Origin of the sequence: Flavobacterium chungangense LMG 26729 (genome assembly GCF_000735715.2) — a bacterium.
Lineage (GTDB): Bacteria > Bacteroidota > Bacteroidia > Flavobacteriales > Flavobacteriaceae > Flavobacterium > Flavobacterium chungangense.
In genome coordinates this window covers 692057-749727 of record NZ_JASY01000002.1, presented here as the reverse complement: position 1 = coordinate 749727, position 57671 = coordinate 692057, and the positions used below count along the sequence as shown (strand labels likewise).

Here is a 57671-nt window from a genome sequence, read left to right as displayed (position 1 = left end):
TGTAACAGGAAAAGTTGTTGGAAAAGTAGTTCCGTCAACCGGCTTAATGTAATTGATAGGTGAAGGATCTGTGTAAAGAATATTGAATCTAAAATCATCCTGTTTTATCTGATAAGCACCCGGTATTTGATAGATATTTTTCATCATCAAATTCCATACTGGATTATTAACATTTGTCAAACTACTTTTCAGCATTTTCAAAATCAAACTTTGAGTAATAACAGCCTGATTATTATTCTGAGCACTTCCTGTTACAACTGTACCATCAACCCCGTCACTCCCAAACTCTCCTACCTGATATATCTCCCCACCGACAGTATATTCATAAGCAACTGCTAAAATTTCATCATTAGCCAAGCGCTGCTGTAAGGAAATATAACCTAACTGAGGATTAAATGTATATTCTGTAGACGTTAGCTTTCTTGCGTTTTCTAATACCGAATAATCTCTACCTTCAGTAATATTAGGGTCGTCCGGGTTATTAAAACCATTTTTTGCTGTTACAATTTCTCTAATATTCTGATTCAAATATCCTCCGTTACCAATAGCTGCCGGATCATATTTGTTATTACCATTATCGGTTGGTGAATCTATAGGCTTGACAAAAAGATTTGCGGATGTTGTCACTACAATTTCATTGTCAGGAATTCCTGTGATTTGAGCTTCTCCTAAATCCTGAAGTGCAATAACATTTCGCAAGTTATTGCTTGTTGTACTCACACGATTTTGCTTGTTTGTTACCCAAATCTCCAACCTTGTAATCTGAACCTTGCTATCAATAAAAGGATAATTTCTTAATGAAGCATCATATTTATTTCTAAAATATTGTGATAAAAAGAAGTGCCTGTCGTTATCATAATCCAGTGCATACAAATCAAAATTCTGAATTGTTCCACCTCCTTCAGCTACTATACTTTTTGTTTGTGACTTTTGCTCAGAAAAAACTCCTGTAAAGGTTGTTTTTCCAAATTGCAATTGTGCTTTAACACCAAACAAACTCTGCGCTCCACGAATCAAAGTGCTATTTAATGGCATGCTAACATTACCAACTTCTACTTTTTGCACAATATCGTCTTCTGTGGGCGTATAGGCAAGTTTGAATAAGTTTTGGAAGGCAAATGTAGATTGAGTGTCATAGTTGGCATTTACCTCTAATCTGGTCCCTACTTTCCCCATCAGACTCATGCTAATTCTTTGATCAAAATCAAAAGTGAGGCTTGATCTGTTTCTTGGAGAAAATGACGGATTGTCTTGCTTACTATATCGCAATCCCAAATCCATTTCAACTGAACCAGTAGGCTTTACATCAATTGTATTACTCCCAAAAATAGATTCAAAAAAGCTCGAGTTAACATAATATCTTGGCAATAAATCTTTTTTAGCTTCTTCGCTCCCGGCTTTTTTACCATCAACAGCAATCATTTTTTTTCTAAAATAATCTCTTCTTGATTCTTTTAGAAGTAAATCTTCGTATTCTTTTGGAGTTAAAACAAGAGGATAATTAATCGAAAAACCATCTACTGTACTCGAATAAATATACCGATCTGTGATAGGGTCATATCTGTATGCAGTAAGTATACTTGGAGGATTCTCAAGCTCTAATTTACCTACAGAAAATCCTGTTTTTGTAGTATCCTGAATTGTTGGATTTACCTGAGCATGCAAAGCATTGCCACAAAATAAAACCAGTAAAAAAAGTAAAATTTTACGCATACAATTCAAGTCTTAATAGTAATTTATAACGTTTTTAAAGCCTTTTTGATAATAGTTTCTACAGAAGCTTCCGGATCTTCTTTTATAATCTTCTCGACAACTTTTTCCGATGTTTTTCTAACAAAACCTAAAACTTCTAAAGCAGATAACGCTTCATCTCGATTTGTATTGTTTTGAACTACAGAAACTTCATCCAGATCATATAACTTTAAGACTTTTTCTTTCAAATCCAATATTACTCTTTGGGCTGTTTTATTACCAATTCCTTTAATAGACTGAATTACGCCAACATCTCCTGAAGCAATAGCATTTATAATTTGTCTTGGTTCTATCGAAGACAACATGGTTCTGGCAATATTAGCCCCGATACCCGAAACTGATATTAACATTCTAAATATTTCTCTTTCGGATTTTTCGACAAAACCGTATAATGTATGCGCATCTTCCTTGATTAAAAGATGCGTATACAATTTTACAAAATCAGTATTTGGAATTAGAGAAAAAGTATGCAAAGAGATATTTACCTGATATCCAACCCCTGCACAATCAATCACAACCTCTGTTGGATTTTTCTCCACTAATTTTCCTTGCAAATGTGCTATCATAGTATTTTTTGTGATGCCAAATATAATAAAATTAAGACAATATTAACAACGGCTTACGCCTTCAGCTATTTAGTTAGTTTGTTTTTTCTTTAATTCTTTTTCCTGAGCATCAATAACTGCAATAGCCGCCATATTAACCATCTCTTCAACACTTGCTCCCAACTGGAAAATATGAACAGGCTTGCCCATACCCATCATAATTGGACCAATAGAATTTACTTCATACAATTCTTTTAACAGTTTATATGTAATATTTGCTGATTCTAGATTAGGAAAAATCAGGGTATTTACTTTTTTTCCAGCTAATTTGGAGAAAGGGAACTTTTCCTGAAGCATTTCCGGATTTAAGGCAAAATCAGCCTGAATTTCTCCATCCACAACCATATCAGGATAATTTTTATGTAGATAAGCAACGGCATCTCTAACTTTTGATGCATTCTGATGAGTTGAAGATCCAAAATTTGAATAAGAAACCATTGCAATAACAGGCTCTATACCAAACATTTTTGCTGTTTTGGCAGTCATAATTGCAATATTTATTAAATCTTCTGAAGTTGGATTAATATTAATAGCTGTATCTGATAAAAACATTGGCCCACGTGATGTAAGCATCATATTGGCGGTTGCAACAAGTGAAGCACCCTGTGCTTTGTCAATTAATTGCAACATCGGTTTTAACACACTCGGATAACTTCTTGAATAACCGGTTACTAAAGCATCGGCCTCTCCTTCATTTACCATCATTGCTGCAAAGTAATTTCTTTCACGCATAAATCTCTGAGCATCCAGCGAAGAAACACCTCTCCTTTCTCTTGTTTCCCAATATGAGTTTGCAAATCTGTTACGTCTTGCCTCTTCTTCATTTGTTTTAGGGTCAATAATTTCAACATCAGCGTCAAAACCTAACTCTTTCTTAAGTTCTAAAATGATTTCTTTATTCCCTAATAGAATAGGAAAACCAACACCCTCTTCATATACAATCTGCGCTGCTTTTAAAACATTTAAATGTTCTGCTTCGGCAAAAACAACTCGTTTTGGATCCATTTTGGCGCGATTAGTAATTAAACGAACCATTTTATTATCATTCCCTAAACGTTCTAAAAGTTTTTCTTCATAAGCAGACCAGTCTGTGATCGGGTTTTTAGCAACGCCTGATTCTATCGCTGCTTTTGCTACAGCGGGTGCCACAATTGCAATCAATCTTGGATCAAATGGTTTTGGAATAATATATTCACGGCCGAAACCTAACTTTGTTGCACCGTAAGCTACGTTAACCTGTTCCGGTACAGATTGTTTTGCTAATGAAGCCAGCGCTTTTACAGCTGCCATTTTCATTGCTTCATTGATTTTTGTAGCTCTGACATCCAAGGCTCCTCTAAAAATGTAAGGAAAACCTAAAACATTATTTACCTGATTCGGAAAATCTGAACGCCCTGTAGCCATAATAACATCCTTACGGGTTTCTACTGCTAAATTATAATCTATTTCAGGATTTGGATTTGCCATTGCAAACACAATTGGGCTTTCGGCCATTGACAATAACATCTCAGCCGATAAAATATTTCCTGAAGATAATCCTATGAAAACGTCTGCATCTTTTACAGCTTCTGCCAAATCAATTTTAGCGCCATCCACAGCATATTTCAATTGCAATTCTGAAAGCGAAGGATTATCTTTTGTTAAAAGCCCTTTACTGTTGAACATTAAAACATTCTCCACTTTAACGCCCAGCAAAACATATAAATCTGTACAAGCTATCGCAGCTGATCCAGCACCGGAAACTACAACTTTTACATCTTCGGCTTTTTTGCCTGCTAATTCTAATGCATTAATTAAAGCTGCCGAAGAAATAATAGCTGTTCCATGCTGATCATCATGCATTACCGGAATATCTAACTCTTCTATCAGTCGTCTTTCTATTTCAAAAGATTCCGGAGCTTTAATATCTTCCAGATTAATTCCTCCAAAAGTGGGAGCAATATTTTTTACGGTCTGAATAAATTCTTCAACATCTTTTGTTCCAATTTCAATATCAAAAACATCAATATCAGAGAAAATTTTAAACAGCAGACCTTTTCCTTCCATTACTGGTTTTCCTGCTTCAGGACCTATATCTCCAAGACCTAAAACAGCTGTACCATTTGAAATTACGGCTACTAAATTTCCTTTTGCTGTATATTTATAAACGTCATCAATGTTTGCTGCGATTTCCAGACATGGCTCTGCTACCCCTGGAGAATAAGCAAGAGATAAGTCTCTTTGGGTTGCATATTTTTTAGTTGGAACTACTTGAATTTTTCCTGGAGTCGGCTCTGCATGATACAATAACGCTTCTCTTCTTTTAGTCTCTTTATTCATTCGTCTTCGCTTTTTATTTTGCCTTACAAAGATATAAGACTTGGTTTAAATCAATCTGTTTTTGAACATTCTTTTCCCTAAAAAATATTGGATTACTACAAAAAAAATAGCCCAATGTAATTTGGACTATTTATAAGTTTATTTTATAAATCGTTATTGCGAAATATAAGAATTTAAGTGATTAATCGTATCCTTTTGTAATTCAATAATGGCCTTTACGACATCACTGATCGAAATAATACCTACAACAATTTCGTCTTCTAAAACCGGCAGGTGTCTTATTCTTTTTGTACTCATGAGTTCCATACAGTCTTCTAAATTATCTGAAAGTTTTACTGTAAAAACAGTACTTTCCATAATCTCATCAACTAAAGTTTCTTTTGAAGATTTATCTTTTAAAACAATTTTTCGTGCATAATCCCGCTCAGACAATATCCCTTTTAGTTCAAAGTCATCGATAATCAGAATAGCGCCTATATTTTTTTCGCCCATCACTTTCAATGCTTCATAAACAGTTGTAGTCGAACCTACAGAATAAACATTTTTCCCTTTTGCGTTTAATATTTGATTTACAGTCATATCTGAAATATTTTAGGACTATAAAGTTAAAAAAAATAGAATACAAAAAACACCTTCTTCTGTTTTTTAACACATAATCAATTCATATATAATGAAATACAAAACATTTAACCTTCAAAAATATTCTCATAAAGAAAAATAATGATTCATGGCTTTTATTATAAAAGCACAACCTTACTTCTGACAAAACAATTAAATAAAATATTATTCTAAAAACTTTATATTCCTCTTTAAACCATCAAACTTGGTTCTTTTTATAGGAGAATTTTTAAAAACAACACGAAAAGTTTCTTCTGTAATTTCTATCCAATCTTTTTTGGAAAACGAAAGCAGCTCACGATTGGGATTAAACAATGGCTCTGAATGTGATTTTGAAAACCGGTTCCAGGGACAAACATCCTGACAGGTATCACAACCAAACATCCATTCGTCAAATTTACCCTTCATTTCATAAGGTATATTTTCTTTAAGTTCAATAGTGTAATAAGATATACATTTACTACCGTCAATTACATGGGGTTCTACTATGGCTTGTGTAGGACAAGCATCGATGCAAGCAGTGCAAGAGCCACAATGATCTGTCGTTGCATAATCATATTCCAAATCCAAATCAAGTATAAGTTCAGCAATAAAATAAAAAGAGCCTACTTTTTGAGTAATCAAATTACCACTTTTACCAATCCAGCCCAAACCACTTTTGGCTGCCCAAGCCCTATCCAGCACAGGTGCAGAATCGACAAAAGCACGACCCGAAACATCGCCAATTTTTTCTTGAATAGAAAACAGAAATTCTTTCAATTTTTCTTTAATTACAAAATGATAATCCTGGCCGTAGGCATACTTTGAAATTTTAAAGCTATCCTGACTTTGAGTTTCCGCTGGGTAGTAATTTAATAAAAGTGAAACAACACTTTTTGCGTCATCAACTAGTAAAGTTGGGTCTAACCGTTTATCAAAATGGTTTTCCATATAAGCCATTTGACCGTGATGGTTTTTGTTTAACCATTTTTCAAGTCGGGGTGCTTCTTCTTCTAGAAAACCAGCTTTAGAAATCCCACAAGAAAGAAAACCTAATCTTTTAGCTTCTGATTTTATAAATTTCGAATATGTCTCTTTAGCATTAATACTCATCTTTTCAAGAATAAAACTTCAACCCCAACAGGCTTTAATGTTATCAAAGGGTTAAACTTAACTTCGTCAGTATTCGATACGATTCTATTTTTTTTCACTATATGAGCAATGGTCAGACACATTTCATATATAGCAAAACCGGCTCCAATACACATTCTTGGTCCTGCGCCAAAAGGATAAAAATATTGCATTGAAATTTTCTTTTGTTCACCCAAAAAACGCTCGGGATCAAAGCTATCCGGATTATCCCAGTACTTGGGATTTCGATGTAACGCATAAAATGAAACACCAATTAAGGTCTCCTTTTTAATATTATAGCCAGCCAATGTATCGTCTTTTACATTTTGCCTATCAGTAATCCATGCTGGAGGATATAAACGCATTGCTTCATTTAGGACAGCATTAGTATATGTCATTTTCTGAAGCTGTTCAACAACATTATTCGTCTGGGATTCAATTTCTAAAATTTCATCTAGTATTTTTTGTTGAACTTTTGAATGTCGTCCTAAAAGGTATAAGGCAAATGTTAAAGCATTGGCAGTAGTTTCGTGTCCGGCAATAAATAAGATTTTAATTTCATCTATGAGTTGGGTAATTGACATTGGCTCTCCGGTATCTTCATATCTGGTTTCCATTAACATGTTGAGCAAATCATTATATTCTTCATTTGAAGAATTTCTTATACCAATAATTTCTTTGATGATATTATTGTTCTCTAAAGCAAGCTGTTCGTGCTTTTTCACCTGCCCACTTAATGAAAACCACCAAGCTTTATGAGGCAGTCTTATTTCCTTAACCAAAAAGTTCTGAACTTCTTCAATAATAAATTTTATTCGATCTAATTTTTCTTCAGAAATGGAGAATTGAAACAGCGATTTAGCGACAACATTAAATGCCAACTTACTCATTACAGGAAAAAGATCAATTGGCTTTCCTTCTTCCAAACTATTCAGTTCCAAAACAATTGTTTGATTCATATTCTCAACCAATTGATTCATTTTTTGTTTATGAAAAGCAGGCTGAATAAGTCTTCTTTGTTTTAACCAAAAATCTCCATCAACTGTCAATAATCCTTTTCCTAAATATTTAGAAAGATAAACGGACTGAAATTTAGATTTATGGTAATTTTTTTGATTTTTCTGTAATATATATTGTGCAACTTCATTATCCCTTGACAATATGATATGCTTTGACAATCCTATCTTAATTGAAAAAGAATCACCAAATTTTTCGAAATATTTTTTATGATAAGGTATCGGATTTCTTCTAACGCCTTCAGCATCCAATAGAAATCTTCCTAATGAAATTTTATGAGGATAATTATATTTTTTACTCTCAGACATTGATATAGCTATTAAAACAATCCGCCTTGAATATTCGTATTGATCTTACCTAAATGTTTATAAGCTTTATCAGTAACCTCACGTCCTCGTGGCGTACGCATAATAAAACCTTCCTGAATTAAAAAGGGTTCATATACTTCTTCGATTGTTTCGCTGCTTTCAGAAACAGCTGTTGCCAAAGTCGAAAGACCAACAGGCCCCCCCTTAAATTTATTAATAATTGTTAACAGTATCTTGTTGTCCATTTCGTCAAGACCATGTGCATCAACATTAAGCGCTTTTAGAGCATAACGAGCAATTTCAAGATCAATAGTCCCATTGCCTTTTATCTGAGCAAAATCGCGTACTCTTCGCAATAATGCATTAGCAATACGAGGTGTACCACGACTGCGACCAGCTATTTCAATAGCAGCATCTAAAAAAATTGGCATTTTAAGTATAGAGGAACTCCTTTCAACAATAGTCGTCAAAAGTTCGGTTGTATAATATTGTAAACGTGACGAAATTCCAAAACGCGCACGCATTGGAGCCGTTAATAATCCGGAACGTGTAGTAGCTCCAATTAAGGTAAAAGGATTTAAATTGATTTGAACCGTTCTGGCATTTGGTCCTGATTCTATCATAATATCAATTTTGAAATCCTCCATTGCTGAATATAGATATTCTTCAACAATTGGACTTAAGCGGTGAATTTCATCAATAAATAAAACATCTCTTTCGTCAAGATTCGTTAGTAACCCTGCTAAGTCACCCGGTTTATCTAGAACCGGCCCCGAAGTAATTTTAATTCCAACTTCAAGTTCATTTGCTAAAATATTGGCTAACGTAGTTTTACCTAATCCCGGAGGACCATGAAAGAGAGTATGATCGAGTGCTTCACCACGCTGATTAGCTGCAGCAACAAAAATCTTTAAGTTTTCTAAAACTTGGTCTTGTCCGGCAAAATCATCAAATGATAGCGGACGCAATCTTTTTTCAAGATCTAACTCTTCTGGGTTATATCCTTTTGTGGTAGGATCAAGGTTTTCATTCATCTTACAAAGATATAGAAACTAATGAGTTTCTAAAACAAGATTTTTTAATGAATCGTAAACAAAAAAAGACTGCCATTTCGGACAGTCTTTTTTTGAATTATTTTTTAGTGATGTAAAACTTCTTCACCTTCTTTCATTGGTACATTTTGCGGTACAAAATCTACATCATGATTTGGATTACTATAGTCATATGGCCAACGGTATACATGTGGAATTTCGCCTGGCCAGTTACCATGGATATGCTCAACTGGTGTAGTCCACTCAAGAGTTGTAGATTTCCATGGATTCTGAACAGCTTTCTTACCGTAGAAAATACTACTGAAGAAATTGTATAAGAATACTAATTGGAATGCACCACCAATCAAAGCAAACATTGTAATTAAAACATTCACATTTTGCAAATCATCAAATAATGGAAAGTTTGTATTTGTATAATAACGTCTTGGTAACCCGGCTAATCCTATAAAGTGCATTGGAAAGAAAACTCCATAAGCACAAACAGCTGTTACCCAAAAGTGAATATAACCTAAGTTTTTGTTTAACATTCTTCCGTACATTTTAGGGAACCAGTGGTAAATACCAGCAAACATTCCATAAAGAGCAGAAATACCCATTACTAAGTGAAAGTGAGCAATTACGAAGTAAGTATCGTGAACGTTAATATCTAAAGTACTATCTCCTAAAATGATTCCTGTTAACCCACCAGTGATGAATGTAGAAACCATTCCAATAGAAAATAACATAGCAGGATTAAACTGTAAGTTACCTTTCCATAAAGTTGTAATCCAGTTGAAAGCTTTTACGGCAGATGGAATTGCAATCAATAAAGTTGTAAAAGTAAACACAGATCCTAAGAAAGGATTCATTCCTGAAAGGAACATATGGTGACCCCAAACAATTGTAGATAAAAACGCAATTGCAAGAACTGACATAATCATCGCTCTGTATCCGAAAATAGGTTTACGAGAATTCGTGGCCATAATTTCAGAAACAAGACCCATTGCTGGCAAGATTACAATGTAAACCTCAGGGTGTCCTAAGAACCAGAATAGGTGTTCAAACAATACAGGTGAACCACCTTGATAATGTAAAACCTCTCCTGCAATATAAATATCAGAAAGGAAAAATGAAGTACCAAAACTTCTATCGAAAATCAATAATAAAGCAGCTGATAATAATACCGGAAATGAAATAACACCAATAATAGCTGTTACGAAAAATGTCCAGATAGTAAGAGGAAGTCTGGTCATAGACATTCCTTTAGTTCTTAAATTGATTACAGTTACTATGTAATTCAAAGATCCCATTAATGAAGATGCAATGAATATAGCCATTGAAACTAACCATAAAGTCATACCTGCTCCTGATCCTGGAATCGCTTGTGGCAAAGCACTTAATGGCGGATAAATTGTCCAACCTGCAGAAGCCGGTCCAGCTTCGACAAATAATGATGACAACATAATTACAGCCGAAAGAAAAAACAACCAATATGAAATCATATTCATAAATCCAGAAGCCATATCTCTTGCACCAATTTGAAGCGGAATAAGTAAGTTACTAAAAGTACCACTTAATCCGGCCGTCAGTACAAAGAATACCATAATAGTACCATGAATAGTAACTAAAGCTAAATAAATATCATTTGCCATTACACCATCAGGTGCAAACTTATCACCTAATAAAACATTAAATATTTTAAAAGATTCTTCTGGCCAAGCCAATTGCATTCTAAAAAGCAAGGACATTCCAATACCAATTACTCCCATAATAATACCTGTAATCAGGTATTGCTTAGCAATCATTTTGTGATCAATACTAAAAATGTATTTAGTAATGAAAGTGTCTTTATGATGATGTTCGTGCTCGTGATGATCGTGTCCGTGATCGTGATCGTGCGCTTCTGCTGACATATATGTATACTTTAAATTTTCTTAATAAATATTATTATTTCATAGCAACTTTAGCTACAACAGCTTTAACAGTATCAATTACCGCTTTAACAGTATCTTTAGCAGTGCTATCTGTAGTTGCTTCAACTCCACCTTCTGCAGGTTTCTCAGCTGCAGCTGCAGCTTTAATATCCTCAGTCAAAGTAGTTTTTTCGCTTAACCATTTTTTATAATCTTCAGGAGAATCTACAACTACCTTCATTTGCATATTGTAATGAGAAGCTCCACAAATTTTATTACATAATAATAAATAGTCAAATGTATAAGGATCTAATGCTGTACCTCCCTTAGCAATAAGTTCAGCACTCTTCTGTGCTCTAAGCTTATTGATATTTGCAACTTTTTCAACCATAAAAGGAAGCTCTCTATATTCAGAAGTTGTATAAGTTGGAATAAAAGCAAACTCAGTAACCATACCTGGCACACAGTTCATTTGAGCTCTAAAATGAGGAAAATAAGCTGAGTGTAGTACATCTTGAGAACGCATTTTGAAATGTACCTTTTTTCCTTTTGGAATATGCAATTCGCTAACTACAATATCATCCTGAGCATTAGGATCTGACATATCAACTCCTAAAGTATTAACTCCTTCAATTAAACGAACGTTTGCTTTACCTAAAACATTATCCTGTCCAGCGTAACGTGCTGTCCATTTAAATTGTTGAGCATATAATTCAATTTCTATTACATCTTCATCTTTATCAACAAACATAATATTGTTCCAAGCGTACAATCCATAAAGAATTAAAACCGCTAAAACAACAGATGGAATAATACTCCAAATTGCTTCTAATTTATTACTATCAGCAAAGAATAATGCTTTTTTATCCTTATTCCCTTTATATTTAAAAGAAAACCAGTATAATAATCCTTGTGTAATAACTTGTACAGTAAAAATCAATACCCAAGTAATATTCATTAAACTATCTACTAAAATACCATGCTCTGAAGCTGGCGTATGAAGTGCTAAATTACCCCATTTTAGTAAACCATAAATCGTAAAGATATAAATGAAAGCCAGGAAGCCAAACATAATATATCCCTGAATATTATTATCATTATCTGATGCAACTTGCGAATCGTCCGAAGAAGATCCTACTTGAGTAAGATCAAATATCTTGGTCAATTGCCATAATGCAACTGCTAATAAAACTAAAACTACAATTACCAACAAACTTGTCATCTGTTTATTTCTTTAAATATTAATAATGAAAATGTTTACTTTCTTCGATGAAAGGATTTCTTTTTGCCAATAAAGGAGATTTGCTTAATGCAGTAAACACTACAAAAATAAATAGACCTAAGAAGAAAAGAATAGATGCAATTTCAGAAACTCCAATAAACCATCTGTCACCAACTGTACCAGGCATAATCATATTAAAAAAGTCAACATAGTGTCCCAATAAAATAACAATACCAGCCATTACAATAACCCAGTTTAGACGTTTAAAATCAGTATTAACTAAAATTAATACAGGGAAAACAAAATTCATAACTACAGCACCAAAGAAAGGAAGGTTGTATAATTGAATTCTTGTTATAAAATATGTAACCTCTTCAGGAATATTTGCGTACCAGATCAACATAAATTGAGAGAACCATAAATAAGTCCAAAATATACTAATTCCGAACATAAATTTAGCTAAATCATGAATATGACTTGTATTTACAAATTCTAAATACCCTTTAGATTTCAAGTAAATAGTTACCAAAGCGATTGTCGTAATACCGCTTACAAAGAAAGAAGCAAATACATACCACCCAAATAAAGTACTGAACCAGTGTGGATCAAAAGACATAATCCAATCCCAAGACATAATAGACTCAGAAACTATAAAGAATACTAAAAATCCAGCTGTTTGTTTGAAATTCTTTTTATAGTTCAAATCATCATTCGCTTCATCCTGAGCTAAACAATTTTTTCTAGTAATATAGCGGTACAAATTCCATCCTCCTAAAAACACAGCAGCTCTAGCTATCCAGAAAGGAAAATTTAAATAACCTGACTTTCCTGCAATAATTGCATCATAATGCTCACTTTTTGGATCTGTAACTCCTTCTCCTAACCATACAAAAATATGATTAAAATGAAGTCCACACAAAATTAGTATAACAAAGAAAATCAAAGAACCAACAGGCAAATAAGCTGTTATTCCCTGCATAACTCTAAACAATACAGGAGACCAGCCAGCTTGAGCAACATGTTGGATAGCATAAAATGCCAAAACGCCCATAGAAAGCAACAAAAAGAAAATACATGCAACATACAAAGCAGACCATGGCTTGTTTTGTAATTGGTGCAAAACGTGTTCTGCGTGTGCTTTAGGATCATGTTCATGAGAAACTTCCTCATGTTTTTGATCTTTTATTTCATGTTTAGCAACATTAGCTTCTGCAACTGTACTCTCGTGTGCTTCTTCAGTTTTTACTTCATTAGCGACTTCTTCTTTTGCAACAACTGAATCTTTATGTGCAATAACTGAGTCTGCATTTACAGCTACTTCAACATGTGCATCTTTAGCCTCTTCATGATGAACAACTTCCGGTTTTTCCTCATGGTGAGTTGCTTCAGCGGATTCTTCATGATTTGCTGCAGCAGCTTCACCATGTCCTCCACCGTGCTCAGATGCTTCTTTTTTAAGAAGAGTTTCTACGTCTTCAATATTTTTAGGAGCGTTTAAAAAACCATATCCAATCCCTAATATACCAACGGCCATTAAGATGAAAGAAAACGTTTTTAATTTACTTGAAAATGTGTACATATCTTTTACGATCAGTTTGTTCAACAATTATAATTGGCTTTTTAGTTTTAGAACATAGTCAGCAACTAACCAACGTTCATGGGCACTTAATTGATTTGCATGAGAACCCATCGCGTTTAAACCATAAGTTTCAACATGAAAGATACTTCCTTCAGTGATAACCCTGTCTTTATAACTAGGTACTCCAAGAAATTTCTCTCTTTCAACTAATTTACCTTTACCGTTTCCAGAAGCACCATGGCAACTTATACAGTAAATTTCAAAAAGCTCTTTTCCTTTTTCAGAACTTCTCTCTTCCTGAGTCAACGGTGATTTTAAATTAGTTTTAGCCAATTCATAACCAGCGGTTGAATTTTCATACTCATAAGGTTCAAAACCTCTATTGATAGTTCCTTCTACAGGAAGCTGCCCTTCTTTTCCACCTTTAAATACAGAAGCCTCAGAATAAGTTTCGTATCCTACAGATTCATACATATTAGGGAAATACTGATAGTTTGGCGCCGAATTATTGTGGCAAGATGAAACTAAAATAGTTATACCAACTAAAAGTGTTATTTTATATATCCTTTTCATAGCTACAATTAATTCTTTTCAATTACTTTAACTTCAACTGCTCCTGTACTTTCGAAAAAAGAAACTAGTTCTGCTTCGTTATCATTTACAGCAACTTCCATTAAAAAATGGTCATCTGTTGTTCTTACATCCGGGTTTTCAGCTTCTTTGAATGGCCATAATCTACTTCTCATATAAAAAGTAATAACCATTAAGTGGGCAGCAAAAAATACAGTCATCTCAAACATAATAGGCACAAAAGATGGCATATTTTGAATAAAACTAAAACTTGGTTTTCCACCAATATCCTGTGGCCAGTCATGAATCATAATATAACTCATCATAAATGTTGCAACAGAAATACCAACACATCCATAAAGAAAAGCACAAATTGCTAATCTTGTTGGTGGTAAACCCATCGCTTTATCCAATCCGTGAACTGGGAATGGAGTAAAAACCTCTTCAATATGATGGTGTGCAGCTTTGGTTTTCTTTACTGCATCCATCAAAATATCATCGTCATTATAAATGGCGTATATTACTTTATTACTCATGGTGTGAATCTTTATTTTCTGCTCTTTCTCTAATGTAATTATCTCCAGTTCCTTTCAAAATTGTTTTAACCTCTGCCTGAGCAATTACAGGGAATGTCCTAGAGTATAATAAAAACAATACGAAGAAGAAACCAATTGTTCCAATGAAAATTCCAATATCAACAAATGTTGGTGAAAACATTGTCCAAGAAGATGGAAGGTAATCTCTATGTAAAGAAGTAACGATAATTACGAACCTTTCAAACCACATTCCGATGTTTACTACAATCGAAATAATAAATGAAAACATAATACTCGTTCTTAGTTTTTTGAACCACATAAATTGTGGAGAAAAAACGTTACAAGTCATCATTGCCCAATATGCCCACCAATAAGGTCCAGTTGCTCTGTTTAAGAACGCATATTGCTCATATTCAACACCAGAATACCAGGCTACGAATAATTCAGTGATATAGGCAACACCAACAATAGAACCGGTAATCATAATAATGATATTCATCAATTCAATATGCTGAAGTGTAATATATGCTTCAAGGTTAGAAACTTTTCTCATAACGATCAACAAGGTATTTACCATTGCAAATCCTGAGAATACCGCTCCTGCAACGAAGTACGGAGGAAAAATTGTTGTATGCCATCCTGGAATTACAGAAGTAGCAAAGTCCATCGATACAATCGTGTGTACAGAAAGTACAAGTGGAGTAGCCAAACCTGCAAGAACTAAAGATACTTCCTCAAAACGTTGCCAGTCTTTTGCTCTACCGCTCCATCCAAAACTCAGGATAGAATAAATTCTTTTTGTAAAAGGCGTTACCGCTCTATCACGCAGCATTGCAAAATCAGGTAACAAACCAGTCCACCAGAAAACTAATGATACTGAAAGATACGTTGAAATCGCGAATACGTCCCAAAGTAATGGCGAGTTAAAGTTTACCCAAAGAGATCCAAATTGATTTGGAATAGGTAAAACCCAGTACGCTAACCATGGACGCCCCATGTGAATAATTGGAAATAAACCTGCCTGAACTACTGAGAAAATAGTCATTGCTTCTGCAGAACGGTTAATTGCCATTCTCCAACGCTGACGGAAGAGTAATAATACTGCAGAAATCAAAGTTCCTGCGTGACCAATACCAACCCACCAAACAAAGTTCGTGATATCCCAAGCCCAACCAACTGTTTTATTTAATCCCCATGTTCCGATACCGGTAGATACGGTGTAAATTATACAGCCTAATCCCCAAAGGAAGGCTATTAATGCGATTGAAAATACAATCCACCAATGTTTGTTTGCAGGACCTTCAACAGGTGCAGCTACATCTACTGTTACATCGTGATAAGATTTATCACCTATAACTAAAGGTTTTCTAATGGGTGCTTCGTAATGAGACGACATAATCCTTTATATTGTTTCTTAATTAATAATTTTTTGTACTACGTATTTCTAACTTTAACATGGTAAACCACATTAGGTTTTGTTCCAACATGCTCTAATAAGTGATATGATCTTTCGTCTGCAGCTAATTTAGCCACTTTACTATCTTTATCATTAACATCTCCAAATATCATTGCTCCAGAAGAACAAGCGTTAGAACAAGCTGTCTGGAATTCTCCATCAGCAACTGGGCGTCCTTCATTTTTCGCTTTTAATTTTGTAGCTTGTGTCATTTGGATACACATAGAACATTTTTCCATAACACCACGAGAACGAACGTTTACGTCTGGGTTTAATACCATACGACCTAAATCATCATTCATGTGATAATCAAATTCACTGTTTTTGTTGTACAAGAACCAGTTGAAACGACGTACTTTATAAGGACAGTTGTTTGCACAATAACGTGTACCAACACATCTGTTGTATGCCATATGGTTTTGACCTTCACGACCATGAGATGTAGCAGCAACCGGACAAACTGTCTCACATGGCGCGTGATTACAGTGCTGACACATAACTGGCTGGAAAGCTACTTGTGGATTTTCACCTGCTTTTTCCATTTCATTAAATGTAGATAATGAACTAGATAAACCTGCGATATTCTCTTTTCTTTCGTTGTCACCTTCAAAAGTACTTTCAGAAGAATAGTATCTGTCAATACGTAACCAGTGCATATCACGGCTTCTTCTTACCTCTGCTTTACCTACAACAGGGACGTTGTTCTCAGCGTGACAAGCAATAACACATGCCCCACAACCAGTACAAGCGTTTAAGTCAATTGACAGGTTAAAGTGATGTCCTGTAGAACGATCAAATGATTCCCATAAATCTACTGTAGTGGCTTTAACTTCCTGGTGATCCAAAGATACCATTGGTTGTTCATTCCAATGCTCTGCATCTTCTTCATTAAAAATTTTAAGAGTAGTTTCTTTAATAATATCTCCTCTACCCATTAATGTTTTCTGTCCCTGAACACAAGCAAACTCATGCTCTCCTGATGCTTTTGCAATAGATACAGATTGAACACTATTGAAATTTTTATATAACGAGTAAGCATTTAAACCTACTACCATTTCTTCTTTCAAAGCCGCTTTACGACCGTAACCTACAGCTAAACCTACTGTACCAACAGCCTGACCTGGCTGAATTATTACTGGAACATTTTCTAACTTAACACCATCAACTGTAATAGTTGCATAACTTCCGTTTAAACCTCCGTTTGCAACAATTGGGTTTGAAAAATCAAACTTTTTGGCATCAGCACTAGAAACTGTTAAATAATTATCCCAAGAAACTCTTGTAATCGGATCCGGAAATTCTTGCAACCAAGGATTATTGGCTTGCTGCCCGTCACCCATACCTGTTTTAGTATACAATACTAATTCAAAATCACCAGTAGATTTTGATTTAGATAATGTTGCCGCAGCAGAAGAATAGTCATATGAACCTCCTGTTAATACACTAGAACCTATTACAAAAACCCCATCATGCAATACTTTATTCCAAGAAGTTCCCGCAATAATACCAGCTGAATTAGCTTTGATATAATCATAGAAAGTTCCAGGAATTCCGTTTAATGATAGTAAAATATCTTGGAATTGTTTTGTATTGAAAATTGGACGTATAGTTGGCTGAGTCAAGCTATAAGTTCCTTTTGTAATCACAACATCTCCCCAAGATTCCAAATAATGCGGAGCTGGGGCAGCAATTGTAGTAAGCGAAGCAGTTTCATCTTCTTTTAGAGAGAATGTAACTGAAGTTTTTACTTTCTTTAATCCCGCTTCAAATGAAGCAGCTTCTGCTAAAGTATAAACCGGATTAACTCCACTCATGATCAAAGTGTGAACACTTCCAGCATTCATATCTTTTAATAACTGAGCAACAGCAGCATTAGAACCTTTTCTAATTTGTCTTGTCCCAGCTGTACTAAAAGATTCACTTGCCAACACTTGGTTGATAGCTAAAACTAATAATTGAGCATTTTTATCTTCAAGTCCAGATACTAAAACTCCTTTAGAACCAGCAGCTTTAAGTTGTTGAGCAGCTTTCACTACTTCAGCTTTAAAAGCACCATCTAAAGAAACAGCAACATTAGCTCCTGCAACAATATTATATATTTGAACTAAAGCTTGTTTTTGATTCGCAATAGTCATCGGAATACGCTTATCAGCAGCAGCTCCAGATAAAGTCATATTTGATTCAAACTGAAAATGACGAGACATTTTTCCGTTTTGAGGAATACGCCCTTTAGCATAGCCAGAGTCGTATCCACCACCTTGCCAATCTCCTAAGAAATCAGCCCCAACAGAAACAATTAAAGAGGCTTTTGAAAAATCATAATCAACTAAAGCTCTTTCTCCATAAACAGTCTCAAATGCATCTAATGCTTCAGAAGAAGAAACAGCATCATAAACAACGTGTTTAGCATTTGGGTTTTTAGCAATAAATTCCCCAATCAATTTCTCAGTTGATGGACTTGCCAAAGTATTAGTCAACAATACAACCTGCCCACCTTTTGCTTTTGCATCAGCAAGACTAGATTTAATTTTTAAATCAACAGCAGACCAGCTACTATCTTTTCCGTCCAACTTAGGCTCTTTCAAACGCATACTATCATATAAAGATAAAATAGACGCATGAATCCTAGCATTGGCTGAAAACTTAGCTCCAGAAATAGTATTGTTATCAATTTTAATTGGACGACCCTCACGAGTTTTCACTAACAGGTTAGCAAAATCAAAACCATCAAAAACTGTAGTTGCATAATAATCAGCAACACCAGGAATGATTTGTTCTGGTTGCAACACATAAGGGATAGACTTGTGAACAGGACCTTCGCATGCAGCAAGAGTTACGGCTGCAGTACTAAATCCTACGTACTTTAAAAAGTCACGACGTGAAGTTCCAGATGTAGCTAAAGCATCTGCATTTCCTAAAAATTCATCAGTAGGAATTTCTTCAACAAATTCGTTATTTCTAAGCGCCTCAACAATAGAACTATTTTCTAGTTCTTCAACACTTTTCCAGTATTTTTTGTTTGATGACATTGTATATAAATATTAAAATCTTAATAATTCGATTAATAGTGGCATTTACCGCATTCTAAACCTCCCATTTGCGCTGCAGTCAATTTCTCTACACCGTATTTTTTAGAAAGTTCAGCATGAATTTTATCATAATATGCATTTCCTTCCATCTTAACATCAGTTTTTCTATGGCAATCAACACACCATCCCATTGTTAATTTAGAATATTGCTTCATGATTTCAAACTCCTCAACAGGACCGTGACAAGTTTGACATTCAACACCTGCAACATTTACGTGTTGTGAGTGATTGAAATACACAAAATCAGGTAAATTATGAATACGAACCCATTTAACAGGCTGTGTTTTTCCAGTGTAAGCTTGTTTTGCCTTATCCCATCCAACAGCATCGTATAATTTTTGAATTTGAGCATCATAGAACGCTTTACTGTACTCAGGTGTCGCAGTAGTCTCAGCAACCTCAGAAATATTTTTATGACAGTTCATACAAACATTCAAAGAAGGAATACCCGCATTTTTACTTACACGAGCAGCTGAGTGACAATATTTACAATTGATCTCATTATCACCAGCGTGAATTTTGTGAGAGTAGTGAATTGGCTGAATTGGCTCGTAGTTTTGATCTACACCAACTTGCATCAAGAATCCGTACACAAAGTAACCACTAGCTAAAAGCAAGAATATAGAAGTAACTAATACTAAAAATTGATTTCTAGCAAATGCTTTCCAAATTGGAGTTCTAGCGTCTTTAGGCCCAACTACAATCCCATTGTTACTTGCAACTTTAGTTAATACTTTGTTCACCATGAACAACATAACAACTAAAATAGCCATAACAAGCGCAAGAGCACCTAAAATAATATTATTAGATATTCCTCCTCCTTCAACTTTTCCCCCAGGAGGAACAGTTCCAGGAGTACCAGCAGCTGGCTCAGCTTTAACTTCAGAAGTATAAGCTATAATATTATCAATATCACCTTCTGACAATTGAGGAAAAGAAGTCATTACAGACTTGTTATTTTCTTCAAAAAGCTTAACAGCAACTGCATCTCCTGATTTAATCATATCAGAACTATTATGCACCCACTTGTAAATCCAAGCCATGTCATGTTTACCAGCAACCCCTCTTAAAGCAGGACCAGTAGATTTAGCATCTAATTTGTGACATGCAGCGCAATTTGCATTAAAAAGTTCTTTCCCTTTTACAGGATCACCACTTCCAGATGCAGCAGCCGGAGCAGCCGCAGCTTCAGTTGCCGCAGGAGCTGCAGCCGGATCTTGAGCAAATGAAGTTAGGGAGAAAATCAGGGTTAGCGATAAGCTAAACAGCAATTTTCTTGAGATCGAATTATGGTTACCCACCTTTTTCATATAGTATAATAATTATCTACTAATTTTTGGTATGGTTTTTTCTGTATCAAATAAGCAAAAACCGAATACCCTCTTTTAAAACTTGCACAAAAATACAATTTAAGTACTATTCTCAAAACCTTAAAATAGTCTTAAATATCAATTTATATCAATTCTAAATAATAAGAACATTTCACAGATAAACTTTAAATATTACTTTTGTATAAAAACCATCACATTATGAGAATTTTAACTCCTTCAAAAAAGATTTTACTATCAATATCCATGTTTGGTTTAACCTACAATATTAATGCTCAAGACCAAAACATTACCTTAAATCAAGACTCTAAATTTGAGCAATTATTGAATGATAAGCGTAAAATTAACACGTCAATTAGTACCAACGAAACATACAAAATTCAAATTTTCAGTGGCAAAAGCGAGGAAGCAAAAAAAACATTATCGAATTTTAAAAGAGAATTTAACCCAATTGACGGCACTATAATTTTCAATACTCCCAACTATAAAGTTATCGTTGGAAATTTCAAAACCAGAATTGAAGCTGAACGAAATTTGGAAGAAATCAAAAAAAAATACAAAAGCGTTTTCCTTGTTAAACCAAGCAAATAGAATTAAAAAAAACTAAAAAAGGATTACTTAAACAGTAATCCTTTTTTTTGCGTATTCGAGGTAAGCCTAACCATCAATAAAAGTAGATTTCAGCATCAAATTTTCTTAATTTTTCTTTATATATAAAACATACTCCTTTTCGACATTAAACTCAAATAATAACTTTATATCATGATACCATGATTGCTTTATAAACTTTCGAATGTTAATTTCATTCTTGTATTTACAAGTTAAAATCATTTTTTAAACTTTTCTAATAGACAATTTTTACAGCAGACACAACCATAGACATAGCTCCTTAATTAAAACTTTTAGCTTAGCAAGTTGTTACTTTTAAACAATATTCGTCCTCTATCGAAATAATATATAAATAGTACTAATTAATTTTTATATTTGTTAACTACATTTTTAAAGCTCGCGCCATTTTTTATTCACATCATCTCAAAGTTTGTTTTTGAAGGAATTAAAAACTAATCAAGAGACAAAGAGCATTTAAAGTGATTTTACACAAAGCGATATCACTTCCCTATATCCAATAATATTTAATTTCAAATTCTTTAAAGCTACTATTTTGAGAAGACCAGCTTTCATTGATTTACTAATAATTTCTCACTCCCTAAATAACCTATCAATCCTAATACGTATTGCTTTATTACTTAAATAATCAAAAAAGTACTATATAATTTACAATATAATACGAAGCATTTTCAGTCTTACAACTATAAAGAAACATTTATCTGCAGGTGAGAACTAAACCACTCTGCACCGAAAGTACAGAATACCATTCCTTCAATTCAGGAAATTCCATCTGCAATTTTCTTAAAGTTCTTCCTTTGATTTTTTTTTAAAAATCGATCTAACATTCTGACTTGATGCACACTCGATATGCATTTGAACATGGTCTGAACTAACACCCCCTTTTAAAATTTCAATTCCTTCAGCTTCACAGATTTGAATCAAGATATCAAGGCAACGCTTTTGAATATCTTCTTTCAAAACTTCAAATCTATATTTAGTAACCCAAACAACATGACATGTTAGTCCGCTTACTGTGTACGAACCTTTCCTTAGATCTGTACGCATATCTAATTATAAAGATTTTTTCGCATTATTAAAGTACTGCAATAAATTGAAGGATTTTAACCCAATGAGACCAATAAAAAAGTCCCAATTTTCATTGGGACTTTAATTTTATTATTAAATTTTATTTCAATTTCTTTTTGATTGCTACTTCATGATAAGCTTCAATAACATCTCTTTCTTCGATGTCGTTGTAACCTTTAATCTGAATACCACAATCATAACCTTTAGACACTTCTTTCACATCATCTTTAAAACGTTTCAAGGCTACAAGTTCACCTGTGTGTACTACTACTCCTTCTCTGATAACTCTAATCTTAGAAGTCCTCATAATCTTACCGTCCATTACCATACAACCAGCGATTGAACCCACTTTAGAAATTTTGAAAATCTCACGAATTTCAGCAGTCCCTAAGATTTCTTCTTTCATCTCTGGAGCTAACATTCCTTCCATCGCATCTTTCAAGTCATCGATAGCAGCATAAATAATAGAATAGTAACGAATATCAATTTCTTCTTTATCAGCCAGCTGTCGCGCATTTCCTGCAGGACGAACGTTAAATCCGATAATAATCGCATCAGAAGCAGAAGCCAACATAACGTCAGTCTCAGTAATTGCTCCAACACCTTTATGAATAATATTAATTTGAACTTCTTCTGTAGAAAGTTTAGAGAACGAATCTGATAATGCTTCAACAGATCCATCAACGTCTCCTTTAAGGATCACATTCAATTCTTTAAACTGACCAAGCGCAATACGACGACCAATTTCGTCAAGCGTAATATGTCTTTGTGTACGTACTGATTGTTCACGCATTAATTGAGAACGTTTTGATGCAATTTGTTTTGCTTCTTTTTCGTCTTCAAAAACGTTAAACTTATCACCCGCAGTGGCAGCACCATCTAAACCTAATACTGATACCGGTGTTGAAGGTCCTGCCTCTTTTACGATATGCCCACGTTCGTCATGCATAGCTTTAATTTTACCATGATGCTTACCTGCCAACATATAGTCTCCAACTTTTAAAGTTCCATGTTGAACCAAAATTGTAGAAACATATCCTTTTCCTTTATCTAAGAAAGCCTCAACTACAGTTCCCTGTGCTGCTTTATTTGGATTCGATTTTAAATCTAAAATTTCAGCCTCCAATAAAACTTTTTCTAATAATTCTTTTACCCCTGTTCCAACTTTTGCAGAAATATCATGTGACTGAATTTTTCCACCCCAATCTTCAACAAGTAAATTCATCCCAGCCAAACGCTCTTTGATTTTCTCAACATTCGCATTTGGTTTATCAATTTTATTGATTGCAAATATAATTGGCACTCCTGCAGCTTGTGCGTGAGAGATTGCCTCTTTTGTTTGTGGCATGATATCATCATCCGCCGCTACAACAATAATTGCGATATCGGTAACCTGAGCTCCACGTGCACGCATAGCGGTAAATGCCTCGTGACCCGGCGTATCTAAGAATGCGATCTTTTGACCATTATCCAAAGTTACTCCATAAGCTCCAATATGCTGTGTAATTCCACCCGACTCACCAGCGATAACATTTTCTTTACGAATATAATCCAGTAAAGATGTTTTACCGTGATCGACGTGCCCCATTACAGTAACAATCGGTGCTCTAACTACTAAATCTTCTTCTTTATCTTCAATAACTTCAATAGCATCTTCGATATCAACAGTAATAAACTCAACCTCATAACCAAATTCATCAGCTACGATGGTCAAAGTTTCAGCATCTAAACGCTGGTTCATGGTAACCATGATTCCAAGTGACATACAAGTTCCAATTACCTTGGTAATAGGCACATCCATCATGATTGCAATTTCACCTACAGTAACAAACTCAGTAACTTTAATAGTTTTACTTCCTTCATCAAGTGCTCTTTGCTCTTCATCAGATTTCTGACGGTGCGTATCTCTTTTATCTCTTCTATATTTAGCTGCTTTTGATTTACCACCTTTCCCTTGAAGTTTTTCAAGAGTTTCTCTAATTTGGTTTTTTACTTCCTCTTCAGTAGGCTCTACTTTAGCTACAATAGCAGGGCGATTTCCTTTTACAAAACCAGGTCTCGCACTTCTGTTAGCATTAAAACCTCCTCCTGTTCCAGCAGCATTTGGTGTTATTTTGTTAGGATTTGGAGTTCCTGGCACATTCCCTGTTGCAGGTCTTGGTGTACCAGGAGTACCTGGCTTAGGAACAATCCTCTTACGCTTATTTTTATTAGCATTATTGTTTGCTCCAGGAGCACCTGGTTTATTTGGTGTTATCTTTGGATCCTCTTTCTTTTTCTTCGGTTTGTTGAATTGAGACAAATCAATTGTTTGTCCTGTAAGAGTCGTTCCTGATAATTTTTGATATTGTGTAGTGATAATCTCTTCTGCAGTTTCTGGATCAGTTGCAACAACCGGTTCTTTAGCTGTTTTAGAAACATCAACTTTCACTTCTTTTTTCTCAGTAATAATAGGTTTTTCTACCTTTTTCTCTTCAGAAACTACAGGAGCAGAAACTGGCTCTGCCTGTACAGTCTCTTTCTGAACTGGTTTTTCTGTTTGAACAGGAGGAGTAACGACAGCTTTTGGTTCCTCAACTTTAGCAGTCTCTTCGGGTACCGAAACAGCAGCAGGTTTTTTTGGATTCAAATCAATTTTACCTACCTGAACAGGACCTGTTACAACAGCTCTCGCTTTTATAATCTCCTGCTGTTTTTGGCGCTCCTCATCTTGTCTGCGTTTGTCTTCAATTTCTTTCTCACGCTCTACACGAAGTGCTTCTTTTTCTTTTCTTTTTTCTTCTCCAACTTCTTTAGAAGCTTCCTTATTCCCCTTATCGCCCGCAAATTGGCTTTGTAGGATATTAAATTCGCTATCAGAAATTTTTGCATTCGGATTTGCATCAATAGCAATTCCCTTATCTTTTAGATAATCAACAGCTCTTTCTAACGAAATATTTAATTCCCTTAAAACCTTGTTTATTCTTATTACTCTCTCTTCAGACATATAACCTTTTTATTATTACCTTTTTCGTTGTGTTGTTAGAGCAGATACAACTAGCTATCAAACTCTTCTTTTAGTATTTTCATAACATCAAGAATTGTTTCCTCTTCTAAATCTGTTCTTCTTACTAAATCTTCTACTTCTTGTTTCAAAATACTTTTTGCAGTATCTAAACCTATTTTAGCAAATTCTTCTATTACCCATCCTTCAATTTCATCTGAAAACTCTGTTAATTCAACATCATCTTCATCTGCAGTTGCACCGGCAACATCTCCTTCGCGAATTACATCTAATTCGTAACCCGTTAACTGACCCGCCAATTTAATATTATGACCTCCTCTACCAATTGCTTTAGAAACTTCTTCTAATTTCAAGAAAACTTCTGCTCTTTTGTTTTCTTCATCTATTTTGATAGAAGAAACTTTAGCAGGACTCAATGCTCTTGTAATAAACAATTGAATATTATTTGTGTAGTTAATCACATCAATGTTTTCGTTTCCTAACTCACGAACAATTCCATGAATACGAGATCCCTTCATACCTACACAAGCTCCAACCGGATCGATTCTGTCATCATAAGAATCTACGGCAACTTTCGCTTTTTCGCCAGGAATACGAACTACATTTTTAACTGTAATTAAACCATCAAATACCTCTGGAATTTCCTGCTCAAATAACTTTTCTAAAAACTTCTCAGAAGTTCTTGACATTATAATTTGAGGTTTATTCCCTTTTAATTCAACACTTTCAATGATTCCGCGAACATTATCACCTTTACGGAAAAAATCAGATGGGATTTGTTTTTCTTTTGGAAGCACAATTTCATTCCCCTCATCATCAACCAAAATTACAACTCTTGGACGTACGTGATGCACTTCGGCAGTATAAATATCGCCAATAATATCTTTAAACTGCTTGTAAAGATTTGTATTGTCGTGTTCGTGAATTTTAGATATTAAGTTTTGACGCAATGCCAAAATAGCTCTTCTTCCTAAATCAATCAATTTTACCTCTTCAGAAACTTCTTCACCAATTTCAAAATCCGCCTCGATCATTCTTGCTTCAGTCAAAGTAATTTCTTCATTTTCAAAATCAAGATCTTCGTCAGCAACAATTACTCTTCTTCTCCATATCTCCATATCTCCTTTGTCAGGATTTATAATGATATCAAAGTTATCATCAGAACCGTATTTTTTCTTTAGTGCATTTCTAAACACGTCTTCTAAAATTGCCATAAGCGTTACACGATCAATAAGTTTATTATCTTTAAACTCTGAGAATGAATCGATTAATGCTAAATTTTCCATGCGAATTCTTTAAATTAAAATGTTACTGTAACAATTGCCTCTTTAATTTCTGTATAAGGTATTTGTTGCTCTTTTTGAACTGTTTCTTTTCCTTTTCCTACTTTTTTCGGTTCTCTTGCTTCCCAAGACAAAATTATAAAAACATCGTTAGCTTCCACTAATTCTGCTTCAATTTTTTCACTATTTGTAGTAACAATCAATGTTCTACCAATATTTTTTATGTATTGTCTTGTAAATTTCAATGGCGAACCTACTCCAACAGATGCAACTTCAAGAGAAAAATCCTGTTCTTCACGATCCAGATTATTCTCGATTGCACGACTAATATCGATACAATCCTGAAGTGCTACTCCATTATCCCCATCTAAACCTACACTAATTTTAAAAGAATCAGAAATACTTAAATCAATCAAAAAGATTGACGGCTTTTCTAAAAGAGCCTCCGTAATTAATGCGTTTACTTTTTCTTTAAATGTCATAATTTTATAAAAAGAGGGGACACTTAGTCCCCTCATTATTTAGATTTTAATAAATAACGGTGCAAATATAGTGTTTTTTTTATAAATCAAATAATTAGATTGCTCTAATAATATTCCTTATCTTTATAAGAGCATTAAAATAACGGATTATTCAATAATTTAACCTCAAAAAATTATGAAACGAATTTTAGTCCCTACTGACTTCTCAGAACATGCAGAAGACGCCTTAAAAGTTGCAGCACAAATAGCACACAAACACAATTCAGAAATCATCCTGCTTCATATGCTGGAATTACCAAGCCAAATGAATGACGCAATTACCGGCGGAGCAAGTATTCCCGAAACAATGTTATTTATGAGAAAAGCTAATGAGATGCTGGATAAAATTACTGAAAAACCTTACCTTCAAGGCCTTTCCGTAACTGAAATCTTAAAAATTGACAAAACAATCCATGGAATCTCTCAAGTCAGCAAAGAAAACGACATTGATTTAATCATAATGGGATCACATGGTTCTTCAGGTGTTGAGGAATTACTAATTGGATCTAATACTGAAAAAGTAGTTCGAAATTCTGATATTCCCGTTTTGGTTATTAAAAAAGATATTTCAAATTTTAACGCATCTACTATTGTTTTTGCTTCAGATTTCACAGAAGAATCCAAAAAACCTTTTAAAAAACTATTAAACTTCACAGAATTCTTTGATTCAAAAATACACTTAGTTACTATTTGCACACCAAATAGCTTCAAACCAACTCATATTATTGAAAAAGCGATGAAAGATTTTGTAAACGTATTTAACCTTACTAATTATTCGACTCACATATATAATGACACCAATATTGAAAAAGGAATTATTAATTTTTCAAATAGCATTAATGCAGACATTATCGGAATGTGTACACATGGAAGAACAGGCTTCGCTCACTTCTTTAACGGCAGTATTAGCGAAGGCCTGGTAAATCATGCAGCAAGACCCGTTATAACATTTAAAATTTAAAATCTAAATAAAAAAAGAAAACCATTTTAAAATTAAAATGGTTTTCTTTTTTTATTTAGATTTTCTGGTCGACTCTCTTTCTTTCAATTTTGTTTTAATAACAATTGTTTCATAATCGGAAGTTTCACCTTCTTCTTCCTCAAGCCTTGAAATTAATCGCTTAGCCGCAACTTCTCCTATTTCAATTCCGTGCTGACTTACAGTTGTCAAACTCGGAGACAAACGCCTTGATGCCAAAATACCGTCCGCAAAACCTATTATTGAAATATCATCCGGAACATTAAATCCTTTTTTCAAACTAACTCTTAAAGCTGCAACTGAATCATTTTCGTCCAAAGCAAAAATTCCGTCAATTTTATGATCAAAAATCGCTTCAATTTTACTTTTCATATCATCTTCTGAATTAGTACGAAGAATTATCTTTTCGTTAACCGGAATATTATTATCCTTTAAGGCTTCTAAATATCCATCAGCTCTCAGTTTTCCAACACTCAAATTATCTACCGAAGAAATCAAGGCTATATTTTTACATCCTAAATTAATTAAATGCTGTGTTGAATTTAAAGCTGAATCAAAATCATCAACCACAACTTTATCACATTCAACCCCGTCAGCAATTCGATCAAACATTACAATTGGAGTTCCGTCATTGATGATTTCAGAAAAATGACTATACTCTTCCAAATTTTGTGCCTCTTGCGAAACAGAAAGAATGAATCCGTCAATAGTTCCATTGCTCAGCATTTCAAGCGTATGAATCTCCTTCTCTAGTGATTCATTTGAAATACAAGTAATTACATTATATCCTTTTTTATCAGCTACTTTTTCAATACCACTAAAAACTTTTGCAAAAAAAGAGTTTAATATATTAGGTATAATTACACCAATTGTTTTGGTTTTACGATTCTTTAAGTTCAAACCAATAACATTAGGCTTATAATTTTTGAGTTTGGCATACTCCTTAATTTTAACCTTTGTTTGCTCACTAATTTCAGGACTATCATTTAATGCCTTAGAAACTGTCGATACAGAAACACCAAGTTCTTTTGCTATTTGTTTTAGAGTTGCTTTAGCTTTCATTCGATTGAATTTTTATGTAATTAATACAAATATAATAGAATTGCCTAAAATAAAACAAAAAAGCCCTACCACTTATTAAAATTATCAAGGTCTTTCCCAAAACTAACACGCAAAACAATTAGACTGATTTAAACTTCACCTCACAAAAATTTTAACCTGATAAACATTATTTTAAAAAAACTAAAAAAAATTAGCTCATCTAAACATAAATATTATAATCAATATTTTTTATCGTTTTAATTTCAAAACTGACCCCCTGATTTTCAGCAGATAAAATAATCTTTTCAGGTATTTGGATTTAAAATAATTAATTGTACTTTTGCATCCCCTTTATTGGGGATGGAATGTTTAATTAAAATAATATTATGGACGCATTAAGCTACAAAACAGTTTCAGCAAACAAAGGCACTGTAACTAAAGAGTGGATTGTTGTTGACGCTGATGGTCATAACTTAGGACGTCTTGCTTCAAAGGTTGCGATGATCTTAAGAGGTAAGTACAAGCCAAGTTACACACCACACGTTGACTGTGGAGATAACGTAATTGTTATCAACTCAGAAAAAATTAACCTTACAGGTACAAAAATGAATGACAAAATTTACATGCGTCATACAGGTTACCCAGGAGGACAAAGAACTTTAACTGCTAAAGTATTGCAATCTAAAAACCCTGCATTATTAGTAGAAAAAGCTGTAAAAGGAATGTTACCTAAAAACAAATTAGGAGCTGAACTTTTTAGAAATCTAAATGTTGTTGTAGGTGCTGAGCATACTCACGGAGCTCAAAAACCTAGAACTGTTAACCTTAACGATCTTAAGTAATGGGAGTTATTCACAAAATCGGTAGAAGAAAAACCGCTGTTGCACGTGTTTATGTTTCTGAAGGAACAGGACAAATCACTGTAAACAAAAAAGAATTCGCAACTTACTTTCCTACTGCAACTTTACAGTACAAAGTTTTACAACCGCTTTCTATGACAGAAAACGCAAATAACTTTGACGTAAAAGTAAACGTTTACGGAGGTGGTTCAACTGGTCAGGCAGAAGCTGTAAGAATGGCATTAGCTCGTGCAATGTGTGAAGCTAACGCTGAAAACAGAGCGATTTTAAAACCAGAAGGTTTATTAACAAGAGATCCAAGAATGGTTGAACGTAAGAAATTCGGTCAGAAGAAAGCTCGTAAGAGATTCCAATTCTCTAAACGTTAATATTACCTGTCTTGTTCAGATGGCACAAGACACTATCAATTATTTATTGAAATTAAAAAACACAGTTGTTGTTGCTCTCCTATCGAGGTAGGATATAGTTTAGCATCTAAATGTATAAAGCCAGGAATCATTAGAAACCGCCATTTATACATTGCTAATCAACAGAACGTAAACTAGTACAAAAATGGCAAACAAAATAGAAGTAAAAGACTTACTAGAAGCAGGTGTTCACTTTGGACACATGACTAGAAAATGGGATCCAAACATGGCCCCTTACATTTATATGGAGCGTAATGGTATTCACATTATCAATCTATATAAAACTGCAGCTAAAATTGAAGAAGCTAATGAAGCTTTGAAAAAAATTGCTGCATCAGGTAGAAAAATCTTATTCGTAGCTACCAAAAAACAAGCTAAAGACATCGTTGCTGATAAAGCAAAAGCTGCAAACATGCCTTACATCACTGAAAGATGGCCTGGTGGAATGCTAACTAACTTCGTAACTATCAGAAAGGCAGTTAAAAAAATGTCTTCTATTGATAAAATGAAGAAAGATGGTACTTTCATGACACTTTCTAAAAAAGAGCGTTTACAAGTTGATCGTCTTCGTGCTAAATTAGAAAAAAACTTAGGTTCAATTGCTGATATGTCTAGACTACCTGCAGCATTGTTCGTAGTAGATATCAAAGCTGAACACATCGCAATAAAAGAAGCACAAAAATTAAACATTCCAGTTTTCGCAATGGTTGATACGAATTCTGACCCAAGAGAGGTTGATTACGTTATTCCTGCAAATGATGATGCTTCCAAATCAATTGACAAAATTTTATCTTTAGTAACTGCTGCCGTAATCGAAGGTCTTTCTGACAGAGGTTCTGAAAAAGAAACTGAAGTATTTACAGAAGAAGCTGCTGCTGAAGCTGCACCTGCTGTAGAGGCTGCACCTGCAACTGAAGAATAAATCAAATTTTAAATTCCAAATTTTAAATTCTAAAATCCAAACACAAATTAAAAACGTTTTGTTGATAATTTAATAAAATTGGAGTTTAGAATTTAAAAGATGGAATTTTTACTTTTAACATTAAAATTCAAAATATTATGGCAACAATTACTGCTGCAGACGTAAATAAATTAAGACAATCTACAGGTGCCGGAATGATGGACTGTAAAAAAGCTTTAGTTGAAGCTGATGGAGATTTCGATAAAGCTATACAAGTTCTTAGAGAAAAAGGACAAAAAGTTGCTGCTAATCGTTCTGACCGTGAGTCTTCTGAAGGAGCTGCTGTTTCATTTGTTAATGCTGACAAAACTAAAGGAGCTATCATCACTTTAAACTGTGAAACTGACTTCGTAGGTAAAAATGAAGCTTTCGTAACTTTGGCTAAAGATTTAGTAGAAAGAGCTATTAACTTCTCTAATAAAGAAGAATTCTTAGCTTCAGATTTCAACGGAATTACTGTTGCTGAAAAATTAATCGAGCAAACTGGAGTTATCGGAGAAAAAATCGAAATCGGTGGTTTTGAAATTTTAGAAGGTGCTTTTGTTGGATCTTATGTTCACGTTAACAAAATTGCTGCATTAACTGCAATTTCTGCTGAAATTCCTAACGCTGACGTTTTAACTAAAGATGTTTCTATGCAAGTTGCTTCTATGGGAGCTGATACATTATCTTACAAAGATTTTGATCCTGCTTTCGTTGAATCTGAACTTGCTGCTCGTATTGCTGTAATCGAAAAGGATAATGAAGAAGCAAAACGTTTAGGAAAAACTTTAAAAAATGTTCCTAAATATATTTCTTTCTCTCAATTAACTGAAGAAGTTTTGAAACAAGCTGAAGAAGATGCTAAAGCTGAATTAAAAGCTGAAGGTAAACCAGAGCAAATTTGGGACAAAATTATCCCAGGAAAAGTGCAGCGTTTTATCTCTGACAACACTACTTTAGATCAGGAAAAAGCATTACTAGATCAAAACTTCATCAAAGATGACAGTAAAAAAGTTGGTGATTATGTTAAAGGATACAATGTTGAAATCACAGGTTTCAAAAGAGTTACTTTAGGTTAATCTAAAATATTTTAAAATACAAAAGAGCGATTTGGAAATTTTCAAATCGCTCTTTTTTTATATCATTTATTTTTCATCGTAGACTCTCGCACAACAACCTTTGTTTTTAGCTCAATTGTCTTCGGCTCAAACACTCTCACCTCTTTACGACAAACTATCTCTTCCAATAACAAATTAAAAGCCTCTACTCCCATCTCATAATTGGGTTGATCAACAGTACTTAATTTTGGGGTGATCACCTGCGATACAAACCAATTACTAAAACCAATTACCGCAAATTGATTGGGCACTTGAATACCTTTCTCATTAAAATGCGCCAAAACACCTACTGCAACCAAATCTGTAATAACAAAAATCCCATCAATCCCCTTGTCTTCTTCTTCTAGAATTTGTTTAGCAAATTCAACACCTTGCTCAAAAGTGATGCTTTGACAAGAATAAACCAATGCAGGATCAAAAGAAATTCCATTTTTTTCTAAAGCTTTTTTGTACCCCAAAAAACGATCAATAGCATTTTGAGGATTTTCAAGCCCCCGAATATGAGCAATTCTTTTGCACCCCATATCAATTAAATGCTGCACCGCATCCATAGCTGCTTTTTGGTCATTAATAATAACTTTGGAACTAGGGATCAATTTAGAAATTTTATCAAACTGGACAAAAGGAATTTCTTTTTTAAGAATATCTTTAATATGAACATCGTCATTAGATTCATTAGAAAGCGACATGAGAATCCCATCTACTCTTTTATTAATCAAAAGTGCTACTTGCTTTTTTTCTAATTCTAAAGATTCATTAGACTGAAGAATAATTACCAAATAACCATTTTTCTCCGCTTCAGCAATAATACCATTTACAACGCCTGAAAAAAAATGATGTACTACTTCAGGAATAATAAGACCAATTGTTTTTGATTCTTTAGTCCTCAAATTCACGGCAAAACTATTGGGCGTATAATCAAGCTCTTTAGCCAAAGCAATAACAGCTTTCTTAGTTTTATCACTAACATCTGGATAATTTTTTAATGCTTTCGAAACAGTGGTAATAGATATACCTAAAGCTGAAGCTATTTCTTTTAAAGTAGTTTCTCTCATTAAACAAATATCGCAAAAAAAACTAGTCAAATCGAAAACGTTTTCGGGAAAATCGAAAACGTTTTCGTACAAAAAAAGCATTTTATTTTTTGTGATAAAATATACATTTGATAAAAAATCACGAAATAAATTACTAACTAAACAAATAAACCAACATGAAAACAAAAAATTCATTATTTAAAAAAATGGGAATAATTATAGCATTATTACTATTTAACATCAGTTTTTCTCAAAATTCAACTTTATCAGGTACTGTTACTGATGCAACTGGAGCTGGAATTCCAGGAGTAAATATTGCAATAAAAAATTCTGACAAAGCAACTGTTACAGACTTTGATGGAAAATATGCTTTTACAAATCTAAGAAACGAAACAGTAACTATTATTGCTACTTACATCGGATACAAAACAACTGAAATGAACATTCAAATAAATGGCAATACCATTCAAAACATTTCATTAGTTGAAGATGCAAATGTTTTAGACGATGTAGTAGTTACTGGAGTAGTAAACCCTAAAACCAAAATCAAATCCAGCGTTTCAATCACTACCCTAGGAACAGAGCAGATTACACAATCAGCACCAAGATCAACTGCTGAGATCTTCAGAACCATTCCTGGTATTCGTTCTGAATCTTCTGGAGGTGAAGGAAATTCAAATATCTCTGTACGTGGTGTGCCAATTTCTTCAGGTGGTTCTAAATATCTACAACTTCAAGAAGATGGACTTCCAGTATTATTATTTGGTGATATTGCATTTGCAACAGCAGATATCTTTACAAGATTTGACGGAAACATAGCTAAAATTGAAGCCATTCGTGGTGGATCAGCATCTACTTTATCTTCAAATTCACCAGGTGGAATTATCAACTTTATCAGTAAAACCGGTAAAACTGAAGGAGGTAACATCAGTACATCATTTGGATTAGATTACGGAAATTTCAGAACCGATTTGGATTATGGATCAAAAATTGGGGATGGATTGTATTTTCATATTGGTGGCTTTTACAGAACGGGTGAAGGAGTTAGAAAAACAGGATTTAACAGCAATAATGGCGGACAAATAAAATTCAACATTACAAAAGAATTTGAAAATGGTTCTATTACTCTTTATGCGAAATTCTTAAATGACAGAGCCGCTGCTTATATGCCTATGCCAGTAGCTGTTTCAGGTACAAATGCTAACCCAAATTGGAAAAGTGTTGATGGTTATGATGCTACAACTGGTGCTTTACAATCTATTTATTTGACTCATAGTGTTGGATTAGGACCTGACGGAAATGTGCGCAGAGAAGCTGTGTCTAACGGAATGCATCCTGTTTCAAAATCAATTGGTGCAAATGTTTCCTTTAATTTAGAAAACAATTGGAAAATTACCGATAACATTAGATTCTCATCTAATTCAGGTGGTTTTATCTCACCGTTTCCTGCTGAACTGGCATCTGCTTCGACAATTGCAAACTCTTTTGGAGCTGGATCAACTTTAAGCTACGCAGATAATGGAGTTGCTTTTAATACCCCAAACGGATTAGTAGCAAGAATTCACATGTTTGATACTCAACTAAACAATATGGGGAATTTCATGAACGATCTACGTTTGACTAAAAAATTCGATAAAATAGGCATTACAGCCGGTCTCTTTAAATCCATGCAAAATGTATCTATGTCATGGTTATGGAATTCCTACCTTCAAGAAGTTTCAGATGATAACCCTCGTTTAATTAATGTTAATGATGCTGGCGGAAATTCTTTATCTGAAAATGGATTATATGCTTATGGAACACCTGCCTGGGGGAATTTAGCCCGAAATTATGATACGCAATACAATGTTTCTGCCCCTTATGTTAATATATCTGTTGATGCAACTGAAAATTTATCATTTGAAGGAGGTTTACGTTATGACAAAGGAAAAGTAACAGGTTCATTTGCAGGAGGTGCCTCTACTACTTATGATATTAATAATGATGGTGAAATTTCTGCACCGGAACAAAATGTATTTGCAATTGACAATGCTAATCCAACAGCTGTAAACTATGATTACGATTATTATTCTTATACTTTAGGAGCAAACCTACTTTTAGCAAGCAGACAATCTGTATTTGCAAGAATAAGCAGAGGTGCTTCTGCCAAAGCCGATAGAATTTTATTTAGTGGATTAGATTATTTAGACGGAAATAAAATTAACGCTTTAGACTTTTTAACTCAGGCCGAAATTGGATTCAAACAAAAATTCGACAATGGTTACCTTTATGCTACAGCGTTTCACTCTAAAACAGATGAACAAGGCGGATTTGAAGCTACTTCAAACAGTATCATTAAAAACAATTACAAATCTATGGGTCTAGAGTTAGAAACTGCTTATAATGTTACTGATAATTTAGATTTGAGAGGTTCCTTAACCTATACAAAAGCTGAAATTACTTCAGGAGACAACAATGGTAATCAACCTAGAAGACAACCTAAATTAATGTATAGTTTTTTACCAACTTATAAATTCATGGATAATAAAAATACCCTTGGTTTAAGTTTTATTGGTCAAACCAAAGCGTATGCACAAGATTCAAATCAATTAGTTATGAATGGGTTTGTAATTGTAAATGGATTTGTTGAAGTAGGCATTGCAAAAGGATTATCTGTTAATGTTTCTGGAAACAACCTATTGAACACCTTAGCAATTACTGAAGCCGAAGAAGGAAGCATCACAGAAAACACAGTAAATTATGTTAGAGCAAGATCAATGACAGGAAGATCAATCTCAATGGCTCTATCATACAAATTTTAATTAGTTGTATTCATAAATTTCGTTGGTTACCAATTCCTGTACTTTTATAGTACAGGAATTGATTTTAAAACTTAAAAAAGCAATCATGACATTCTCTAAACCCAAGCTTAATTTTTGGCAAATTATCAATATGAATGTCGGCTTTTTTGGCATCCAATATAGTTTTGGTTTGCAACAAAGTGCTGTAAATCCTATTTATGATTTTTTACACGCAAGCCCGGATCAAATTCCGATATTAAATTTGGCAGGTCCTTTAACAGGCTTATTGATTCAACCCATAATTGGAGCAATGAGCGATAAAACCTGGCATCCAAAATGGGGCAGAAGAAAGCCTTATTTTTTTATAGGTGCAATTATTTGCAGTATCTCCTTATTTCTTTTTCCATTTAGCAGTTCGTTATGGATGGCTGCTGGTTTGCTTTGGATTTTAGACGTGGGTAATAATACCGCAATGGAACCTTATCGTGCTTTTATTGCTGATACACTTAATGAAGATCAGCAACCAATAGGTTTTCAGGCACAAAGTTTCTTTACAGGTTTTGGGCAATTTTTATCCTATATTTCTTTGTTTCTCTTTCCCATTATTTTTGCTGGATATACTGGAAAATTACCTAATTGGATTTATGCCTCTTTCTTTTTAGGAGCCATACTCTCGATAACTTCAATCTGGTGGAGTATGAAAAAAACGCCTGAAATTCCGCCAACCGAAGAAGAAATTAAACTAATTAAATCCGAACCTTTAAATATTTTTTCTCCCTTTATCGATACTTATAAAGCAGTGTTAGAAATGCCAAAAGTAATGTGGCAGCTTTTTCTGGTCTATTTATTTCAATGGTATGCCTTAATGTGTTTTTGGCAAAATAATTCAAAAAGTATTGCATTATCGGTTTGGAATCTAACTCCTGCTAACAAAACAGGTTATGAAAAAGCTGTGGAATGGAATGGCTTAATAGGTGCCTTTGGTTTTATTGTTACCTTTTCGGTTGCTTTTTATCTCGCTAAGTTAGCGAAACAGTACAGCCCAAAAATGGTTCATTTTGTTTGTCTTTTACTGGGAGCCGTTTCCTTTTTATTTTTTCCAATGATCCAAAATCAATATTGGTTTTTTGCAGTCATTATTGGCTACGGAATTGCCTGGGCAAGTATGATGGGAATTCCTTATCTGATGGTCGTTACAAACATTCCCAAAGAACGTTATGGGGTATATATGGGAATAATCAATATGATGATTGTGATTCCAATGATTGTTCAAAATCTCTCATTTGGGTTTGTATTAAAATATTTTCTAAATAATGATCCCCGTTTAGCCATAACTTTTGCAGGTACATTATTACTATTGGGCTCCCTAAGTACATTATTAATTAAAGTAAAAAAACAGTAATATTATGAGTACTGATAGCAATTATACAAAAGCAATTGAATTATTATACAATTCCTCCTCATCTGAAGGTTTTTTAGCAAGTGCGCAAAACATTTCAAATTACAAAAGAGTCTGGGCCCGGGATGGTGTAATCTGCGGATTAGCTGCTTTAGCATCAGGAGACAATAACTTGATTGCAACTTTCAGAAAAACGCTGGAAACACTGGCAAAAAACCAACATGACAACGGTACGATACCTTCTAACGTTATGACAAACGACAACAGTACCGAAGTGAGTTACGGTGGCTTAGCAGGAAGAGTCGATGCTGTCTCATGGTTTATTATTGGAATTTGTCAATATGCCTTTTACCAAAAAGCCCCTTCCTTTGTTGAAAGTCACAAGAAAAATATTGAAAAATGTTTAAATCAGATGGAAGCCTGGGAATTCAACAACAAACACTTGATGTATGTTCCGCTTTCAGGAAATTGGGCTGATGAGTACATTACTGACGGCTATGTTTTATACGATCAGCTGTTGCGTATTTGGGCACTGAGATCCTATAATTATTTTGTAAAAAAAAATGCGATCACTTCTAAAATTGAAAAAATAACACAACAAATTGAAATAAATTTTATCCCCAATTCTCAGGGAGAAAAATACCATGAAAGAGCCTATTATGAACTTCACTTTGATGATTACATGCCATGTTCCTTTTCACCGGCAGGATACAAAACACAATTTGATGCATTTGCAAATGCTCTGGCGTTGCTTTTAAACATTGGTCCGGTTCCATTTCAGGAAAAAATAATTCAGTATGCTGAAAAAATAAGAAATCAAAGACCATTAAAATTAGTTCCTGCTTTTTGGCCTCCTATTGAGGAAACAGATAGCGACTGGAATTTATTAAAAAACAATTTCAAATATGAATTCAGAAATTACCCCAATGAGTTTCATAACGGAGGCAGCTGGCCAATGGTTAATGGATTTTATGGTTTAGCATTACTCGCCAAAGAACAAAAAGAGGAAGCTAAAAAGCTTCTAAACGCAATAAATACAGCAAATCAAAAAGAGGACTTTAGCTTTTACGAAAACTTTAATACCCAAACCGAAAAACCAAATGGAGTTCCATTTTGTACGTGGAGCGCAGCAGCAGCCGTTTTGTTAAATCAGGGGATTACGACAAATTTCAAATTACTTGTTTAAAATGAAAAAGACAATCGACATTATATGTATCGGAGAATTACTCATTGACTTTATTGGCAATGAACTAAACACTCCTATTTCTAAAATAGAAAATTACGGCCGCTTTTTAGGCGGTTCGCCCACAAATGTAAGTATATATGGCTCAAAATTAGGATTAAAGACAGCCTTAGTTGCAAGTTGTGGCAACGATGGATTAGGGCATTTCATGTTAGAAAAATTAAACGAAAACCAGGTTATCACTTCCTGCATACATAAAATTGATGACCAGTCTTCATCTGTTATTTTTGTCTCTAAATCAAATGAAACACCAGAATTTATTCCATACAGGCAAGCAGATTATCATATAACCGAAGCACAGCTCCCGGACAGCTTACTTCAACAGTCTAAAATTTTTCATACCACTTGTTTTGCACTCAGTAAAAATCCGGCTCGTGAAACAATTTTGAAAAAAGCTAAAAAAGCATATCAACTGGGTTTGCAAACCAGTATTGATCTTAATTATTCAGACAAAATATGGCCTGAGAGAACCGAAGCCAAAGAGATTATCAAAGAATATTTAAGTACAAATCCGTTAGTGAAATTAAGTGATGATGATTGTTTTCGATGGTTTAATGAAATCAAAAGTGACGATTACATTTTTGATTATTTTCAGAAACAGGGTGCATCCACTATTTGCTTAACAAAAGGAAAAAACGGAGTAGTGATATTTGATTCAAAATTAGGAGTCATTACTAAAAAAGCCAATTTAGTCGAAAATATAAAAGACACTACAGGTGCCGGTGATGCATTCTGGACTGGCTTTTTGTATAGCAAACTAAAAGGAAAAGAACTACCGGAATGCATAAATACAGCCCAGGAACTGGCAGGTATTAAATTACAAAATATTGGAGAATTACCTAATAACGTACAACTTAGAGAATTTTAAAAAAAACGGTCCGTATTTTCATTCGGACCGTTTTTTATTTTTAACAATTTATACTTTACTTTTTACCAATAATAGGAAAATTTCTGGCTCGCATTAAAGCATCTGACTTAGGAGCTCTCCCTCTAAAGTTTTCATAAGCTTTTTCCTGATCAATAGTATTTCCTACACTAAAAACAGTGTCATAAAGTCTTTTAGCTATTTCTTTATCGTAAGCTCCTTTTCCTTCAGTAAAAGCCTCCCACGCATCAGCATTGATAACATCTGCCCATAAATAACTATAATATCCAGCAGAATAACCATCTCCTGAAAAAATATGCCCGAATTGCGGAATGCGGTGACGCATTACAATTTCTGACGGCATATGAAGTGCATCTAACGTTTCTTTTTCAAATTTATGAGGATCGATAGTTGTTGTAGCTAAATGCAGTTTCATATCTATTAAAGAACTTGAAATCGTCTCTACAGTAGCAAATCCTTCACCAAAATTAGCCGCTTTTTCAATTCTGTCTACTAAAGCCTTAGGCAATGGCTGATTTGTTTTATAGTGCAATGCAAATTTGTTCAATACTTCAGGAGTAGCCAACCAATGTTCTAACAATTGAGATGGAAATTCAACGTAGTCTCTTGCCACAGCTGTTCCTGCTAAACTTGGATAGGTTACATTTGAACATAATCCGTGAAGCGCATGGCCAAATTCATGAAATAAAGTCGAAGCATCATCCCATGAAATTAAAATTGGCTCGTTTTCAGCTCCTTTTATAAAATTACAATTATTCGATACAATTGTCAGTACATCATCATCTAATCTCTGTTGATTACGATATGCATTCATCCAGGCACCAGAACGCTTTCCGGCACGAGCATACGGATCAAAATACCATAAACCTACAACTTTGCCTGTTACCTTGTTGCTTACTTCCCACACGCGTACATCTTGGTGATAAACAGGTACATTTGTAATTTGTTTGAAATTTAAATCAAATAATTCACCGGCAACCCAAAACATACCTTCTCGCAGATTTTCTAACTGCAAATAAGGTTTAACCTCATTTTGATCCAAATCATATTTTGCTTTTCTGACTTTTTCAGCATAATAACGATAATCCCATGGCTGAATTTTGAATTTGCCTCCTTCAGCATCTACGATTTTCTGCATTTCAGCAACATCCTGATGTACTTTTTCTACAGCCGGTTCCCAAACTGACATCATTAAATCCAACGTTTTTTGAGGATCTTTTGCCATTTTATTTGATAAACTCCAGTCAGCAAAAGTTGGAAAACCAAGTAATTTTGCTTTTTGAGTTCTTAATTCTAAAATAGAAACCAAGGTTGTATTATTATCATTAGCGTTTCCGTTATCTCCTCTTTTTACGAAAATATCGAATGCTTTTTCTCTTAAATCTCTGCGAGTAGAAAAAGTCAAAAACGGCTCAATTGAAGAACGTGTGTTTGCTACACATCCTAAAGCATCGATTTTTCTTTCTTTTGCTTCAGCAATAGCGGCATTTTTTACTTCATTTGGCAGACCGTCAAAATCAGCTTCTGTTTTCAGTGCTACGTATTGATTTTGCTCTTCTGCTAATAAATTTTGACTAAAACGGGTAAAAAGCGATGCGAGTTCTTTGTTTGTTGCTGCTACTTTCTCTTTATTCTGATCGTTTAATTTTGCTCCCTGACGAACAAGATTGGTATAATACAACCAAATTAAACGCTGCTGTTCACTAGTTAATTTTTTACTTCCTTTAGCATAGTAAAGCGTTTCAACTCTTGTAAATAATTTTTTATTCTGATTAATTTTGTCACTAAACTCAGAAAATTTAGGTGACATTTCTCTGTCGATAGCACTAAATTCAGTACTGCTTAAATTCGATCTGTAAATCCCATAAACAGTAGAAACCCGATCCATCGTTTTTCCCGAACGCTCCAGGGCCGCAATTGTATTATCAAAAGTCGGTGCTTTTGGATTATTGGCAATGGCGTCAATTTCATTTAATTTTTCCTGAATAGCAAATTCAATTGCCTGTTTAAAATCCGAAACCTTGTATTCATTAAAAGCTGGTACACCTCCGTAAGGTCCTGTCCATTTTTTAAGCAAAGGATTATCTCCTTTGTTTTGTGCATTTATCGCAAAAAAAGCTGTTCCCATGAGAAAAATTGATATTAATTTTTTCATATTGTTATTTTGAATTAGTAATACTTCAAAAGTATCCAAAATTTACCAATCTGAAGTGATTTTTAACATCCGCAAAAATCCTTTTAGTTTTAAGAAATCAATTCTATTAAAGATAGAAAAAATTAAATGCATAAACAATTTGCCCTTATTCTATTCTATATTTGTTTATCAAAACCATTAAACCTATCCCATTGAAAAAATTACTTTTTATTTTATTATTGACAACTTCATTTGTTCAGGCTCAAAACAAAAGCTTATTTTGGGAAATATCCGGCAACGGATTAAGCAAAAACTCTTACTTATATGGCACAATGCATGTTAATGATAAAGTTTCTTTTCATTTGTCTGACTCTTTTTTCAAAAATCTTTTAGGTTCTGATATTGTCGCTAATGAGAGCAATCCCGAGACTTGGACTGACCTGAATGCCCTGATGAAAAACGATAATAATTATAATCTGTATACCAAATTTTATACAGAATTCTATTTATTGCCAACAACAAAAGAGGATATAAAAACCATTTTTAATAATGATAATGCTCGCTTTTTCAGGAGCATGCTGTCTGGTGTAGAAGGAGAACAAGCCGATTTTCAAGAAAATACAGTCTTAGATATGTTTATATTTCAAACCGGTAAAAAATACAAAAAAAGAATTGTGGGTCTGGAAAATGCGAAAGAATCCATACTCTCTATTCTTCAGATAGCTGATGAAGATGCAAAACCAAAAGAAGAGAATAAAGTCGCCTTAACAAAAATTCTAAAAAACAGAAACCCGACAGAAGTTCTTAAGGAGTACTACAGAGAAAAAGATATTGTGATGCTGGATTCTATCTATAAATTGATGTTTTCAAAAAAAGCCCACGATGCGCTTATTGTAAACCGCAATAAAATCATGACCAACAGTATCGATTCTATTGCCAAAACAGGAAGTTTATTTTCTGCTGTAGGAGCAGCGCATCTGGCAGGAAATGATGGTATAATTGAGCTTTTAAGACTCAAAGGGTATACGGTAAAACCCATAATAGACATTTTTACGGATAATGGGAAAAATCAGAAAAAGACAATTGAAGCCTATTTTCCAAACCCTAATTTTGTTTCTTCGAATACAAGGGACAAAATGGTGCAAATGCCTTTATACAAAACTACAATAGAAGAAAATGAAATTTTAGAATCTCCGGATTTTACTAATGGCGGCGCTATAACAATTAAAAGAATTCCATTAAATTATTTCCTGAAAAGTGATGCTATTCGATACAACGCTAAGTCATTGGACAGTTTGTTTTTCGAAAAAATAGCCGGAGATATCATTGAGAAAAAATATTTTGAACAAACGAATTATTCAGGATATGATATAAAAAACATTACTAAAACGGGCAATAGTCAGCATTCCAAATTTTACATAACCCCATTAGAAATTATTTCCGTTTCTATGACCGGTCCTGCAAATTATGTTCGCCAATATGAAAATGAAGTTTTTGATAATATAAAGATAAAACCTTTTAAAAATGAATGGGAGAAGATAAAAGCGGTAAAAGGCGGATTTGAAATAGAAGTTCCTTTTTTTAATTCTGTTTTTGGAAATAGTGTCGAAAAAGGAACCAATATTGATATTCAGGGATATGATAATCAGGAAAAAGGGTATTATTTTTTAAAGGAAAAGACTTTAAACGACACTCATATATTAGAAAATTCCGAGTACGAACAAAAACAGATCCATTACCAGTTTTATTTACAGCATAATCAGGATTCTACGAACACTCATTATAATAAAATCGACAACTCTTTTGTTTCTTCGGCTAAAATTGGAGAAAGAAATCTAAAATTAAAAACATTAGTTACGGGAAATAAATATTATTTACTGGGAACGGTAAATGCATCAGAGACAAATACAAACCGATTCTTTAATTCGTTTTTGATCAAACCTTTTGATTATAAATCAAAAACAAAAATATTAATCGATTCCACCGCAAATTATACAATAGAAATTCCTGAAAAAGAAAATGAAAATTTATTTTTAAAGCTGAAGGCAAATAAATATGAAGCAAAAAATGCTTTTAGAGAAGTGAATCAATTTCAGGTTTTCAACTCCGAAACCGGTAAAAAAATAAATCTTCAATATTACAAATACCACAAATATGAACGTAACTTACCTATTGATTCTATCCAAAATAAACTTAAAAAAGGTTTCTTAAAACAATTTGAAAGTAACTATGACGAAGATTATTATGATGATAATGATGAAGCATATACAAATACAAATTCATTATTAAAAACTGAATTATATGAAAAGAAAGGGTTTTCAAAATCACTTTGGGATAAAATACTGTCTGACAAAAAAGATAAGTATGAATTCATAAGTGAAAACACCACTTTTAACAAAGACGAAAACACTTATATTATCAATGCTTTAGTGTCTAAACCTGATGCTGTTCAGGCTATTAAATACAAGGCTCTTTATAAAAACAATACTTATTACTTACTAAGCACGCTGGTAGAGAAAAACTATAAAAACGATGATTCATTCATAGAAAAGACTTTTAATTCCCTGGCTTTAGCAAAAAACATAAAAAATGAAGCTAATGAAGACAAGGTGAAGCTTTTTATAGAAGATGCCAAAAGCGAAAAAGATACCATTCGTTATTCTGCTCTAAAATCAATAAACAATCTGGATATTACAAAAAATGATTTTGAAAACATTACTAATTTCATAAACACTTTTAATTTTAAAGAAAATGAAGCAGATGCTATTGCTGCACTTGTAGAAAAATTAGGTGAGATAAATGATGACAGAGTAATCCCTTTTCTTGAAAATTATTATAAAAAAGAATCAACCAAAACTGATGTACAGATTAGTATTCTAAAAAGCATTGCACTTCAAAAATCAAAAGCAGGATACAAAAAAATAAATGAATTGCTAGAATATGATTTGCCTGTTTCCGATAATCAATACGAAATAACAAGTCTTTTTTATTTCTTTCAAAGTGACCTCGAAAACAGTAAGGAATTGTTTCCTGAAATTTTTCAGTATTACAGCATAAAAGAATATAATAAACCCATCATTGATTTCTGCAATTTACTATTGGAAAAGAAATTAATATCTGTCAATAAAATAAAAGCATTCAAAAAAATAATCCTCACCAACACAAAACTCGAATACAAAAGAGTTGCAAGCTGGAATCAAAAAAACAAGGTAAATGATGATGCTTTAGAATCCGAAGAGGTAATCGACTACACTGAGACTACAGAGTCATTAGCTGATTTAATAAATTATACCAGTTTAATATACAATTATGCTGACGACAATGCTGTAAAAGAAATCATTAAAAAAATAAAAAAGCTTGATATCCCGGAATTAAATATAGAATTAGCCAGATTAGGAATTATTCATAACAAATTAAGCAATTCAGAAATTGAAGCGTTTTTGAAAAATCCCAAAACACAATTTGCAACCATCAATTTGTTATTAAATCAAAATAAAAAAGACCAAATCAATTTTACAGAGGAAGAAATTTCGAAATCAGCAGTTGTAAATTTTCAAAATTTATCTAAAAACGATTCTATTTCCTTATTAGAAAAGAAAATAATTGAAAAGAACAATCACGAAATTTCATTTTATTTTTATGAAATCAAAAGAAAAAGCAATGAAACTGAATTACAAAAAAAACAATTGTATACAATAGCCTTCATAAACGAAAATAAAAAAATAAACCCATTGGCTTTTAAAGCATTCAATATGATTTTTATAAATGATGAAGATGATCTAGAAAAAAAGTATGAGATGATTATTAATGAGTTCTTAAATGTAAATCATCCGAGAGCAAGCTTTGAAAAAGAAAAAACAGCAAACGAAATAATTCTTGATGAAGGATATTAAATTAATTTCACTTAAATAAGTAACTTTGATAATCTGAATCTATATAATAAGTTTATGTTTAAAACCAAAAAAGAGATCGTTTTTGTAATTCTGGCAGGAATTTTTATAACTAATGCTGTTGTGGCAGAACTTATTGGAGGAAAATTAATTCAGATTGGACCATTCGTAATGAGCATCGGGATTTTACCCTGGCCAATTGTTTTTCTAACCACAGATCTAATTAATGAATATTTTGGTGAAAAAGGCGTTAAAAAACTTTCCTTGATAACAGCGTGCCTGATTGCTTATGCCTTTTTGATATTGTTTATGGCCATAGAAATTCCTGCAGCAAAAGGAATAAGTCCGGTAAATGATGAACAATTTCAAGCAGTTTTTGGGCAAAGCATGTGGATTATTGTCGGTAGTTTAATAGCCTTTATGGTATCTCAATTAATAGACGTTTGGATATTTTGGTTTTTTAAAAGAAAAACCGGAGAAAAAAAAATATGGCTCAGAGCAACAGGTTCAACTGTAATTTCTCAATTATTTGATTCGTTTATTGTTCTTGGAATCGCATTCTGGCTACCTGGAAAAATTGATTTTGAAACTTTCATTACATCAGGATTAACCGGTTATGTATTTAAACTTTCGGTTGCCATTTTACTAACGCCTTTAATTTACGCAGGACATCATTGGATTAAAAAGTATTTAGAAAAAGATAATCTGCATAAAGACATTCAGGATAAATAATGAACACTCAAGATCTTATTCGATGTGGCTGGTGCACTTCCAGCGATTTATATAAAAAATACCATGATGAAGAATGGGGCGTTCCTGTCTACGACGATCCTACTCTATTCGAATTTTTAATTCTTGAAACTTTTCAGGCTGGATTAAGCTGGATAACCATTTTAAACAAAAGAGAAAATTTCAGAATCGCTTTTGACCATTTTGACTATAAAAAAATTGCCGGTTATTCTGAAGAGAAAATCGAAGAATTACTGCAGAATACCGGAATCATACGAAATAAACTAAAAATAAAAGCGGCCGTTTCAAACGCGCAGGCTTTTATAAAAGTTCAGGAAGAATTTGGAAGTTTTTCAGATTATATCTGGAAATTCACCGATGGAAAACCAATCATAAACCATCCAAAAACCTCAAAAGATGTTCCCGCTACTACTCCGCTTTCTGACGAAATCAGTAAAGATTTAAAAAAAAGAGGATTTAAATTTGCAGGTTCAACAGTAGTTTATGCACACATGCAAGCCACCGGAATGGTCAATGATCACGCCGAAAATTGCTGGACAAGAACAAAATAAAACATCAAAATTTTCAGTTTGCATAAACAACATGAAACCTGAAACTTGAAACTTTTTTAAACTTTCAAACAAAAAAAACCTATATTTGCTTCACACTTTAGGGGTGTCTGCATCGCGCAGGCTGAGATTTTACCCTCTGAACCTGATCTAGTTCATACTAGCGTAGGGAAAAGTAAGATGACTTCTTCACGCATTTTTGTGCGTAATTGTAGCCATTCCTAATGTGTCACTATACACTAAATTCAAAGGAATGGAACTAAAAATCAACCAACAAATCAAACAATTCAATGCTGAATCGCTAAGCGTTCAATCATTGCTCGATCTCGAAATTCCAAACAAACAAAACGGAATCGCCGTTGCCATTAACAATACCGTTGTTCCAAAAATAAACTGGAGCCAACGTTTTGTATCCGAAACTGACGAAATCCTGATTATCTCTGCAACTCAGGGAGGATAATTGGCTGCACGAACGGGCTATCCGTTACAAGTCCGCAGTCGTCAACCACAAAAACATAGTCATAACAAAGCTTCCGCTGGTCGCTTTTTTATTCCTTGTTTTTTACGGTTTTCTCCTTTACGGGCTTTACACTTCTATCCCTGGCAGAAAACGGCTGCGAGAATTTAAATTTTCAATCAAAATAACAATAGTAATTCAAATCTTAAAAGAATGAATCAGGAAGAACAAATATCCAGAACCCCATTTCCAAATTCCAAAAAAGTGTATATAGAGGGTGAAATTCATCCCATAAAAGTTGCTATGCGCGAAATTCATTTAAGCGACACCAAACTTTCAAATGGCGGAATTGAGAAAAATCCTCCCGTAACCGTTTACGATACTTCGGGAGCTTATACTGATCCGGATATCGAAATCAACATCCGAAGAGGTTTGCCACGTTTAAGAGAACAATGGATTTTAGAACGAAATGATGTTGAAATCTTAAACGAAATAACTTCAGATTATGGGCAAACTCGCTTGAAGGATGAAAGTTTAGACCATCTCCGTTTTGAATATTTACATCAGCCAAAACGTGCTAAAAAAGGCGCAAACGTAACGCAATTGTATTACGCCAAGCAAGGAATTATCACTCCTGAAATGGAATATATTGCGATTCGGGAAAATCAACGCATCGAACTTTTAAACGAACAAACCAAAGCCATGCAATGTCAGCACAGCGGACATAGTTTTGGTGCGAATACTCCAAAAAGCAAAATTACACCCGAATTTGTTCGTAGCGAAGTTGCCTGTGGAAGAGCTATCATCCCAAATAACATCAATCATCCTGAAAGTGAACCCATGATTGTGGGCCGTAACTTTTTAGTGAAAATTAATGCCAATATTGGCAACAGTGCCGTGACTTCCAGCATCGAAGAAGAAGTTGAAAAAGCAGTCTGGGCCTGTCGTTGGGGAGCCGATACAATTATGGATCTTTCGACAGGAAAAAACATCCACGAAACCAGAGAATGGATTATTCGTAATTCTCCGGTTCCAATTGGTACGGTTCCGATTTATCAGGCTTTAGAAAAAGTAAAAGGAATTGCCGAGGATTTAACCTGGGAAATTTTCAGGGATACTTTGATTGAACAGGCAGAACAAGGAGTTTCCTATTTCACGATTCATGCCGGAGTTTTGCTTCGTTATATTCATTTAACAGCCAATCGTGTTACTGGAATTGTTTCCCGAGGCGGATCAATAATGGCAAAATGGTGCTTATTTCATCATAAAGAAAACTTTTTATACACCCATTTTGAAGAAATCTGCGAAATCATGAAACAATACGACGTGGCTTTTTCTCTTGGAGATGGTTTACGTCCGGGATCAATCGCAGATGCCAACGATGCCGCTCAATTCGCCGAATTAGAAACTTTAGGAGAACTGACAAAAATTGCCTGGAAACACGACGTTCAGGTATTTATTGAAGGTCCGGGACACGTTCCAATGCACATGATCAAAGAAAACATGGACAAACAATTAGAACATTGCCATGAGGCGCCATTTTATACTTTAGGTCCATTAACAACTGATATTGCACCTGGTTATGATCATATTACATCTGCAATCGGAGCTGCCATGATAGGCTGGTACGGTTGCGCGATGTTGTGTTATGTAACACCAAAAGAACATCTTGGTTTACCTAATAAAAAAGACGTTAAAGATGGAGTAATCACTTATAAAATTTCTGCGCACGCTGCTGATTTGGCCAAAGGTCATCCGGGAGCGCAATATCGAGACAACGCCTTGAGTAAAGCACGATTTGAATTCCGCTGGGAAGATCAGTTTAATTTGGCGTTAGATCCTGATACAGCAAGAGAATTCCACGATGAAACGCTTCCGGCTGACGGTGCAAAAGTCGCCCATTTCTGTTCGATGTGCGGACCAAAATTCTGCTCCATGAAGATATCCCAGGAAATCAGGGATGTCGCTGCTGCCGAAAAAGGGATGCAGGAGAAATCAGAAGAATTTATTGAACAAGGGAAAGAGATTTACATATAATGTGAGATGATATTTGTAAAATGTGAAAGGCATTGATTGATTTTCACATTTTACATCTCACAGAAAAAATTTTACGAAATATGATTGTAATTACAAATCCTTCTGCAATTGCAAATGAAATCGGCATTATTGATTCTTTATTTGAAGAAGGATTGTATTTGCTTCATATTCGGAAACCGGATTTTTCAGAAGTAGAAACAGCAAAATTCATTCATCAGATAAAACATCAATATCGGGAAAATCTGGTTTTGCATCATCATCATCAAATTGCAGCTGACTTTGGAATCAACAGAATTCATTTTTCAGAAACAGAAAGAAAAAAAATGATCAATTTTACTGAGCTATCTGATTTCGTCTTGTCAACTTCAACGCATTCAATTGAAGATTTCAATGCTTTGAAAAATATTTTTGAATATGCTTTTTTGAGCCCTGTATTTCCTAGTATTTCAAAGAAAAATTACAGTTCACAAACCAATCTTTTTGAAGCAATAAAACAGAGAGAAAATTTTAATACCAAAATAGTTGCTTTAGGCGGAATTTATTCAGGTAATATTGAGCAGCCTCTTCAAAATGGTTTTGATAATGTTGCTCTTTTAGGTACCATCTGGAATAGTCCTAATCCAATCAAAAATTTTAAACTATGTCAAAAAATCGTCCTTTCGCTCTCAGCATAGCAGGTTTAGATCCTTCGGGAGGAGCCGGAATTTTAGCCGATACTAAAACTTTTGAACAGCATCAGGTACAGGGATTAGCTATAAGTACAGCAAATACAATTCAAACCGATTGTAAATTCTACGAAATAGAATGGACATCGCTTGACTTTGTGTTGCGTTCCATAAAAAAGCTATTCAAAAACTACCCTATAAAATCGGTTAAGATTGGAATTGTTCCTTCTTTTTTTTATTTAAATGAAGTGGTTTCCTTAATTAAAAAATTAAATCCAAAAACTATTATTGTGTGGGATACCGTATTGAAATCCTCAACGGCATTTGAATTTTTAACGATTGAAAACCAAACAGATTTACAAAAAACATTATCCAAAATTGATTTGATAACGCCCAATTATGAGGAAATACTACGACTTTATCCCAATTTTATTTCTGAAAAACTTTGGGTTAAAAGTGAACTTCCAACCGCTATATTATTGAAAGGAGGTCATAACCATACAGCTTTGGGTACTGATTATTTATTTCTAAAAAGTAATCTGATAGAGCTCTTGCCCACTAAAATTAATTTCCGCCCAAAACATGGATCAGGCTGTGTTTTATCTTCAGCAATTACTGCAAATTTAGCTTTGGGATATGACTTAAAAACTGCTTGTTTAGAAGCTAAAGTATATATCGAAAAATATTTAAACTCTACATCAACTCTAATTGGCCATCATTATGTTTAACAAATTACAATATATCTCACAAGGCGAAACGGTCGAAAAGCAATTATACAACATTCATCAGGCTTTGGATGCAGGCTGTGACTGGATACAGATGCGATTCAAAAATCAAACTTCTGAAAAACGATTTGTTTTAGCTGAAGCAGTAAAAATTTTGTGCGAAGAATACCTGGTAAATTTCATTGTTAATGATGATGTTTTACTCGCCCAGAAAATTGGAGCAGATGGTGTGCATTTAGGTTTAACAGATATGAGTATTCCAGGAGCAAGAGCTATTTTAGGAAACAGAAAAATTATTGGTGCAACCGCAAATACTTTTGAAGATGTCCTCATTCACTCTAAAAACGGCTGTGATTATATTGGCTTAGGACCTTTTCAATTTACAGAAACCAAAGAAAAATTAAGCCCAATTTTAGGTATTGAAGGGTATGTTTCTATACTGAATAAAATGAAATCAGAAAATATTACACCCCCTGTTTATGCCATTGGCGGAATCACTTTAGAAAACATAGAAAGCCTAATGAAAACTGGTATTCATGGTATTGCCGTTTCCGGAATGATTACAAAAAGCCTTCAAAAAGAAAAACTGGTTCAACAACTTAACGACAAATTATATGCAAACGTCATTATTTAAAATTGGAGATAAAATCCTTACTTCCCGTTTATTTTTAGGAACAGGGAAATTCGGTTCTAACCTGCAAATGGAAGAAGCCATTTTAGCTTCAGAAAGCGAATTGGTAACGGTAGCCTTAAAACGCATCGATCTCGAAACCGATACTGATGCAATTCTATCACATTTACAACATCCTAATATTAATTTACTACCCAATACATCAGGTGCCAGAAATGCAAAAGAAGCTGTTTTTGCTTCACAATTAGCACGTGAAGCACTCCAAACCAACTGGGTAAAACTTGAAATTCATCCGGATCCAAAATATTTGATGCCGGATCCAATTGAAACTTTAAAAGCTACTGAAGAACTTGCTAAACTTGGTTTTTTTGTTTTGCCGTATATTCATGCTGACCCGGTTTTATGCAAACATCTGGAAAATGCAGGAACTACAGCAGTTATGCCTTTAGGTTCACCAATTGGAAGCAACAAAGGTTTAAAAACAATTGATTTTTTAGAAATTATTATCGACCAAAGTAATGTTCCTGTAATTGTAGATGCCGGAATTGGAGCTCCGTCTGATGCTGCAAAAGCTATGGAAATTGGCGCCGATGCTGTTTTGGTAAATACTGCAATAGCTGTCGCCGGAAATCCGAAACTAATGGCAGAAGCTTTTAAAGAAGCTGTAATTGCTGGCCGCAAAGCCTTCGAAGCCAAAATTGCAAATCAGCAAAATTATGCAGTTGCTTCCAGTCCTTTGACTTCTTTTTTATATGAATAAAATTATTTCACGCAGATTTTGGCAGATTTAAGCAGATCTAAAAAAGATTTTATTTTCTTAAACTGCTTAAGGTAAAAGAAAGAAAATTCTTTATTTTTAAATAATTAAAAATTAGAGAATGATGACAGAAAACGAAATATCATATAAAATAAGAGGGGCTATATTTAAAGTTTATAACAAACTAGGTCCAGGATTATTTGAATCTGTTTATGAAAGTGCTTTATATTATGAATTAACAAAACTTGATTTAAAAGTTGAAAGGCAAATAGCAATTACAATTCCTTATGAAGAACTAATATTAGATGTCGCTTTTAAGATTGATTTATTAGTCGAAGATAAGGTAATTATTGAATTAAAATCTATAGAGGATTTAGCTCCTATTCATTATAAGCAAATTGCAACTTATTTAAGACTCACTAACAAAAAAATAGGTTTACTGGTAAATTTTAATACTCTAAACATTTTGGATGACATTAAAAGAATTGCCAGTAAATATAAAAATGAAGCGTAATTTTAAGTAGATTAAATTAGAAAAATCATTTTTTATCTGCTTAAATCTGTCAAAATCTGCGTGAAACAAAACAATACAATGCAAACATTCAAATCCATTTTTGAACAATACGATTGGGATTCCATTCAATCAAAAATATACCAAACTACATCAAAAGATGTTGAATATTCTTTGTCCAAAACTAAACGAAATCTTAATGATTTTCTGGTTTTGATTTCACCGGCAGCCCTGCCTTATTTAGAGCAGATGGCACAGCAATGCCATGAAATTACCAAAAAACGTTTTGGCAAAACCATTCAGATGTATGCGCCGCTTTATTTAAGCAATGAATGTCAAAACATCTGTACCTATTGCGGTTTTAGTCTGGATAATAAAATCAAGCGAAAAACGCTTTTGGACTCTGAAATAAAAATCGAAATTGAGGCCTTAAAAAAACTTGGTTTTGATCATGTCTTATTGGTTACAGGCGAAGCAAATTATACCGTAAATATTAATTATTTTCTGAATGCAATTGATTTAATAAGGGAACTATTTTCTATTATTTCTGTAGAAGTTCAGCCACTTTCTACCGAAGAGTATCAGCGTTTGCATGAAGCAGGGGTTTATTCTGTTTTGGTTTATCAGGAAACGTATCATAAGGAAGTGTACAAAAAATATCATACAAAAGGTAAAAAATCCAATTTTGATTTCAGACTTGAAACTCCTGACCGAATTGGAACTGCCGGAATTCATAAAATTGGTTTGGGGGTTTTATTAGGTTTGGAAGATTGGCGTACAGATAGCTTTTTTAATGCATTACATCTTGATTATCTTCAAAAGAAATATTGGCAGACAAAGTATTCAGTTTCATTTCCGAGACTTCGTCCTGCTGAAGGCATTATCGAACCCAATTTTATTATGGATGACAAAGATCTGACACAGGTAATCTGCGCTTATCGTTTATGGAATGAAGATCTTGAAATTTCTATTTCGACTCGTGAAAACGAAAAATTTAGAAACAATATTATTCCGATTGGAGTAACGAGTATGAGCGCAGGCTCTAAAACCAATCCAGGCGGTTATGTCGTTGATCAACAATCACTGGAACAATTTGAAATTAGCGACGAACGTTCAGCAAGAGAAATTGCTGAAATCATTACTAAAAAAGGTTATGAACCCGTTTGGAAGGATTGGGATAAAAATTTTAGTCCGAAAGTCGAAAGTCATAACGTCTAAAAGCATCTAATCGACTCTTTTCAGTTATTTTATTTTCACATCTTTTTATCCCAAATTTAACTTTCAACTTTAGACTTTCAAACTTTAAGACTTACAAATAATGAGTATCATACAAGAATTTTTACGTTATAACCGACAAACGATTCTTCCTGAAATTGGCGATGAAGGTCAGGAAAAACTCAAAAAGGCACGGGTTTTAGTAATTGGTGCAGGCGGTTTAGGCTGTCCAATCCTACAATATATAGCAACGGCCGGAGTAGGCTTTGTTGGAATAATGGATTTTGATATTATCGAAATTCACAATTTACATCGACAAATTTTATATACTGAGAACGAAATTGGCCAGGAAAAAGCTATTGTAGCCAAAAATGTTATTTCGAAACTGAATCCTTTAATAATAGCTGAAGCAATTTGTAAAAAATTAACCCCTGAAAATGCATCAAAAATTATCCAGCAATATGATGTTGTCGTTGATGGCTCTGATAATTTTACGACTCGTTATTTGGTAAACGATACTTGTGTTGAACTTCAAAAACCTTTAATTTATGGTAGTATTTTAAAATTCGAAGGACAGGTTGCTGTTTTTAATCATAACGGAAGCAAAAACCTACGTGATTTATTTCCTGAAATGCCAAATCTAAAAGATGTTCCCAATTGCAACCTCAACGGAGTTTTAGGAACTTTACCCGGAATTATTGGTACGATGATGGCACACGAAACACTAAAATTAATTTTGGAATTACCAACCTTAAAAAATGAACTGGTACTTTTTAATACTTTGAATTATAGCTTTACAAAATTGAATTTTTAGTAAACAACTTCATCGCCAACCTGAATTATTCCGGGATTCAAACCAACGATATTGATCCCGAATAAAACAGAATTATTAACATTTCTATATTTACTCAAAGTTTTTAGAGGTTCTTTTTTTACAACACCATTATGCGGATCATTGTTAACCATAATACATCTTCCGCAGGGTTTTACATTTTTAAACTGAATTTTTCCAATTTTAAACTGCTCAAAATTATCTTCCTCGTGAGGGGTTTGAGTATTAATAACAATATTAGGACGAAATCTTTTTACAGTTATTTTTTCTTCTAATTTATTATTCAAAAAATCCAAACTTTTTGTTCCGATTAGTAAATATGGATACGCATCAGCAAAACTCACATTATATGTTTCTTTTGACCTTGAACTTTCATGTTTGCGATCTCCTGCTTTAATGATTTTTACCAATTTGCATCCAAATCCTAAATGCTCGCTAAACCATTTTGAAGTCGTCTTATTTACTTCGAAAACAAAACTTTTATCATCCCATACTTTGGTATAAATCTGATCTTGTAAGTGTTCACTGATTGAAAATTCATGTTCATGACCCTGAAAAGTAATCGTGATTTTCCCGTTTGAGATTTGAGGATAAAACTGGCTCAAAACAGGATATTCTCTTTGAGTTATAAGTTGATTATCTGTGTCAATGAGCATCCATCGGCGGTCATTTTCAAAACCCATTTCTTCAGCAAAAGCTTGCTGACAGCTAATTCCGGCAAGGCTTTTTATCGGATAAATATAAATTTCTTTTACAATGTAAGCAGCACTCATTTATTTACTTTTTAAAATAGACATAAAATCGTCACGATCAATTTCGCGACATCCTAAACTCTCTAAATGGGGATTATAAACCTGACAGTCTAACAGTTTATAATTCTCTTCTTTTAAATAATTTACCAAAACTATAAAAGCCACTTTTGAAGCATTAGATACTTTAGAAAACATACTTTCACCACAAAAAACATGTCCCAAATCAATTCCGTATAAACCGCCAACCAAAATCTCATCCTGCCAAACCTCTACCGATTTTGCAATTCCTTCTTTGTTTAATTTGCAATAGGCATCGATCATTTCGTTTGAAATCCAGGTTCCGGTTTGTCCATCACGTTTTATCTTTTGGCAATTTGAAATAACATCTGCAAAGTTCTGATTAAAAGTGACTTTAAACTGATTTCGCTTCAAAATAGTACGCATACTTTTTGAAACAACCAATTCATCTAAAAACAAAACCATTCTTGGATCAGGAGACCACCACAGAATGGGTTCACCTTCATTGAACCATGGAAAAATTCCGCTTTTGTAAGCTAACTGCAATCTTTCTGAATTTAAATCTCCGCCAATTGCCAGAATACCATCTTCATCAGCTTCAGAAACCGGTGGGAAAAATAAATCTTTATCTACGTAATACATTTTTTAAATTTCAAAACATTAATGAAATTCCAATAAAGAAATTCCAAATTCCAAACTTTTGCGGTCTTGTTATAAATGGCAATATTTTACGGCCAAACCTTTATATAAAAAATTCCAAATCCCACATCATCAGAATGTTTGGAATTTGGAATTTTTAAATTTTGTAATTTAAACTCTTAGAAAGGTAAATCGTCCGGTTCGTCTTCGTTTAAATTAGTTGCCGGAGCAAAAGCTTCTGCTGCAGGCATTGGTGGTGTTTGCCCTGGACCTTCAGGGGCTAATCTTTCGATTCTCCATCCTTGAATACTATTGAAATATCTGGTTTCTCCTTGTGGATTAACCCATTCTCTTCCTCTTAAATTGATAGAAACTTTTACCGCTTCACCTTGTTTGTAGCTGCTTAATAAATCGCATTTATCTTGTGTAAATTCGACTAAAATATGCTGTGGATACTGCTCATCTGTAGTCACGACCAATTCTCTTTTTTTGAATGACGCACTAACCTGCTGTTCCGGATTAACTACTTTTACTTTTCCAATAACTTCCATCTTCTTCTATATTAATTTATTATTTCGTTTCTTATTTCTTTGCTAAAAGCACTTTCCAAGCCGATGAAACATCGTCATTATTCAGGTATTTTTTGGCTTCTAAATGTATTTTTTCCTGATCATCGGAGCTTAAAACTCCCTTAACAGAAAAATTTTCTTTCACAAATATACTAACTTCTTCTGTTGTAGGCAAGGCTTCTATGTTGCCTAATTTTCCGAGATCATTTCCGTCAAAAACAGGACTTTCCCTGATAAAATTTGGAATTACATCCACACCAACACCTAATGTTGTCAATGGTTTTTGTACTTCAAAAAGTCCCTGATTCGATCTTGAATACCAATTATTTCCTAATCTTGAAACCAAATCTATTTTATGCTGATCAATGACTCCGTTTTCATCTAAAACAGATTCGTGAATATGAATTTTTACCACTTCACAAAGAATCAGGTTTCCTGCTCCGCCTTCTGATCCCAGCGGAATAATCTGCGTGACTTTGCATTCAAACTGAACCGGAGATTCCTTTACGCGATAAGGTTTTACCAAATCTGAAGGAATTTGTGTTAATCCTGCTTTTATAAATTCGTTTACTCCCTCGCCATATTCTGTACTGGCTAATGATGTTTGCTGAACCAAATCATAATTGACCACATTAATTACGATTTCACCAGTAGCTTCGGCATTGATCAAGGTGTGTTTAATTGTATTATCACGTACACGTCTTGAGGGCGAAAAAACCAAAATTGGCGGGTTGGCACTAAACACATTAAAAAAACTAAAAGGCGATAAATTCGGAATTCCTTTTGCGCTAATTGTACTGGCAAAAGCAATTGGTCTCGGGCCAATAGCACTTTGCAGGTAGCCTTGCAATTTTGCTGTTGGTATCTCTTTTGGATTAATGCTAATCATATTCTT

General features: G+C 33.9%; 47 protein-coding genes, 1 pseudogene and 1 riboswitch (1 of these 49 cut by a window edge). Of the genes and pseudogenes, 22 read left to right on the top strand and 26 right to left on the bottom strand.

All coding sequences use genetic code 11. From position 1 onward, the window contains the following. The 15 genes from sov to JE46_RS06325 form a co-directional block, all read right to left on the bottom strand. Positions 1-1713, bottom strand: partial view of a T9SS outer membrane translocon Sov/SprA gene (sov, locus tag JE46_RS06395; RefSeq protein WP_031454430.1) — the 5' end (the start) only. 5556 nt of this gene lie to the left of the window's left edge; 1713 of the gene's 7269 nt are visible here — the first part of the coding sequence; its start codon is at positions 1711-1713; its stop codon lies beyond the left edge, outside the window. Between the two features lie 23 nt (positions 1714-1736). Next, positions 1737-2318 carry a Holliday junction branch migration protein RuvA gene (ruvA, locus tag JE46_RS06390; RefSeq protein ID WP_031454429.1) on the bottom strand — a complete coding sequence of 194 codons (582 nt, stop codon included), beginning with the start codon at positions 2316-2318 and terminating at the stop codon, positions 1737-1739. Between the two features lie 69 nt (positions 2319-2387). After that, on the bottom strand, positions 2388-4676 hold the full coding sequence (locus JE46_RS06385) for an NADP-dependent malic enzyme (protein WP_031454428.1): 2289 nt from the start codon (positions 4674-4676) through the stop codon (positions 2388-2390). Between the two features lie 153 nt (positions 4677-4829). Then, positions 4830-5255 (bottom strand): CBS domain-containing protein, encoded by a 426-nt coding sequence (locus tag JE46_RS06380; RefSeq protein ID WP_031454427.1) that lies wholly within the window; start codon positions 5253-5255, stop codon positions 4830-4832. A 204-nt stretch (positions 5256-5459) separates the two neighbouring features. Next, on the bottom strand, positions 5460-6386 hold the full coding sequence (queG, locus tag JE46_RS06375) for a tRNA epoxyqueuosine(34) reductase QueG (RefSeq protein WP_031454426.1): 927 nt from the start codon (positions 6384-6386) through the stop codon (positions 5460-5462). Beyond that, on the bottom strand, positions 6383-7729 hold the full coding sequence (locus JE46_RS06370) for a cytochrome P450 (protein WP_031454425.1): 1347 nt from the start codon (positions 7727-7729) through the stop codon (positions 6383-6385). Before JE46_RS06370 ends, queG begins: the two co-directional genes overlap by 4 nt. An 11-nt stretch (positions 7730-7740) precedes the next feature. After that, the gene (gene ruvB / locus JE46_RS06365) at positions 7741-8763 is read right to left on the bottom strand and encodes a Holliday junction branch migration DNA helicase RuvB (protein WP_031454424.1); all 1023 of its coding nucleotides are present in this window, start codon (positions 8761-8763) and stop codon (positions 7741-7743) included. 104 nt (positions 8764-8867) lie between these two features. Then, positions 8868-10673 (bottom strand): cytochrome c oxidase subunit I, encoded by a 1806-nt coding sequence (locus JE46_RS06360; RefSeq protein WP_031454423.1) that lies wholly within the window; start codon positions 10671-10673, stop codon positions 8868-8870. 34 nt (positions 10674-10707) lie between these two features. Then, a complete protein-coding gene (locus JE46_RS06355) occupies positions 10708-11895 on the bottom strand; it encodes a cytochrome c oxidase subunit II (protein ID WP_031454422.1) in 1188 nt (395 codons plus the stop codon). 19 nt (positions 11896-11914) lie between these two features. Beyond that, positions 11915-13474 carry a hypothetical protein gene (locus tag JE46_RS06350; protein WP_031454421.1) on the bottom strand — a complete coding sequence of 520 codons (1560 nt, stop codon included), beginning with the start codon at positions 13472-13474 and terminating at the stop codon, positions 11915-11917. Positions 13475-13501: 27 nt separating this feature from the next. Continuing rightward, positions 13502-14047, bottom strand: a complete 546-nt coding sequence (locus JE46_RS06345) for a c-type cytochrome (RefSeq protein ID WP_031454420.1) — start codon at positions 14045-14047, stop codon at positions 13502-13504. Between the two features lie 8 nt (positions 14048-14055). Next, complete coding sequence (locus tag JE46_RS06340) at positions 14056-14580, bottom strand: DUF3341 domain-containing protein (protein WP_031454419.1); 525 nt, start codon at positions 14578-14580, stop codon at positions 14056-14058. Then, positions 14573-15976: an NrfD/PsrC family molybdoenzyme membrane anchor subunit gene (gene nrfD / locus JE46_RS06335; RefSeq protein ID WP_031454418.1), complete on the bottom strand. Its 1404-nt coding sequence runs from the start codon at positions 15974-15976 to the stop codon at positions 14573-14575. The genes JE46_RS06340 and nrfD overlap by 8 nt, the downstream gene beginning before the upstream one ends. Before the next feature lie 38 nt (positions 15977-16014). Further along, positions 16015-19065 (bottom strand): TAT-variant-translocated molybdopterin oxidoreductase, encoded by a 3051-nt coding sequence (locus JE46_RS06330; RefSeq protein WP_031454417.1) that lies wholly within the window; start codon positions 19063-19065, stop codon positions 16015-16017. A 32-nt stretch (positions 19066-19097) separates the two neighbouring features. Next, positions 19098-20435, bottom strand: coding sequence for a cytochrome c3 family protein (locus JE46_RS06325; RefSeq protein ID WP_031454416.1), 1338 nt, complete (start codon positions 20433-20435; stop codon positions 19098-19100). A 219-nt stretch (positions 20436-20654) separates the two neighbouring features. Between JE46_RS06325 and JE46_RS06320 the strand changes: the two genes are divergently transcribed. Further along, positions 20655-21044 carry an SPOR domain-containing protein gene (locus JE46_RS06320; protein ID WP_031454415.1) on the top strand — a complete coding sequence of 130 codons (390 nt, stop codon included), beginning with the start codon at positions 20655-20657 and terminating at the stop codon, positions 21042-21044. A gap of 778 nt (positions 21045-21822) precedes the next feature. Here the strand turns inward: JE46_RS06320 and tnpA are convergent. The 4 genes and pseudogenes from tnpA to rimP all read right to left on the bottom strand — a co-directional run. Next, positions 21823-22127: pseudogene (gene tnpA / locus JE46_RS06315) on the bottom strand (IS200/IS605 family transposase); the annotation flags it as partial. Between the two features lie 121 nt (positions 22128-22248). Beyond that, positions 22249-25134, bottom strand: coding sequence for a translation initiation factor IF-2 (gene infB / locus JE46_RS06310; protein WP_031454414.1), 2886 nt, complete (start codon positions 25132-25134; stop codon positions 22249-22251). 50 nt (positions 25135-25184) lie between these two features. Beyond that, on the bottom strand, positions 25185-26438 hold the full coding sequence (gene nusA, locus JE46_RS06305; RefSeq protein ID WP_017498147.1) for a transcription termination factor NusA: 1254 nt from the start codon (positions 26436-26438) through the stop codon (positions 25185-25187). 14 nt (positions 26439-26452) lie between these two features. Beyond that, positions 26453-26917 carry a ribosome assembly cofactor RimP gene (rimP, locus tag JE46_RS06300; RefSeq protein WP_031454413.1) on the bottom strand — a complete coding sequence of 155 codons (465 nt, stop codon included), beginning with the start codon at positions 26915-26917 and terminating at the stop codon, positions 26453-26455. Between the two features lie 175 nt (positions 26918-27092). Between rimP and JE46_RS06295 the strand changes: the two genes are divergently transcribed. Continuing rightward, on the top strand, positions 27093-27917 hold the full coding sequence (locus JE46_RS06295; protein ID WP_031454412.1) for a universal stress protein: 825 nt from the start codon (positions 27093-27095) through the stop codon (positions 27915-27917). A 51-nt stretch (positions 27918-27968) separates the two neighbouring features. On the opposite strand, the gene JE46_RS06290 is transcribed toward JE46_RS06295, so the two are convergent. Beyond that, on the bottom strand, positions 27969-28997 hold the full coding sequence (locus tag JE46_RS06290) for a LacI family DNA-binding transcriptional regulator (protein ID WP_031454411.1): 1029 nt from the start codon (positions 28995-28997) through the stop codon (positions 27969-27971). A 365-nt stretch (positions 28998-29362) separates the two neighbouring features. Here JE46_RS06290 and rplM point away from each other — a divergent pair, with 365 nt between their 5' ends. From rplM to tsf, 4 genes are all read left to right on the top strand, one after another. After that, positions 29363-29818, top strand: a complete 456-nt coding sequence (gene rplM, locus JE46_RS06285; RefSeq protein ID WP_031454410.1) for a 50S ribosomal protein L13 — start codon at positions 29363-29365, stop codon at positions 29816-29818. Further along, the gene (rpsI, locus tag JE46_RS06280) at positions 29818-30204 is read left to right on the top strand and encodes a 30S ribosomal protein S9 (RefSeq protein ID WP_031454409.1); all 387 of its coding nucleotides are present in this window, start codon (positions 29818-29820) and stop codon (positions 30202-30204) included. Before rplM ends, rpsI begins: the two co-directional genes overlap by 1 nt. A 184-nt stretch (positions 30205-30388) precedes the next feature. Then, positions 30389-31165, top strand: a complete 777-nt coding sequence (gene rpsB / locus JE46_RS06275) for a 30S ribosomal protein S2 (protein WP_031454408.1) — start codon at positions 30389-30391, stop codon at positions 31163-31165. A gap of 137 nt (positions 31166-31302) precedes the next feature. Next, positions 31303-32265, top strand: coding sequence for a translation elongation factor Ts (gene tsf, locus JE46_RS06270; protein WP_031454407.1), 963 nt, complete (start codon positions 31303-31305; stop codon positions 32263-32265). A 62-nt stretch (positions 32266-32327) separates the two neighbouring features. On the opposite strand, the gene JE46_RS06265 is transcribed toward tsf, so the two are convergent. Further along, a complete protein-coding gene (locus JE46_RS06265; protein ID WP_031454406.1) occupies positions 32328-33359 on the bottom strand; it encodes a LacI family DNA-binding transcriptional regulator in 1032 nt (343 codons plus the stop codon). A 185-nt stretch (positions 33360-33544) separates the two neighbouring features. Here JE46_RS06265 and JE46_RS06260 point away from each other — a divergent pair, with 185 nt between their 5' ends. From JE46_RS06260 to JE46_RS06245, 4 genes are all read left to right on the top strand, one after another. Further along, a complete protein-coding gene (locus JE46_RS06260; protein WP_236010740.1) occupies positions 33545-36139 on the top strand; it encodes a TonB-dependent receptor domain-containing protein in 2595 nt (864 codons plus the stop codon). Between the two features lie 85 nt (positions 36140-36224). Next, positions 36225-37520: an MFS transporter gene (locus JE46_RS06255; protein WP_031454404.1), complete on the top strand. Its 1296-nt coding sequence runs from the start codon at positions 36225-36227 to the stop codon at positions 37518-37520. A 4-nt stretch (positions 37521-37524) separates the two neighbouring features. After that, positions 37525-38703, top strand: a complete 1179-nt coding sequence (locus JE46_RS06250) for a glycoside hydrolase 100 family protein (protein ID WP_031454403.1) — start codon at positions 37525-37527, stop codon at positions 38701-38703. A 1-nt stretch (position 38704) separates the two neighbouring features. Next, positions 38705-39628 carry a carbohydrate kinase family protein gene (locus JE46_RS06245; protein ID WP_031454402.1) on the top strand — a complete coding sequence of 308 codons (924 nt, stop codon included), beginning with the start codon at positions 38705-38707 and terminating at the stop codon, positions 39626-39628. 55 nt (positions 39629-39683) lie between these two features. Here JE46_RS06245 and JE46_RS06240 read toward each other — a convergent pair whose 3' ends face one another. After that, positions 39684-41801, bottom strand: a complete 2118-nt coding sequence (locus tag JE46_RS06240) for a M3 family metallopeptidase (protein ID WP_031454401.1) — start codon at positions 41799-41801, stop codon at positions 39684-39686. Positions 41802-41992: 191 nt separating this feature from the next. Between JE46_RS06240 and JE46_RS06235 the strand changes: the two genes are divergently transcribed. From JE46_RS06235 to JE46_RS06180, 12 genes are all read left to right on the top strand, one after another. Further along, positions 41993-45673, top strand: coding sequence for a TraB/GumN family protein (locus JE46_RS06235; protein ID WP_167343420.1), 3681 nt, complete (start codon positions 41993-41995; stop codon positions 45671-45673). 54 nt (positions 45674-45727) lie between these two features. Continuing rightward, complete coding sequence (locus tag JE46_RS06230) at positions 45728-46402, top strand: queuosine precursor transporter (protein ID WP_031454399.1); 675 nt, start codon at positions 45728-45730, stop codon at positions 46400-46402. Then, positions 46402-46971, top strand: coding sequence for a DNA-3-methyladenine glycosylase I (locus JE46_RS06225; protein ID WP_031454398.1), 570 nt, complete (start codon positions 46402-46404; stop codon positions 46969-46971). The genes JE46_RS06230 and JE46_RS06225 overlap by 1 nt, the downstream gene beginning before the upstream one ends. An 89-nt stretch (positions 46972-47060) precedes the next feature. Next, positions 47061-47157, top strand: a riboswitch (TPP riboswitch). Between the two features lie 64 nt (positions 47158-47221). Beyond that, positions 47222-47428 carry a sulfur carrier protein ThiS gene (gene thiS / locus JE46_RS06220; RefSeq protein WP_031454397.1) on the top strand — a complete coding sequence of 69 codons (207 nt, stop codon included), beginning with the start codon at positions 47222-47224 and terminating at the stop codon, positions 47426-47428. Between the two features lie 210 nt (positions 47429-47638). Beyond that, positions 47639-49462: a phosphomethylpyrimidine synthase ThiC gene (gene thiC, locus JE46_RS06215; protein WP_031454396.1), complete on the top strand. Its 1824-nt coding sequence runs from the start codon at positions 47639-47641 to the stop codon at positions 49460-49462. Positions 49463-49542: 80 nt separating this feature from the next. Further along, positions 49543-50136: a thiamine phosphate synthase gene (locus JE46_RS06210; RefSeq protein WP_031454395.1), complete on the top strand. Its 594-nt coding sequence runs from the start codon at positions 49543-49545 to the stop codon at positions 50134-50136. Continuing rightward, positions 50103-50855, top strand: coding sequence for a hydroxymethylpyrimidine/phosphomethylpyrimidine kinase (locus tag JE46_RS06205; protein ID WP_031454394.1), 753 nt, complete (start codon positions 50103-50105; stop codon positions 50853-50855). The genes JE46_RS06210 and JE46_RS06205 overlap by 34 nt, the downstream gene beginning before the upstream one ends. Next, positions 50848-51486, top strand: a complete 639-nt coding sequence (locus JE46_RS06200; protein WP_031454393.1) for a thiamine phosphate synthase — start codon at positions 50848-50850, stop codon at positions 51484-51486. The genes JE46_RS06205 and JE46_RS06200 overlap by 8 nt, the downstream gene beginning before the upstream one ends. Further along, positions 51467-52243, top strand: coding sequence for a thiazole synthase (locus JE46_RS06195; protein WP_031454392.1), 777 nt, complete (start codon positions 51467-51469; stop codon positions 52241-52243). The genes JE46_RS06200 and JE46_RS06195 overlap by 20 nt, the downstream gene beginning before the upstream one ends. A gap of 121 nt (positions 52244-52364) precedes the next feature. Continuing rightward, on the top strand, positions 52365-52754 hold the full coding sequence (locus JE46_RS06190; protein WP_031454391.1) for a GxxExxY protein: 390 nt from the start codon (positions 52365-52367) through the stop codon (positions 52752-52754). A gap of 78 nt (positions 52755-52832) precedes the next feature. Continuing rightward, positions 52833-53969 (top strand): 2-iminoacetate synthase ThiH, encoded by a 1137-nt coding sequence (gene thiH, locus JE46_RS06185; RefSeq protein WP_031454390.1) that lies wholly within the window; start codon positions 52833-52835, stop codon positions 53967-53969. A gap of 100 nt (positions 53970-54069) precedes the next feature. Then, positions 54070-54780 (top strand): HesA/MoeB/ThiF family protein, encoded by a 711-nt coding sequence (locus JE46_RS06180; RefSeq protein WP_031454389.1) that lies wholly within the window; start codon positions 54070-54072, stop codon positions 54778-54780. Here the strand turns inward: JE46_RS06180 and JE46_RS06175 are convergent. From JE46_RS06175 to JE46_RS06160, 4 genes are all read right to left on the bottom strand, one after another. Next, on the bottom strand, positions 54777-55571 hold the full coding sequence (locus JE46_RS06175) for an MOSC domain-containing protein (RefSeq protein ID WP_031454388.1): 795 nt from the start codon (positions 55569-55571) through the stop codon (positions 54777-54779). The genes JE46_RS06180 and JE46_RS06175 overlap by 4 nt on opposite strands. Next, positions 55572-56210, bottom strand: coding sequence for a leucyl/phenylalanyl-tRNA--protein transferase (gene aat / locus JE46_RS06170; RefSeq protein WP_031454387.1), 639 nt, complete (start codon positions 56208-56210; stop codon positions 55572-55574). A gap of 176 nt (positions 56211-56386) precedes the next feature. Next, complete coding sequence (locus JE46_RS06165) at positions 56387-56758, bottom strand: DUF3127 domain-containing protein (protein ID WP_031454386.1); 372 nt, start codon at positions 56756-56758, stop codon at positions 56387-56389. A 31-nt stretch (positions 56759-56789) separates the two neighbouring features. Beyond that, positions 56790-57665: a flavin reductase family protein gene (locus JE46_RS06160; RefSeq protein WP_031454385.1), complete on the bottom strand. Its 876-nt coding sequence runs from the start codon at positions 57663-57665 to the stop codon at positions 56790-56792. Positions 57666-57671 lie beyond the last annotated feature (6 nt).

Bases quoted from the DNA above. Each gene is read 5' to 3' on its own strand.
- ruvA (WP_031454429.1), bottom strand. From the start codon at position 2,318: ATGATAGCACATTTGCAAGGAAAATTAGTGGAGAAAAATCCAACAGAG.
- JE46_RS06385 (WP_031454428.1), bottom strand. From the start codon at position 4,676: ATGAATAAAGAGACTAAAAGAAGAGAAGCGTTATTGTATCATGCAGAG.
- JE46_RS06380 (WP_031454427.1), bottom strand. From the start codon at position 5,255: ATGACTGTAAATCAAATATTAAACGCAAAAGGGAAAAATGTTTATTCT.
- queG (WP_031454426.1), bottom strand. From the start codon at position 6,386: ATGAGTATTAATGCTAAAGAGACATATTCGAAATTTATAAAATCAGAA.
- JE46_RS06370 (WP_031454425.1), bottom strand. From the start codon at position 7,729: ATGTCTGAGAGTAAAAAATATAATTATCCTCATAAAATTTCATTAGGA.
- ruvB (WP_031454424.1), bottom strand. From the start codon at position 8,763: ATGAATGAAAACCTTGATCCTACCACAAAAGGATATAACCCAGAAGAG.
- JE46_RS06360 (WP_031454423.1), bottom strand. From the start codon at position 10,673: ATGTCAGCAGAAGCGCACGATCACGATCACGGACACGATCATCACGAG.
- JE46_RS06355 (WP_031454422.1), bottom strand. From the start codon at position 11,895: ATGACAAGTTTGTTGGTAATTGTAGTTTTAGTTTTATTAGCAGTTGCA.
- JE46_RS06350 (WP_031454421.1), bottom strand. From the start codon at position 13,474: ATGTACACATTTTCAAGTAAATTAAAAACGTTTTCTTTCATCTTAATG.
- JE46_RS06345 (WP_031454420.1), bottom strand. From the start codon at position 14,047: ATGAAAAGGATATATAAAATAACACTTTTAGTTGGTATAACTATTTTA.
- JE46_RS06340 (WP_031454419.1), bottom strand. From the start codon at position 14,580: ATGAGTAATAAAGTAATATACGCCATTTATAATGACGATGATATTTTG.
- nrfD (WP_031454418.1), bottom strand. From the start codon at position 15,976: ATGTCGTCTCATTACGAAGCACCCATTAGAAAACCTTTAGTTATAGGT.
- JE46_RS06330 (WP_031454417.1), bottom strand. From the start codon at position 19,065: ATGTCATCAAACAAAAAATACTGGAAAAGTGTTGAAGAACTAGAAAAT.
- JE46_RS06325 (WP_031454416.1), bottom strand. From the start codon at position 20,435: ATGAAAAAGGTGGGTAACCATAATTCGATCTCAAGAAAATTGCTGTTT.
- JE46_RS06320 (WP_031454415.1), top strand. From the start codon at position 20,655: ATGAGAATTTTAACTCCTTCAAAAAAGATTTTACTATCAATATCCATG.
- infB (WP_031454414.1), bottom strand. From the start codon at position 25,134: ATGTCTGAAGAGAGAGTAATAAGAATAAACAAGGTTTTAAGGGAATTA.
- nusA (WP_017498147.1), bottom strand. From the start codon at position 26,438: ATGGAAAATTTAGCATTAATCGATTCATTCTCAGAGTTTAAAGATAAT.
- rimP (WP_031454413.1), bottom strand. From the start codon at position 26,917: ATGACATTTAAAGAAAAAGTAAACGCATTAATTACGGAGGCTCTTTTA.
- JE46_RS06295 (WP_031454412.1), top strand. From the start codon at position 27,093: ATGAAACGAATTTTAGTCCCTACTGACTTCTCAGAACATGCAGAAGAC.
- JE46_RS06290 (WP_031454411.1), bottom strand. From the start codon at position 28,997: ATGAAAGCTAAAGCAACTCTAAAACAAATAGCAAAAGAACTTGGTGTT.
- rplM (WP_031454410.1), top strand. From the start codon at position 29,363: ATGGACGCATTAAGCTACAAAACAGTTTCAGCAAACAAAGGCACTGTA.
- rpsI (WP_031454409.1), top strand. From the start codon at position 29,818: ATGGGAGTTATTCACAAAATCGGTAGAAGAAAAACCGCTGTTGCACGT.
- rpsB (WP_031454408.1), top strand. From the start codon at position 30,389: ATGGCAAACAAAATAGAAGTAAAAGACTTACTAGAAGCAGGTGTTCAC.
- tsf (WP_031454407.1), top strand. From the start codon at position 31,303: ATGGCAACAATTACTGCTGCAGACGTAAATAAATTAAGACAATCTACA.
- JE46_RS06265 (WP_031454406.1), bottom strand. From the start codon at position 33,359: ATGAGAGAAACTACTTTAAAAGAAATAGCTTCAGCTTTAGGTATATCT.
- JE46_RS06260 (WP_236010740.1), top strand. From the start codon at position 33,545: ATGGGAATAATTATAGCATTATTACTATTTAACATCAGTTTTTCTCAA.
- JE46_RS06255 (WP_031454404.1), top strand. From the start codon at position 36,225: ATGACATTCTCTAAACCCAAGCTTAATTTTTGGCAAATTATCAATATG.
- JE46_RS06250 (WP_031454403.1), top strand. From the start codon at position 37,525: ATGAGTACTGATAGCAATTATACAAAAGCAATTGAATTATTATACAAT.
- JE46_RS06245 (WP_031454402.1), top strand. From the start codon at position 38,705: ATGAAAAAGACAATCGACATTATATGTATCGGAGAATTACTCATTGAC.
- JE46_RS06240 (WP_031454401.1), bottom strand. From the start codon at position 41,801: ATGAAAAAATTAATATCAATTTTTCTCATGGGAACAGCTTTTTTTGCG.
- JE46_RS06230 (WP_031454399.1), top strand. From the start codon at position 45,728: ATGTTTAAAACCAAAAAAGAGATCGTTTTTGTAATTCTGGCAGGAATT.
- JE46_RS06225 (WP_031454398.1), top strand. From the start codon at position 46,402: ATGAACACTCAAGATCTTATTCGATGTGGCTGGTGCACTTCCAGCGAT.
- thiS (WP_031454397.1), top strand. From the start codon at position 47,222: ATGGAACTAAAAATCAACCAACAAATCAAACAATTCAATGCTGAATCG.
- thiC (WP_031454396.1), top strand. From the start codon at position 47,639: ATGAATCAGGAAGAACAAATATCCAGAACCCCATTTCCAAATTCCAAA.
- JE46_RS06210 (WP_031454395.1), top strand. From the start codon at position 49,543: ATGATTGTAATTACAAATCCTTCTGCAATTGCAAATGAAATCGGCATT.
- JE46_RS06205 (WP_031454394.1), top strand. From the start codon at position 50,103: ATGTCAAAAAATCGTCCTTTCGCTCTCAGCATAGCAGGTTTAGATCCT.
- JE46_RS06200 (WP_031454393.1), top strand. From the start codon at position 50,848: ATGTTTAACAAATTACAATATATCTCACAAGGCGAAACGGTCGAAAAG.
- JE46_RS06195 (WP_031454392.1), top strand. From the start codon at position 51,467: ATGCAAACGTCATTATTTAAAATTGGAGATAAAATCCTTACTTCCCGT.
- JE46_RS06190 (WP_031454391.1), top strand. From the start codon at position 52,365: ATGACAGAAAACGAAATATCATATAAAATAAGAGGGGCTATATTTAAA.
- thiH (WP_031454390.1), top strand. From the start codon at position 52,833: ATGCAAACATTCAAATCCATTTTTGAACAATACGATTGGGATTCCATT.
- JE46_RS06180 (WP_031454389.1), top strand. From the start codon at position 54,070: ATGAGTATCATACAAGAATTTTTACGTTATAACCGACAAACGATTCTT.
- JE46_RS06175 (WP_031454388.1), bottom strand. From the start codon at position 55,571: ATGAGTGCTGCTTACATTGTAAAAGAAATTTATATTTATCCGATAAAA.
- aat (WP_031454387.1), bottom strand. From the start codon at position 56,210: ATGTATTACGTAGATAAAGATTTATTTTTCCCACCGGTTTCTGAAGCT.
- JE46_RS06165 (WP_031454386.1), bottom strand. From the start codon at position 56,758: ATGGAAGTTATTGGAAAAGTAAAAGTAGTTAATCCGGAACAGCAGGTT.
- JE46_RS06160 (WP_031454385.1), bottom strand. From the start codon at position 57,665: ATGATTAGCATTAATCCAAAAGAGATACCAACAGCAAAATTGCAAGGC.